This is a genomic window from Streptomyces venezuelae (assembly GCF_008642275.1).
In the GTDB taxonomy this organism is placed as follows: domain Bacteria; phylum Actinomycetota; class Actinomycetes; order Streptomycetales; family Streptomycetaceae; genus Streptomyces; species Streptomyces venezuelae_E.
Map to the genome: position 1 here is coordinate 1,626,905 of NZ_CP029189.1, position 56,415 is coordinate 1,683,319.

Genomic DNA, 56,415 nt, shown 5'->3' on the forward strand with positions numbered 1-56,415 from the left:
TCCGTGACGTGCCGGGAGGAGACCCCGACGAGCGGGGCCCCCTCCCCCGGACCGAGTCCGTCGCCGGCCTCGCCGACGGCGAGCGCTCCGACGGCTCCGGGGACCGGCGAACCGGATCAGACGGGCCCGACGGATCAGACGGATCAGACGGGCCGGCTGAATCGAACGGACGGGACGGGCCGCGCGGGCGGGGACTTCCGCGCGGCCCGGGAGTACCGGGCCGGTCAGGCGGCGTTCGTGAAGACCGGCAGGTAGCCGCCGGACTGTCCGGCGGCGGTCGGGTGGTACGACTCGCCGATGTTCAGCCAGTTGACGCTGTGCAGCCACGCGTTGCCGGAGCAGATCTCGTGACCCGTGAAGGCGCCGGCGACCGAGGCGAAGGTGAAGCCGTGGTCGGCGGCGCGTTTGGCGATGGCGGCGTTGAGGTAGTCGGCCGCGCCGTTGATGGCGGCCCGCTCACCCTCGGTCAGGCCGGTGGTGCAGGTGCCGTTGAGCTTGTAGAAGCGGGGGTAGCCGAGGACGACGACGTGCGCGCCGGGCGAGCGGCTGTCGATGGCGTCGTAGACCTGGTCGAGCCGGCCGGGGAGGGTGGAGTCCACGTAGGCCTTGGCCTGGTTCACGCGGTTGACGCAGGTGGATTCGGACTGGAGGACGCAGGTGGTCATGACGTCGGAGAACCCGGCGTCGTTGCCCCCGATGGTGATGCTGACCAGGTCGGTACCGGAGTTGAGCGGGGCGAGCTGGCCGGAGAGGACATCACTCGTACGAGCGCCCGAGCAGGCGGTGAAGGAGAAGCTCTGGGGGGAGTGGGCGGCGGCCCACAGGGCCGGGTAGGCGCGGGTGGTGCGCTTGCAGTTTCCGCTCGTGCCGTCGTAGTTGCCGGCGCCGACGCCGGAGGAGTACGAGTCGCCGAGGGCGACGTAGCCGAAGTCGGCCCGGGCGGTGGCGGCCGCCTGGCCCGCGCCGAACAGGGTGGCGCCCGCGGCGAGTAAGAGGGAGGAGGTCAGGGCAGCGAAGCGCGACAGTTTCATGCTCATGTGTGCGGCTCCTTGTGGGGGTTACTCCTGAGTCCGTGGTACAAGGAGCCGGGGTTGGCTGGAAGTGTCCATGCCAAGAATATTCAGGGCAGAGATGAGGCCCGAACCTTCACTCCGAATGCGTTTGAAGAGGGAACTTGGGCACCCGATCCAGCGAAACACGGGTGCACGAGGGCATCGTGTGCCGGATCATGGGCGCCATGTCAGCCAACCCGCAGGACGCGCTGCCGATCCGGCTCAACGTCGACGACAGCGACTCACCGTCGGACGTCGTCGACGCGCTCTTCCTCGGCCGGTTCGCGTCCGGCGAGCAGCCGTACTCGCACAGCGTGTCGATCGAGCGGGTCAAGGCGGAAGCCACTCTCCTGCCGCCGGATGCCACGGTGCTGCGCTCGGCGCGCGACAGCGACCGCAGCGCCACCCTCGCCGAGGGCGAGGGCTGGACCATGCTCGTCTCGCGCTGGAGCCGGGGAGCGGACGTCACCGTGACGGCGGTCAGCGACGTACTCGCCGCCGACGTGCTCGGCAAGGCCACGGAAGGCGTGCAGGACGAGCCCGAACCGCAGCCCGAGAACGTCACGATGGGCTTCTGGTACGTCTCCCCGCGCCGCGGCCCGTACCGGACGACCCGCCAGATCGCCGCCGGGACCTGGGCGGAGGTGCGGCCCAACTACACCGCTCCGGTGGCCGGGGCGATGGACCGGCTGATGAAGGTGACCCCGGACGACATCGCCGGCCGGCTGCTCCTGCTGCACGGGCCGCCCGGCACGGGCAAGACCTCCGCGCTGCGGACGCTGGCCCGGTCCTGGCGCGACTGGTGCCAGGTGGACTGCGTCCTGGACCCGGAACGGCTGTTCAACGACGTGGGCTACCTGATGGACATCGCGATCGGCGAGGACGAGGGCACGGCGAAGGGCCGCTGGCGGCTGCTGCTGCTGGAGGACTGCGACGAGCTGATCCGCGGCGAGGCCCGCCACACGGCCGGGCAGGCGCTGTCCCGGCTGCTGAACCTGACGGACGGACTGCTCGGGCAGGGCCGCAACGTCCTGGTGGGCGTCACCACCAACGAGGACCTGGAACGGCTCCACCCGGCGGTGGTCCGTCCGGGGCGCTGCCTGGCCCGCATCGAGGTCGGCCGGCTGACCCACCGGGAGGCGGTGGACTGGCTGGGCACCGACGAGGGCGTCTCCCGCGAGGGCGCCAGCCTGGCGGAACTGTTCGCCCTGCGCCGCGGCACGGGCCCGGCGGCGGTCCTCCCGCCCCAGCCCCACAGCTCGGAGGCGGGGCTGTACCTCTAGTCTCCGGTCCGGCGGGGCCGAATTCAGCCCCGCCGGCGGGTGAGGCGCGGGCGCGGAGCGTCGTAGGGGGTACGGGGGCGAGCCCCCGGGAGCCCGGCCGCGGAGGCGGCGGCTACTTCGCGGCGTACCTGGCCCGGAGGGCGTCCGTGGCGGCGGCGAGGGCTTCGGCCTGCGTCAGGCCGAGGCGGTGGACCCGGTCCGCGTACGCCTGCGCGGCGGACGCCGCCTCCCGGGACACCGCGTCCCCGGCGGCCGCGATGAAGGTCCCGTTCCGGCCGCGCGTCTCGATCACCGCGTCCGCCTCCAGCGCCCGGTACGCCTTCGCGACCGTGTTGGCGGCCAGCCCCAGCTCCTCCGCGAGGCCCCGGACCGTCGGCAGCTTGAAGCCCGCCGGGAGCTTCCCCGACCGGGCCCGGTCGGCGATCTGTGCGCGCAGCTGTTCGTACGGGGCGGCCGACCCGGCCGAGCCGTCGATGGTGATCTTCAGGTTTGTCGAGGTCACGCGGGTGATTGTCCACCATCGGCGGTTAATTGGGAGGCGCACGCCGCAAGGGCACCCGTAGCGTCTGCCGCATGACCGTATCGATCCGCGACCTACGCCCCGGGGTCCGAGCGGACGCGGAGTCCGTCGTACGGGTCCGTCGTGCCGCCCTGCCGTTCATGATCGCCACCGCCGAGGGCGTCGCCTTCGAGCTCTCCTCCGCGCACCCGGCGAAGCACCACCGGATCCTCGTCGCCGAGACCCCGGACGGCCGGGTCGTCGGCACCGCCCAGACCGGCATCGCGTACGACAGCCCCGAGCCCGGGCAGTCGTACGTCAACGCGTACGTCGACCCCGCCCACCGCGGCCTCGGCGCCGGCACCCTCCTGCTCCGTGCCGCCGAGGAACACCTCGCCGCGCGGGGTGCGCGGGACGTGTACGCCTGGGTGCTCGACGAGCCCGCGTCCCGCGCCTTCGCCGAGCGGCACGGCTACCGCCCCGGCCGGTCGGCGCACTTCCTGCGCCTGGACCTGGCGGCGGCCGCGCTGCCGGAGCCCCCGCGGGAGCGGGACCTTCCGGCCGGGGTCGAGCTGCGCCCCGGATCCGCCTTCGCCGCCGACCCGCGGCCGCTGTTCGAGGCCGACGCCGAGACGACCGCCGACGAACCGGGCGATGTCGCGGCGGATCTGGACGACTACGAGGACTGGCTCGCGCAGACCTGGAACAACCCGTCCCTCGACAAGGAGCTGACCACCGTCGCCCTGGTCGACGGCGTCGTGGCCTCCTTCGCCGCGGCGCAGACCGACGGCGGGACCCGCTACCTCTCGGCGATGACCGGAACCCTGCGCGCGTTCCGCGGCCGGGGTCTGGCCAAGCTCGCCAAGTCGGCCTCCCTGCACCGGGCCCGCGCGGCCGGGTACACGGAGGCGTTCACCGGCAACGACGCGGGCAACGGCCCGATGCTCGCCGTCAACGAGTGGTTCGGCTACGAGATCTGCGCGACCGAGACGCGCTACACGAGAAGGCTGGAGACCCTGTGACCGCACAGCTGACCGTCGTCCTGACCAAGGCCGGACGGACCAAGATCCGTTATCCGGCGGCGCAGGTCGCCGACGACGGCGACCGGATCTCCGTGCGCGCCCCCTGGGCGGCGGAGGGCGTACGGGACTTCGGCTTCGTGCGCTTCGAGCCGGGCGACGTGTTCGTCGAGCACTTCTGGCGGACCCGCTGGTACGCGGTCAAGGAGGTCTGGAGCGGCGACGGCGTCCTCAAGGGCTGGTACTGCGACGTCACGCGCCCGGCCCTGGTGCAGAGCGGGGAGATCCTCGTCGAGGACCTGGACCTCGACCTGTGGGTGTCGGCGGACGGCAGCTCCGTGCTGCGGCTGGACGAGGACGAGTTCGCCGACAGCGGGCTCGCCGCGAGCGACCCGGAGGCGGCATCGCAGGCCGTACGGGCCCTCGACGCGCTGGACGACCAGGCCCGCTCCGCGGCCGGCCTTTCCGCGCTCCTCCCGTAGTCCGGGAGGGGCGGGAAACGGCACGCAGGACGCCGGGGGCGCGCGGCGGCCCTCCCGTGGGGAGCCGGGAGGGCGCCGGGCCCGGGATGGTCCGGGGCCACACCATACGCACGGGCCCCAGTGGCCCGGTAGGCATATGACAAGGGAGATTCCGGCTCGCCGTCCGCGCAGGTGAGACCGGCGGAAACCCTCGTCCCGAGCCCCGAGCCCCCGAGCCCCGAGCCCCGAGCCCCGAGTCCCGAGGAACGAGCATGCCCGTCCACACCGCCACCCCGCTCGACGGAGCGGTCGTCCCCACGCCCGAGAAGGTCTGGTACGCCTCCTACGGGTCCAACATGCACATGGACCGCCTGGCCGCCTATCTCGCCGGCGGGACCCCGCCCGGCGCGGCCCGCACGTACCCGGGCTGCCGGGACCACCGGGCGCCCGAGCGCTCGATCGCGGTCGAGCTGGAAGGCCGGCTGTACTTCGCCACGGAGTCCCCCGTGTGGACGGGGGGCCGGGCGTTCTACGACCCCGCGGCTCCCGGCCGCACGCGCGGACGGGCGCACCTGGTGACGGTGGGCCAGATGTCCGACATCGCCGCGCAGGAGATGTACCGGAGGCCGGGGACGGACCTGGACCTGACGGCGGCCCTGCGGGACGGCCGTGCCGCGCTGGGCCCGGGACGGTACGAGACCCTGATCTGCCCGGGCACGATCGAGGGCATCCCCCTGCTGACCTTCACCGCGCCGTGGAGCCTGCAGGACGTCGAGGTGCGCGACCCGTCGGCCGCCTACCTGCGCTACCTGGCCGGCGGCCTGCTGGAGTCCGGCCCCTGGGAGGAGCACGACATCGCCGACTACCTGGCGGCCTGCCCCGGCGCCGCCGGCACCTGGACGGCCGCCCAGGTGAGGGACCTGCTGACGGCCGGCAGCGGCCGCTGACCGCCCTGCCGGGCCCGCTTCCTGAGGCGGCTCTTGTCCCTGCCTTAACGGGACCCTAAGGATCCGCTCCAGCGGGCCCGAGGCGGCAGAACCCGTGGTCGGGGCGGCTAGCTTGGCCGGGCCAGGACAGGAAGGGCCCGTTGCGGCGCCGCCGGGGGGCGGCGCACCGCGGGGTCCGATTCCACCGGCACGCCCCTGCTTTGTGCCCGAAGGAGATCACCCATGCCCGCACACCGCCGCCGTACCGCCGTCACGCTGACCCGTGTCGCCTCCGCCGGTCTCGTCCCGCTCGCGCTGGCCGCGTACGCGGCGGCACCCGCGGTCGCCCACGGCTCGATGACGGACCCGGTCAGCCGGGTGGCCGCGTGCTACGCCGAGGGGCCGGAGTCCCCGAAGTCGGCGGCCTGCAAGGCTGCGGTCGGGGCCAGTGGGGCGCAGGCGTTCTACGACTGGAACGCGGTGAACATCGCCAACGCCGCCGGCAACCACCGCTCGCTGATCCCGAACGGTCAGCTCTGCTCGGCCGGCAACGACAAGTACCGGGGCCTGGACCTGGCCCGCGTCGACTGGCCGGCCAGCCCGATGTCCGCCGGTGCGCACACCTTCCGCTACAAGGGCACGGCCCCGCACAAGGGCTCCTTCGAGCTGTACGTGACGAAGGACGGCTACGACCCGGCCAAGCCGCTGGCCTGGTCCGACCTGGAGCCGGCGCCGTTCGCCAAGGCCACCGACCCGGGCATGCAGAACGGTGACTACGTCTTCTCGGGGACCGTTCCGAACAAGTCGGGCCGCCACCTGATCTACAGCATCTGGCAGCGCTCCGACAGCCCGGAGGCCTTCTACACCTGCTCGGACGTGGTCTTCGGCAAGGACAACGGGGGCGGTGGCGGTGGCGGTACCGCTCCGACCACCGGGACCGGTTCCAAGCCGGGCGACAAGCCGGGCGGCAAGCCGTCCGACAAGCCCTCGGACAAGCCGTCCGACAAGCCCGCCGACAAGCCCTCGGCTCCTACCGACGAGCAGATCGCCGAGGGCGCCGGAAAGTCCACGGTGGAGCACAACGGCCACGGCGACAACGACCCGAAGACGAACGGCACGAACGCTTCCGCCGCCGTCCCGATCGCGGCCGGTTCTTCCTCGCCCGCCGCCGGGAACAACCTCGCCGAGACGGGCGGCAACAGCGCCACCCCGACGATCGCGATCGCCGGGGCCGCCGCCCTGGCCGTCGGCGCGGCCGCGCTGTTCGCAGCCGCCCGCCGCCGTACCGCGCGTACGGCGACGGGCCGCCACGGCCGCTAGCGGCCGCCGGACCGCCTGCGCCCCGTCAGTCGAAGACCGAGGCGCAGGTGGTCCGTTCGGCGTGCGCCGGGTCGAGGGCGTTGACCGCCTCGTGCCAGGCGATCCGGTCGGTGAGCCCGATGGCGACGTGCTCCGAGAGGTCCAGGAAGCACAGGTCCTGGAGTACGACGTTGTTCACGTCCGGCCCGTCCAGGAAGGCGCTCCGGTAGGGCGTCACCACCTCGTCGTACTTGGTGGCGATGACCGTGTACTTCACCCCGGGCACGGTGTCCCCGCCCTCGTTCAGCTTCTGCTGGAAGGCGGATCCGGCGATCTGGTCGGCGAGGCCCGGGGTCGCGGTGCTGATCAGGTCCTCGGCCCCGGGGAAGTACGGCAGGAGCTTGGTGAAGCCGAGCAGGGTGGTGCCGTGGTTGTCGGGTGCGAGCCCGACCAGTGCGTTGACCTTCGAGGCGCCGCCGAGGAACTTCAGGTAGTAGCGGGGCATCATGCCGCCCTGCGAGTGCCCCACGATGTCGGTCTTGGCCGCTCCGGTGGCGGCCAGCACCTTGTCGACGAAGACGTCGAGCTGTTCGGCGGACTTGTCGATGGGGCCGAGCCCGTTGAAGAGGGGCACGCCGGGCAGTTGGCCGTAGTCGAGCGAGTAGACGCAGTACCCGCGGTGCACGAGGTACGGGGCGAAGCCGAGCCAGTTGTCCCAGGAGTTGCCGAAGGTCCCGTGGACGAGGACGACGGGGCGCGGGTGCGCGGCGGACGGCTTGCAGGACCAGTTGTTCCAGCCGCTGCTGGGGGCGGCCGCGGCCTGCGCCGCGCCGGTGGGGGCGACGAGTGCGGCGGCGGTGAGGGTGAGGACGGCGAGTGGGCGGAGCAGGCGTCTCCAGGGCAGCATCGGGTGATCTCCTCGCGGGTGATTCAAGGGGATGAGTGTGGGGGTTCGTCCCGTGATCCGGATCACAAGGGGAGCTGCTGCCGCTAAATTACGGGTGAGTAGCAACACAGGGAAGTTACGCGTCGGTAAAAACTCGCGCGTCGCCCGGCCGAACGCTTACGGGCCGTCAGGCGGCCAGCGTGCCACGGGCGATGGCGTGCGGCCCGAAGCGTGCGCGGACCCGGTCCGTGACGGCCTCCAGGCGGCGGGCCTTCTCGTCCTCGGGGTCGAGGCTGAGCTGCCGCGCGGCCCGTTCGGCCGAGGTCAGGTCCTCGGCGCGCAGGGACAGTGCGCGGACCCGGGCCCGCTGCAGCCCGAGGCCCGCGTAAAGGGCGTAGGCCGTGGCGGTCAGGGCGGCCGAGTGCGCGGTGGGCTCGGCCAGGGTGCGCGTCCGGGTGAGCGTGGTGCGGTCGGCGCAGCGGACGGTGAGCGAAAGGGCGCGGCAGACCTGCCCCCGGCCCTGTTCCTGTGTACGAAGCTTCGCGCCGAGCTCCTCCGTCAGCGAGAGCAGCGCCCGCCGGTGCCGTACGGGATCCAGCTCGTCCCGGTCGAAGAGCCGCTCGGCGGCGACGGTGCGGGCGGCAGCACCCGGCCGGACGGGGGTCCGGTCGATCCCGAGGGCGCGCTCGTGCACCTCGCGGCCGAGCCGGGCGCCGAGGATCCGCCGCAGGGCGGCGGGCGGGGCGGCGGCGACCCGGCCGACGGAGTCGAGGCCGTAGGAGCACAGGGTGCGGGCGGCCTTCGGCCCGACCCCGTCGAGGGCGGTGACGGGCTTGCCGGCCAGGAACTCCCGGACGGCGACGGGGTTTCCGGGGATCACCAGGGTCTCCCCCGGCCGGGCCTCACGGGCCGCCGCCCGGGCCAGCATGGGGTTGCCGGCCACGCCGACGGCGGCGTCCACGCCGTACAGGGCGAGGGCCCGGACCCGGATCACGGCGGCCAGCCGGGTGGCGTCGCAGTCGAAGTAGCGCAGCGCGCCCCCGACCTCGGCGAGGACGGTGTCGGGCGCCAGGGCCTGTACGGCCGGGGTGATGCCCCCGAGCAACGCGAGCACCCCGGCGTACTCCTGCGCCCCGAGCGGGCCCCCGTCGGCGGGGTACGGGCGCAGGCACATCACGACCCGCTCGGCAGTGGTCATCCCGCACTCCCCGGGCTGGAGTGCCACAGCTTGCGGCCGGTCGCGGGGCCGGTGCCGGGCGGCTGGAGGTCGGCCCAGGGGTTCATCTCGTACCCCGTGGACATGCGGATCCTGCGGCCCGGGGCCCGCCCGGCCGTCTCGTGGTCGGCGCCGCCCTCCTCCGCTGCCGACCCGCCCGGGTCGGCCGCCGGTTCGGCGAGGCGGGTTGCGACCGCGTCCAGGCCGCCCGCCGCCCGCAGTTCCACCAGCTCGGCCAGGTTCCACGCCGCCGCCCCGACCACGCTCAGGCTCTGCGGGCCCCGCCGCTGCACGACACCTCGTACCAGCAGCAGGAAGGAGTGGAAGACGGTGTGCGCGCAGCGCTCGTGGCTGTCGTCGAAGAAGGCCAGGTCGACCAGGCCCGTACCGTCGTCCAGCGTCGTGAAGATGACCCGCCTCCCGGAGCGGATCGGCGGGGTCTGGGTGGCCGCCTTCGCCCCCGCGACCAGCACGGTCTGCCCGTGCTCGGTGTCGCGCAGCCGGCGCGCCGGGATCACTCCCAGTTCGGCCAGGAAGGCGTGGTGGTCCCCCATCAGGTGCCGGGAGGCGTCCATGCCGAGGACGCCCAGCTCGGCGCTGAGCCGTTCCGCGTCGGTCAGGTCGGGCAGTCCGACGGAGGCCGTGGACCGTCCTCCCTCCAGGGGGAGTTGGGGGCCGCGCACACCTGCGGCCCGCTGTGCGCCGTGCAGTTCGGACACGTGCAGCAACAGGTCCCGCCGGTTGGCGCCGAAGGCGTCCAACGCCCCCACCTGAGCGAGCCGTTCGGCGACGGGGCGTCCCGGGTGCGCCCGGTCCCAGAAGTCACGCAGGGAGGCGTACGGCTGTCCCTCCTCGATCCGCTCCGCCTCGGCCCCGCTGATGCCGTGGACGTCGGACAGCCCGAGCCTTAGCCCCCACACCCCTCCGTTATCAGACACCAGTTCGATACGGTGGGCGGCCGCCGACCGGTTCACGTCCAGTGGCAGCACCGGCACACCCCGCCGCCGCGCGTCCGCCAGCAGCAGCCGCTTCGGGTACATCCCCGGGTCGTGGGTCAGCAGGCCGGCGTAGAAGGCCGCCGGATGGTGCGCCTTCAGCCAGGCCGACTGGTAGGTGGGCACCGCGAAGGCCACCGCGTGCGCCTTGCAGAAGCCGTACGAACCGAAGGCCTCCACGATCTCCCAGGTCCGGGCGATCACCTCCACCGGATAGCCGCGCTCGGCCGCCTTCGCCGCGAACCAGACCTTGATCCGCGGCTGCGACTGCGGGTCGGACAGCCCGCGCCGCACCCGGTCCGCCTCGTCCCGCCCGCAACCGGTCATGACGTTCACGATCTCGATGATCTGCTCGTGGAAGACCACCACCCCGTACGTCTCGCGCAGCGCGTCGGCGAGGTCCGGGTGCGGGAAGCGGACCGGGGCCCGCCCGTGCCGGGCCTCGATGAAGGGCCGCACCATGTCGGCGGCCACCGGACCCGGCCGGAACAGCGAGATGTCGACGACCAGGTCCTGGAAGGTGGCCGGCTGCAGCCGGCCCACCAGGTCCCGCTGGCCGGGCGACTCGATCTGGAAACAGCCCAGGGTCTCGGCCGAGCGGATCAGCTCGTACGTGGCCCGGTCGCCCGGCGGCACCTGCGCCGGGTCGTCCAGGTCGAGCTCCCGCCCCGTGCCGCGGCGGACCTCCGCGACCGCGTGGGCCATCGCGGACTGCATCCGCACGCCCAGCACGTCCAGTTTGAGCAGCCCGAGTTCCTCCACGTCGTCCTTGTCGAACTGCGACATGGGAAAGCCCTCGCCGCTGGTGGGCACCACCGGGGTACGGGCGAGCAGCGAGTCGTCGGAGAGCAGCACCCCGCACGGGTGCATGGCGATCCCGCGCGGCAGCGCGTCCAGCGATTCGACGAGCTCCCACAGCCGTCCGTACGACTCCCCGCGCACGTCCCGCAGTTCCGGGAGCTCCTCCAGCGCGGCACGGGCGTCACGGGCCCTGATGTGCGGGAACGCCTTGGCGAGCCGGTCGGTGACGGCCGGGTCCATGGACAGGGCGGCGCCGACGTCCCGGATGGCGTGCCGGACCCGGTAGGTCTCGGGCATGGAGACGGTGGCGACGCGTTCGGTGCCGAACCGGTCCATGATCCGCCGGTAGACCTCCAGCCGGCGCGCGGACTCCACGTCGATGTCGATGTCGGGCAGGACGCGCCGCCGCTTGGAGAGGAAGCGCTCCATCAGCAGTCCGTGGGCGACGGGGTCGGCGTGCGCGATCCCGAGCAGGTGGTTGACGAGGGAACCGGCCCCGGACCCCCGCGCAGCCACCCGGATACCCATCTCCCTTACGTCGTCCACCACTTGAGCTACCGTCAGGAAATACGTGGCGAAGCCGTGATAGGCGATGATGTCGAGCTCCTGGTGCATCCGCTCCCAGTAGGCGCGGTCGCCCGCGTAGCCGCGCAGCACCATGCCGGCGGAGGCCCGGGAAGCGAGGACCCGCTGGGCGCTGCGGCGGGCCGCGCCGACGAGCCGGGCCTCGGGGAAGTGCACGGAACCCATGCCGAGGTCGTCCTCGGGGTCCACGGAGCAGGCCTCGGCGGTACGCCGGGTCTCCGCGAGCAGGCGCCTGGCGTCGGCGGGGCGCAGGCCGGCCGCCTGCGCGATCCGGTCGGCGACCTCGGCCATGGCGGCGGGGTCCTTGAGCCAGCGCTCACCGCTGTCGAGCGGGTACGTGGGGTTGCGGGGGTCGATGGGGACCAGGCGGCGGGCCGCGTCGAGGATGTCGGCGACCGGGCCCTGCCCGGGGTCGGCGTAGCGGACGGCGTTGGTCAGGACGGCCGGAACGCCCTGGTCGGCGGCGAAGCCGACGGTCCGGGCGGCCAGCCGCAGCGAACCGGGCCCGGTGCCGGTGCGGCCGTGGTGGACGGCCTCCAGGCGCAGGGAGTCACCGTAGATCTCCCGCCAGGGCGCGAGCAGCCGGGCGGCACGGTCGGGGCGGCCCGCGGCGAGCGCCCGCCCCACCTCGGAACCGGGCCCGAGCAGGACGAAGACGCCCTCCCCGCGCAGGGCCTCCCAGGGCACCAGCGGAACCTCGGCGTCCCCCGCGTGGGCGGCGGTGACCATCCGGCACAGCTCGGCCCAGCCGGCGGCCCCGTCCCGGGCCAGGAAGACGGCGCGCGCGGCGGACTCGTCGACGAAGGCCCCGCCCTTGACGGGGGTACGCCGCCGGTACGAGGCCTCGGCGGATCCCGCGTGGGCGTCGGATCCGGCCGGGCCCCCCGACCCGGCCGAGCCCGTCGCGGGCGGCACCGCCATGTCCACTCCGAACAACGGCCGGATGCCCGCCTGCGCGCACGCCTTCGCGAACCGGACCGCGCCCGCGAGGGTGTCGCGGTCGGTCAGGGCGAGGGCGTCCATGCCCCGCTCGGCGGCACGCTCCGCCAGCCGCTGCGGGTGTGAGCCTCCGTAGCGCATGGAGAACCCCGAAACGGTGTGCAGATGCGTAAACCCGGGCACCCGCGGCCTCCTGCTTCGCTCGAATGAACACCTCCCCCGCTCTCCACCATAGAGTAATTCGAATATCCGTGCGAAATGCTTGCTGCAGCTCGGCGACGTACGAGCCCCCCTGCCGGACGGGCCGCCTCAAACGCCGGCGGGGCTGAATAGTGCGGGTCGTCCTCGCCCGGGGCGGTCGCCTCAAACGCCGGCGGGGCTTGATGTGCGCGGGCTGTCGAAGCACCGGGGTGGGGTGGTGACACGTAGGAGGGTCCCCGCAGGACGAGGCGCGACCACTGCCGTCTGGCCGGGACGCCCCGCGCGCGCCGAGCCGAGGAGATCCTCGTGCGGGGCACCACCCCGCACCACACCACCCAGCCCCGCCGGCGCTTGAGGCGCGGGCCCGGGCAGCGCCCGGCCCGAGCCGCACACCGCCGAGCACCCCGCAGGGGCACGGCCCGAACCTCACACCGCCGAGCCACCCCGCAGGGGAACGGCTCGGGCTATGAACCGCCGAGCCGCCCGCAGGGCACCCGGTGGGCCACCTCGCCCGCCACCACGACCGTCTCGGCGACCGTGCCCGGGATCTCGTCCGCCGGGACGGCGAGGATGTCCCGGGAGAGGATCACGAAGTCCGCCGCCTTGCCCACGGTGAGCGAACCGCGTTCCCGTTCCAGGAAGTTGGCGTGGGCCGAGCCCATCGTGTAGCCGTACACGGCCGTCTCCACGTCCACCGTCTCGGCCGGCTGCCAGGCCGGGCCGTCGCCGGACAGCGGGCGGCGCGTCACCGCCGTGTAGATGCCGACCATCGGGTCCATCTCCGCCACGTTCCAGTCGCTGGAGAACGCCAGCACCGCCCCCGCCTCGTGCAGGCTCCGCATCGGCCAGGCCTTGTGCCAGCGGTCCTCGCCCACGTTCTGCGCCCAGTCCTGGCCGGGGCCCGCGATCTCCGGCGCGCAGTGCCTCGGCTGCATGCACGCGATCACGCCGAGCTCCGCGAAGCGCGGCACGTCCGCCGGGTCCAGGCACTCCACGTGGACCACCTGGTGGCGGGCGTCGCGCGGGCCGTTCAGGGTCCGCGCGTGTTCCACCGCGTCCAGGACGGTCCGGATGCCCCGGTCGCCGGTCGCGTGGACGAAGCACTGGAAGCCGCGTGCGTCCAGCTTCGCCAGCAGGTCCGCGAACTCCTCCGCCGGGTAGAAGGTCTCGCCCCGGTGCGCGCCGCAGCCGGTGTACGGCTCCAGCAGTGCGGCCGTACGCGGTTCCACCACGTCGTCGATGTACAGCTTGAGCGGGCCGACCCGCAGCCGGTCCCCCGTGAACCGCCGCGCCGCGTCGGCGAATTCGTCCAGGTCGGCGTCGGAGGTGCCGCGCGGGTGGAACAGCGCCGCGACGATCCGGGAGCGCAACCGCCCTTCGGAGCGGGCCCGTTCGAAGAGTTCGAGGTCGTCGAGGGAGTTCTGCGGCTCGACCACCGTGGTGATGCCGAAGCCGATGGCGTCGTCGAGGCTCTTGGCGAGCCGCCCGTACTGCCGGTCCGGCGAGGCCCACGGCACGCCCAGCTCACGCAGGGCCCGGTGGCCGGCTCGGGAGAGTCCCTTGACGGCGAAGTCCTTGACGAATCCGGTGGGTTCACCCGTCTGCGGGTCCACGGCCGCCGTGCCGAACGGGAGGTCGGTGCGGTCCCGCGAGACCCCGAGGCGCCGCATGGCCGCCGTGTTCAGCCAGGCCGTGTGCACGTCGTACGAGAGCACGATCGCCGGGGTGTCCCCGGTGACGGGGTCCAGGTCGGCGGCGCACGGCATCCGCCCGCCCGGGATGGCGGAGTAGTCGAAGGCCTCGGCCTCGATCCAGCCGGCGTCGGGGTGGGCCTCGCGCCAGGCCAGGATCCGCTCGTGGATGCCCTCCAGGGTGCGCACCCCGGCCAGCTGGACGCAGTCGGCGTCGGAGCCGAGCCGGACGTGGTTGTGGGCGTCGATGAAGCCGGGCAGGACCAGCTTGCCGCCCGCGTCGATCCGCTGGGTCTCTGGGCCGGCCCAGGCGGCGGCCTCGGCATCCGGACCGACCCAGACGATCCGCCCGTCGTGGACGGCGAGGGCCTCGGCCTCGGGCAGGGCGGGATCGACGGTGTGGATCCGTGCTCCGGTGAGCAGCAGGTCGGCGGGGAAGGGGTGGCGTGTCATGCGGGGGTGCTCCATTGCGTGCGGTGCGGTGCGATGCGGTGGGGTGCGGTGCGGTGGGGTGCGGTGCGGTTCAGGCGGCCGGGACGTACGCCGCGACCCTGCGGCGGGTGAGGGCCCAGTAGGCGAGTCCGGAGACGACCGAGCCGAGCAGGGTGAGGTCGGCGCCGCCGAGCGGGGCGACCAGCGGCCCGGTCCACAGCTCGGAGTCGCAGGTCAGGGCGGCGAAGGTCATTCCGGCGAGCAGGGCGGTCAGGCCGGCGGGGTGGTAGCCGGAGCGGTACCAGTAGGCGCCCGCGCTCCCGGCGTGCAGCGCGTCGGCGTCGTAGTGGCAGCGGCGCAGCAGCATGTCGGCGAGGAAGACTCCGCCCCAGGGGGCGAAGACGATGATCAGCAGGGAGAGGAAGGAGAGGAGGGAGGTGGTGAAGTCGGTGAGGAAGAGCGCGGCGAGCGAGCCGACGGCGGTGACGGCGGCGCTGATGACGATGGCCCGGGCGCGGCTCCACGGGATGCCGAGGACCTGGAGGTTCAGGCTGGAGGAGTAGAGCGTGATGATCGAGTTGGTGACCGAGCCGCCGAGTACGAGGGCCAGGAACAGCGGCTGGAACCAGCCGGGCAGCAGGCTCTCGGCTCCGGCGACCGCGTCGGTCATGTCGGCCTGGGTGGCGGCGGCGACGCCCGCGACGCCGAGGGCCACCGAGGAGAGGAAACCGCCGAGGGCGCCCATCCAGGTGATCGACTTCAGTGAGGTGGTCCGGGGCAGGTAGCGGGTGTAGTCGGCGGGCATCGGCAGGTACGAGAAGGGGCCGGCGAGCATGACCACGAAGGCGAGGCTCCAGCCGGAGAGCCCGGGGGCGGCGGCCGGGGCGGCGGTGTCGGTGCCGGGCAGGACGAACAGGAGCAGGACGCCGAAGCCCGCGGCGAGGACGTAGGCCATCCAGCGTTCGGCGAACTGCACGGTGGCGTGGCCCCACATGGCGACGGCGAAGGTCAGCGCGAGCGTGACCAGCAGGGCGACGGCGCGGGCGGCGGTGCCGCCCTGCCAGCCGATCTCGGCGAAGAAGACCTCCAGCGCGAGGGTGCCCACCACAGTGTTGACGATGGTGTAGCCGATGCTCACCACCCAGTTGAGGACGCCGGCCGGGAAGTTGCCGCGTACGCCGAAGGCGGCGCGGGAGATGACCAGGGTGGCGGTGCCGGTGCGGATGCCGCTGAGTCCGGCGGCGCTGATGGCGAAGAAGGAGAGTCCGCCGATCACGACCACGGCGGTGGCCTGCCAGAAGGAGAGCCCGAAGGCGACGGCGAGGGCGCCGTTGATCACGTAGGTGAAGGTGAGGTTGGAGCCGAACCAGAGCCAGAAGAGGTCCTTGGCGCTGCCGTGGCGTTCACCGTCCGGAATCGGGTCGATCCCGTGCGTTTCGACCCGGAACACCTCGTCGACGTCGACTGTCTCCTGCTGCCCCATGACGGACCCCTGACCTTGAACGATCTTGAATGGCGTTCTAACTTCTTGAATGGCATTCAAGATGAGGGCTGGACCTCGACCCCGTCAAGACCTGTCCGGGATAAGGTCGGACCAGGAAGATCCGGAGGGCGGGAGCGGTGGCGGGAGCAGCACGGCGGCGCGACGGGCAGATCGCCCAGGAGCGGATGCTCGAAGAGGCCATGGCGGCCATCGCCGAGGACGGACTGGCCGCGCTCACCATGTCCGCGCTCGCCGAGCGCCTCGGCACCAGCGGGGGCCACATCCTGTACTACTTCGGCAGCAAGGACCGGCTCCTGCTGGAGGCGCTGCGCTGGAGCGAGGAGCAGCTCACCGGGGAGCGCCGGGCGCTGCTGGGGCGCAGGGTGACGGCGGCGCGCAAGCTGGACCAGTTCCTGGAGCTCTACCTCCCCGAGGGCCCCCGCGACCCGCGCTGGACGCTGTGGATCGAGCTGTGGGCCCGTACCGCCTCCAACCAGCCGCTGAAGGCCGCCCAGGAGGAGATCGACGACAGCTGGCAGCGGGACCTGGAGGCCCTCCTGGCCCGAGGTGTGGACCAGGGCCGCTTCGCGCCCATGGACGTGCCCGCGCGGGCTTCGGAGCTGCTCGCCCTGCTGGACGGCCTGAGCACCCGGGTCGTCCTGGGCCAGCGCGGCGCGGACCGGGCCCGCGCCCTGGAGCAGGCCCGCTCGGCGGCGGCCCTGCTCGTACCCCGCACCTGAGGCGGGGCCCGGCCGGCGCCACCCACGACCGGCTCCGGCTCCGGCTCCGGCTCCGGCTCCGGCTCCGGCCCCCGGATTTCCCCGCACCTGACGACCGGCCCCACGGGTCGGCCCGGCGCCCCGGTCCGGTGGGTCGAATTCGACCGCCAAAGCGGCCAAAAGCGGAAGGCGCCGCGCCGAAAAAGCCTGCCGGGACCGCCGGACGTCCGTTCAGGCCCGTCCACTCCCCCTGACACACCCCCTTGACCAGGTCATACGCAAGAGGAACAAAAGACTCCTAAGGCTCGTGAAGGCATTCACAAGAATTCCGCCGGAAGTGCGCCCTACCGCGCTCCTCCCCCAGCGCGCACAATCGCGGTGACGACCCGCATCGACCGTGAAGGAGGGAGCGCGTGCGCAATCAGGTGCGCACAGCGGACGGGCGCGCTCTGGCCGTGGAGCGCTGGGGCGACCCCGACGGCAAACCCGTCTTCCTGCTGCACGGCATGCCCGGCAGCCGCCTCGGCCCGGCCCCCCGAGGAATGGTCCTCTACCAGCGCCGGATGCAGCTCATCGCCTACGACAGACCCGGCTACGGCGGCTCCGACCGCCATGTGGGCCGCACCGTCGCCGACGTGGCCCAGGACGTGGCCGCCATCGCCGACGCCCTCGGCCTCGACACCTTCGCGGTCGCCGGCCGCTCCGGCGGCGCCGCCGGAGCACTCGCCTGCGCCGCCCTGCTCCCGGACCGCGTCACCCGGACCGCGGGAATGGTCGGCCTCGCCCCCCGGGACGCGGAGGACCTGGACTGGTTCGCCGGGATGGCCGCCTCGAACGTACGGGAGTACACCACCGCCACCGCCGACCCGGAGGAGCTGGCGGCCCGGCTCATCCCGCGCGCCGACGGCATCCGCAAGGACCCCGGCCGGCTGCTGGACGAGCTGCGCCGCGAACTGACCGACAACGACCGCATGATCGTCTCGGACGCCGGCCTGCGTGCGATGCTCCTGCGGAACTACCGTGAGGGGCTGCGCCATTCGGCGTACGGATGGATCGACGACGTCCTCGCCTTCAGCCGCCCCTGGGGCTTCGACCCGGCCGACATCCGCTGTCCGGTGCTGATCTGGCACGGCGAACTCGACGTGTTCTCCCCCGTGGGCCACTCCCGCTGGCTGGCCCGCCGCATCCCCGGGGCCACGACCAACATCGTGCCCGCCGTCGCGCACTTCGCCTCCCTGCGCGCCCTGCCCGACGTGTTGAACTGGCTGCTCCGCGAGCTCCCGGCACCGGACCTCAGCGAACAGCAGCCCGCATAGCGCTGGTTGACCCACGACCCACTCACACCACATCCAAGTGGCCGACATTCGCAGCTGAGTTGTTGACGGGACGCGGCCGAGTACAGTCCGGCCGCCGGGCCCGCCACCACCTCGACGGGGCCCACGAGCCGTGGATGCCGTCCGGTGAACCTGCACATCGAAGCCGTCGGCCTGCTCGCCCTCACGGCCGGGCTCCTCGTCGGCCACGCCGTCCACAAGCGCACCCGCGCCGCCTCCGGGGGCGCCTCCCAGGGGGACCTCGTCGGCGCGATCGTCGCCGCCGTGGCGGTGACCACCGTGCTCTACCTGCTGTTCGGCGGGGGCCGTTCCGCACCTGCCGCGCCGGACTTCCGGCCGACGGGTCTCGCTTCGGTATCGCACCAGGTCAGCGAGGTGGGGGCGGCGCAGGTCCGGTCCGGGCGGACCGCCGGCGCGACATCCCGGCAATGAAAAGGATCTTTCCTTGCGGCTAACGGCCGAATCCGCCCTCTTGAGAAATCCGCCGCGCAATGCAGGGAAGTCTTGACCAGGCGTCATGTCTCGTGTTGCCAAGGGGGACCGTCCTAGTAAAGTCCCTGCTTGACAGCAGCATGTAGCCGTTGTCATTCACATGTCCATTCCACATGGCTTCCCCAAGGACGGTGCCGTGAACACTTCAGCATCCCCCGCGCCCAGCTCGGTCAAGGCCCACCGGGTCCCGCTCAGCAAGATCGACGTCCACACCGCGTCCATGGCGACGACGCTCGGTCGCGTGCTGCCGGCCGAATCCTCTCGTCCGGTTCAGGCACCGATCTTCAACTCCGCGCTCTGACCCGAACTCGGCGCTCTAGACTGGCGCAATGACCGGCCTGATCGCATTTCGCGAGATCGTCCTGAAGGTTCACAGCAGATGCGATCTTGCTTGTGATCATTGCTATGTCTACGAACACGCAGATCAGAGCTGGCGAGCCAGGCCGAAAGTGATCTCCCCCGAGGTTATTTCGCATACCGCGTCCAGGCTCGCCGAACATGCCCGTGACCATGCACTCCCCTCCGTCACGGTGATTCTCCATGGAGGGGAACCCCTGTTGGCGGGCACGGCCCGGCTCCGTCTCGTGTGCGAGGAGTTCAGCCGGGCGCTCAGCGGGATCGCCGCACTCGACCTGCGGATCCACACCAACGGGCTCCAGCTCAGCTCCCGTTACCTCGACCTCTTCGACGAGTACGGCGTCCGCGTCGGCATCTCCCTCGACGGGGACCGCGCCGCGAACGACCGCCACCGCCGCTTCGCCGACGGCCGTACGAGCCACCCGCTGGTCCTCGCCGCCGTCGCACTGCTCCGCTCCGAGCCGTACCGTCACCTCTACCAGGGCCTGCTCTGCACCGTGGACGTGGCCAACGACCCCGTCGCCGTACTGGACGCGCTGGTCGAACTGGAGCCCCCGCGCGTGGACTTCCTGCTCCCCCACGCCACCTGGGAGACGCCCCCGGCCCGCCCCGACGGCGCCCCCGACGCCTACGCGCGCTGGCTGCTGCGGATCTTCGACCACTGGGAGCGGCTGGGACGCCCGGTGCCCGTGAGGCTCTTCGAGTCCCTGCTCTCGACCCTGGGCGGAGGGCCCAGCCTCACCGAGTCGCTCGGCCTCGCGCCCACCGACCTCGTCGTCGTCGAGACCGACGGGACCCTGGAGCAGGTGGACTCCCTCAAGAGCGCCTTCGAGGGGGCCGCGGCCACCGGTTTCAATGTCTTCGACCACGCGTTTGACCAGGTCGCGGCCCATCCCGGGGTCCGTGCCCGGCAGCTGGGGCTGGCGGGCGTCAGCGACACGTGCCGCCGGTGCCCCGTCGTACGTTCGTGCGGCGGCGGGCTCTACACCCACCGCTACCGCGACCGGAACGGCTTCGACAACCCCTCCGTCTACTGCACCGACCTGCGGGAGCTCGTGGACGGGGTCGAGGGCCGCACCGCGCCGCGGGAGACGGCGCCGCAGCTGACCGACCCGGCCGAACTCGCCCGGTCCCAGGCGGAACTGACCCGGATCCTGCTGGTCCGGCTGCACGAGGACCTCGCCGCCGACCCCGGCTGGGCGCGGGCCTGGGAGCTGCTGGCCGCCGTGGAGGGGGCCGGGGAGGCGGGCCCGGACGCACTGGACGCCGTACTGGACCACCCCTTCACCCGGACCTGGGTGCTGGCGGCCCTGGACGCCGCCCGCGACGGCAGGCAGGACGCCCCGGAGGCGGCGCGCAGGCTGACCGCGCTGGCCGCCGCGGCCGTGCTCCGCGGCGGGCTGGACCTGCCGGCCGAAGTGGCCTACCGGGACGGCGAGGTGTACCTGCCGACGCTGGGGCTGCTGCGGCTCGGGGAGCCGGGCACGGAGGGCCGGGCCGCGCTGCACGTCACCGACGAGGGGTACGCCGTACGGGACGGCCGCGCCGAGCACCGCTTCGGGCCGACGGCGGGGGACGCCCGCTGGCAGCCCGTACGCACCTGGTCGCCCGGGCCGGACGCGACCCCGGTGGCCCTGGAGGACCTCGACCCGTACCGCAACTGTTTCCCCCGCCCGCCCAGGCTCCGCCTCGGCGCCGGGGAGGCCGAGGAGTGGCGGGGCCGGCTGGACCGGGCCTGGGCGCTGCTGCACGAGACGGTGCCGGAGTTCGCCAGGGCGGCGGCCACCGGGCTGACCACGCTGACCCCGCTCGCGGGCGGCCCGCAGGCGGGCGACTGGGGCGAGGCCGGGCGGCACGGACCGGGGGCCCTCGGGGTGCCGTACGCGGCGGGGGTGCGGGAGACCGCGCTGGCACTGCTGACCGGTCGGCGGCGGACCAGGCTGCGGGCGCTGACCGAGGTGGCCGACCTGTACGCGCTGGACGGTCAGTGGCAGCACCGCTCGCCGTGGCGGGAGCGGCCGGTCCCGGTGTCCCGGCTGCTGGCGGACGTGCACGAGCGGGTGGCGGTGGAGGCGTACCGGCGGGCCACGGCGACGTCCGAGCCGGGCGGCTCGGACCGGATCCTCCGGGCGCTGGACCAGCTTTCGGAGGCGGCCGAGCTGACCGTCACCGGGAAGAGCCTGGTGGCGGAGCTCCGCTACGAACTGAAGACGGTCGACGCGTGACCACTCCCCCCGTGGCGGCGCCTTCCTCCGCGCCCGGCAGGCTTCGGCTCGCCGTGCAGTTGCGGCTGGCCGGGGTCCGTCCCGGCATGCGGCTCATGGTGCACTCCTCCCTCGGCGGGACCGGGCTGCGCGCGGAGACGTTGCGCGACGCCCTGACCGGCGTCCTCGGGCCGCGCGGCACGCTGGTGGTTCCGGCGTTCACCCCGGAGAACTCCAAGACCTCCACCGCCCACCTGGAGCGGATCCGCGGTCTGGACGCGGCCGGGGTGCTGGCCTTCCGGGAGCGGATGGCCGCCTTCGACCCGGCGAGCACCCCGAGCCAGGGCATGGGGTCCCTGGCCGAGGCCGTCCGCACCGCCCCGGGCGCCGCCCGCAGCGCCCACCCGCAGACCTCTTTCGCGGCCCTCGGGGCGGACGCGGAGCGGCTGTGCTCCGGCCATCGCCTCGAAAGCCATCTGGGGGAGGAGACACCCCTGGGAAAGCTGTGCTGGGAGGGCGGTCAGGTACTCATGATCAATGTGGGGTTTTCGGTCTGTACCGCTTTCCATCTCGCGGAGTACCGAATTCCGAAGCCCCCCTTGCGCATGTACGAGTGTGTGGTGAAGGTGAACCTTCCGGGGCCGCAAAGGCGCCGGCAGGAGGGGGAGTGGACGGCATACGAGGACGTCGCGCTGGACGACGGCGATTTTGCGGAGATCGGTGACGCGTTCCCGGATTCACGGGTGCGCAGGGGGCGGGTGGGAGGTGCGTCGACCATGCTCTTCTCCCTCCCGGAGGCCGTCGATCACGCCCTTGACTGGATGACCGAAAACAGACGCTGATTGACTGAACGATGAGGGGATGTGGCGAAGCAGCTCCGGAATGATGTTTCTTCGCTTCGCATCTTCGGGACGGGGGTCGTGTGCCCGCATCAGGGGAGCCGTACTTTTTTCTCAGTTACGCACATACACCGAGGTTCGGGGCCGGGGGCCCCGACCCGGACATGTGGGTCGAGCGCCTTTTCCGTGATCTCTGCGGGCATGTCATGGCGCTGACGGACCTGCGCGCCGGGTACGACGTCGGGTTCATGGACCGGGAGATACGCAGCGGCGAGGGCTGGTCCGAACGGCTCGCCCGGGCACTCGCCAACTGCCGCGTCTTCGTTCCCCTGTTCTCGCCGCGGTACTTCGCCAGCGAGATGTGCGGGAAGGAGTGGTTCGCCTTCGCGCAGCGCGCCGTCCAGCACGGCGCGGTCAGCAACAGGCAGGCCGAGGCCATCGTGCCCGCGCTGTGGGTGCCGGTGCCGCCGGAGCAACTCCCGGGCCCGGCCGAGCGGTTGCAGTTCAACCACAACACCTTCGGCGAACGCTACGTCACCGACGGCCTGTACGGGCTGATCAAACTGCGCGGCTACGCCGACCAGTACGAACAGGCCGTGTACGAGCTCGCCCGGCGCATCGTCCAGGTCGCCGAGACCGCCCACCTGGACCCCATCCGCCCACTGGACTACCGGAACGTGCCCAGCGCCTTCGGCTCCAGCGGCAGCCCGGCCCGCAGCCTGCACGTGACCGTGGCCGCCGCCTCCCGGCACGAGCTGCCCGAGGGCCGCACCCCCGAGTACTACGGGGACACCGCGCTGGAGTGGAACCCGTACCACCCGGTCGCCCAGCGGCCCATCGCCTACGTCGCCGAGGACCTGGTCAAGAACCTCAACTACCAGACCACCATGTCCTCCTTCGACGACGAGGCCGGGCACCTCGACGGCAAGCAGTTACCGACCCGGCCGGAGATCCTGATCGTCGACCGGTGGGCGGTGGAGGACGAGCAGCGGCGCCGGCGCCTGGCCGCCTTCGACCGGGAGCCCCGGCCGTGGGTCAACGTGGTCGTGCCGTGGAACCGGTACGACCACCAGAGCCGGTCGAAGGAGAACGAGCTGGCCGACCGGCTGGAGAACACCATGCCCAAGACGATGAGCCAGGGCCGGGCCGCCTGCCGGGCCGCCGCGAACGGCGTGGCGAACGTGGAGACCCTCGGCCAGATCCTGCCGCAGGTGGTCGAGGCCGCCGCCCAGCAGTTCCTCAGACACGCGCAGCCGTATCCGCCGAAGGGCGACACCTCCATCGAACGGCCCCGGTTGCTCGGGCCGATGGGAATGAACGGCCCGCCGGGGCCGCCACCGCCCCGTGTCCCCTTCCCGCCCGACTCCGACCGGCACCGGGCCGGGCCGGCGGGGGCCGGCCTCCACGACAACGACGACACCGACACCGACCGGGGGGACGCGGATGACAGCGAGCAGTGACAGCAGCAGCGACAGCCGTGACGGACGTATCGTCACCTTCTACTCGTACAAGGGCGGCACGGGCCGCACCATGGCACTGGCCAACACCGCCTGGATCCTGGCGGCCAACGGCAAGCGGGTCCTCGCCGTGGACTGGGACCTGGAGGCGCCCGGCCTGCACCGCTTCTTCCACCCCTTCCTGGACCCCTCGACGCTGGGGGCCACCACCGGGGTCATCGATCTGATCAGCGAATACGCCTGGGCGGCGACCAGCCCGGTGCAGCGGCCCGACGACTGGCACAAGGACTACGCGCGGATACAGCCGCACGCCGTCTCGCTCACGCCGGAGACCCACGGCTGGGAGTTCCCGGACGGCGGCACCCTCGACTTCGTCTCGGCGGGCCGGCAGAACCGTGAGTACTCGGCGACCGTCTCCACCTTCGACTGGGACAACTTCTACGACCGGCTCGGCGGCGGGCTCTTCTTCGACGCCTTACGCGCCGACATGAAGCGCAACTACGACTACGTCCTCATCGACAGCCGTACCGGCCTGTCCGACATCGCGGACATCTGCACGGTCCACCTCCCGGACGTCCTCGTCGACTGCTTCACCCTGTCCGACCAGTCCATCGACGGCGCCGCGTCCGTCGCCCGCCAGATCGACGAGCGGTTCAACGACCGCGGCATCAAGATCTACCCGGTCCCGATGCGCATCGACGAGGGCGAGAAGGAGAAGGCCGACGCCGGCCGGGCGCTGGCCCGGATCAAGTTCGACCGCTTCCCGAACGGCCTGGTCGGGGACGAGCTCACCTCCTACTGGGGCGCGGTGGAGATCCCGTACCGCCCCTACTACGCCTACGAGGAGACCCTGGCCACCTTCGGCGACGAGGCCGGGCTCACCAACTCCCTGCTCTCCGCCTTCGAACGGCTGACCGCCGTGGTCACCGAGGGTCAGATCACCTCCATGCCGGCGATCGGCGAGGAGGTCCGGCTGCGCATCCGGGACGCCTTCACCCGGCGCCGCCCGGCGCTGCCCGCCGACCTGTTCCTGTCCTACGTCGCCGAGAACCGGATGTGGGCCGACTGGATCGAGTCGGTGCTCACCCGGGCCGGTTTCCGGGTCGTCCCGAAGGACGTCTCCGCCGAGCGTCCCGCGCACACCGGCCCCGGGGACACCCTGGGCGGGGGGACGGGGATCAGCATCGACACGGCCGCCCGGACCGTGGTGCTGCTCTCCACCGCCTATCTCAAGTCGGCCCGGGCCGTGGACGTGTGGGAGCGTGCGGCCGCCGAGGACCCGACCGGGGGCCGGCGCCAGCTGGTGCCGCTGAGGGTGGGTGACGTACGGCTTTCCACGCCGTACATCGACCGCAACCCGGTGGACCTCTTCCGGCTCGACGAGGTGCACGCGACCGCCGCTCTGCTGCGTGCGGTGGAGCGGCCCATGGCCCTGCCCGACAGCGCGGGCAGTGCCTCGCAGCCCGGTCCCCGCTTCCCGGGGACCGTCCCGAAGATCTGGAACGCGCCGCCGCGCAACCCCGGCTTCACCGGGCGCAGCATCGTGCTGGAACGGATGCGCGACCAGCTCGGCGGGGGCATGGCCGTGGTGCTGCCGCAGCCGCAGACCCTGTTCGGGCTGGGCGGCGTCGGCAAGACCCAGGTGGCGCTGGAGTACGTGCACCGGTTCATGGCCGACTACGACCTGGTGTGGTGGATCTCCTCGGAGCAGACCGACGACGTGGTCGCGGCCCTCGCGGAGCTCGCGGTACGGCTGGGCGCGCAGACCGGCGAGGACATGGCGGCCGCCTCCCAGGAGGCGATCGACCTGCTGCGGCGCGGGGTTCCCTCCTCCCGCTGGCTGCTGGTCTTCGACAACGCGGACGATCCCGAGACGCTCAAGCGGTTCTTCCCGCCGGGCGGGCCGGGCCACGTCCTGGTGACCTCCCGCAACCAGTCCTGGTCGCAGTACGGTGACGCGCTGCCGGTGGACGTGTTCCTGCGGGAGGAGTCCATCGAGCACCTGCAGCGCCGGGCCCCCGGGCTCAGCAAGGACGACGCCGAGCAGGTGGCGGTGGCGGTGGGTGACCTGCCGCTGGCCGTCGAGCAGGCGGGTGCCTGGATCGCGGAGACGGCGACGCCGGTGTCCGCGTACATCGAGCAGCTGGCGCAGCAGGCCGCCCGCGTCCTGGCCCTGAACCAGCCGCCCGGGTACCCGGAGCCGGTGGCCGCCACCTGGAACATCTCGATCGAGCGGCTGCAGTCCCGGTCCCCGGCGGCCGTCCGGCTGCTCCAGCTGTGCGCGTTCCTCGCGCCCGAGCCGATCTCCGCGAACCTGCTCTACAGCAAGGAGATGATCGACGCCCTCAAGCCCTACGACTCCTCCTTGCAGGAGAAGCTGGTGCTGGGCCGGGTGATCCGGGAGATCGGCCGGTTCGCGCTGGCCAAGGTCGACCAGGTCAGCAACAGCATCCAGGTGCACCGGCTGGTGCAGGCGGTGATCCGGGCCCAGCTGAGCGAGGAGGAGCAGCGCGAGGCGCGGCACGCGGTCCACCGGATCCTGGCGGGTGCCCGGCCGGACGACGACGAGCCGATCGACAATCCTGAGACGTGGCCGCGGTTCAACACCATCTGGTCGCACCTGACCCCGTCGGAGGCCCGGTTCTGCAAGGAGCCGGAGACGCGCAGGCTGCTCATCGACCGGGTGCGCTACCTGTGGAAGCGCGGCGATTTCAAGGCCGCGTACACCCTCGGCGAGGAACTGCGCGAGGCGTGGAAGGAGATGCTGGGCAACGACGACCTGCAGTACCTGTACCTGCGCTTCCACCTGTCGAACATCCTGCGTTCGCAGGGCCGGTTCGTGGAGGCGAAGGAGCTGGACGAGGTCACGCTGGAGCGGCAGAAGGCGGTGCTCGGCCCCTCGCACCCGCACACGTACATGACCATGAGCGGACTGGCCAACACGCTGGGTGCGCTGGGGCATTACGGGCAGGCGATGGAGCTGGCGACCGACGCGCACGAGGGCTTCAGCCAGATCTTCCACGAGGCGCACCCGCGCACGCTGGCCGCCGCGAACAACCTGGCGCTGAACCTGCGGCTCGTGGGCCAGTACACCCGGGCCCGGGAGATCGACCAGGAGGTGCACGACCTGCGCACCGAGGTGCTGGGGCCGGAGCACCCGTACACCCTGTCCTCGGCGCAGAACCTGGCCCGCGACCTGCGCGAGGTGGGCCGGTACGAGGACTCGGTGCAGCTGCTCAGCCGGACGTACGACACCTACAAGCGGACGCTGGGCCGGGCGTTCCCCGGCACCCTGTCGGCCGCGAAGAACCTGGCGGTGTCGCTGCGCCGGGCGGGCCAGCTGGAGGACGCCCTGCGGCTGACCACGGCCACCCGGGCCCGCTACCGGGCCAAGTACACCTCTGTCAACCCGGACCTGCTGTCCTGCGAGCTCAACCTGGCCTCGGACCTGTTCGCGACCGGGGATCCGGGCGGTGCGCGGGACCTGGCGCAGGAGGTGGTGGACGAGTACATGAAGGTGCCGGGTGAGCGGCACCCGTACACCCTGGCGGCCGTGAACAACCTGGCGGTCTTCCACTGGGGCACGGGCGCGGCGGAGACGGCGGAGACGATGCTCCGCCAGACGATACGGGGCATGCGGGACGTGCTCGGCGACAACCACCCGCACACCGTGTTCGCCCATCTCAACCTGGCCAACACGCGGGCCGACCTGGGCGATCCGGAAGGCGCTCTGGAGCTGGAGCGGCTCGCGGTGATGCGGCTGCGCGAGGTGCTCGGGGCGCACCATCCCGAGACCCTGGCGAGCAGTTCCAACATGGCGGTCAGTCTGGACTCGATGGGCCGCAAGGAAGAGGCGGCCCGGCTGCGGGCGGAGGCGGTGTCCGAGCTGACCCGGCTGCTCGGCGAGGACCACAGCCTGACCCGGTACGCACGCGACGAGCGGCGGGTCCACCGCGACCTGGAGCCTCTCGCCGTCTGATCCGACGGCGGGCGGCGGATGCTCCGCGACCGCGGGGTGCCCGCCGCCCGCCACCCGACAGCAGGGGGGCGCTGTGACCGACAGCATGACCTTTCGAAACGAGGACCTGCCGGCCCTCTTCCACCACACCGACCAGGCGGCGGTCTCCCGGCAGCGGGAGTCCACCCAGGCCACCCGCGCGCAGCTGCTGCTGCTGGTCGCGGCCGCGGCGGCCGCCGCGCTGCCGGCCGGGCCGAAGCTGGGCTCGGTGTACCTCTTCGGGCTGCTGAGCGTGCTCTCGTACGCGGGGGTGCTGGGCGTGGGAATGCGGGCGACCCGGCGCCGGGCCCGCCCGCAGTGGCAGCTCAACCGCAGTGCGGCGGAGTTCATCAAGTCCCTGGCCTGGCGGTACGCGGTGCACGGGGCGCCGTTCGGCAGTGAGGTCGCCGCGCCCGAGGCGACGTACCGCACCCGGCTGGAGGCGGGTCTGGGGGAGCTGCGGAAGATGGGCTGGGAGGATCCGCGGGCCGCCGGTTCGGTGCCGGAGGGCGGGGAGATCACCGGTGCGATGCAGCGGCTGCGCGGGATGGACTACCAGGCGCGGCGCGAGACGTACGTCCGGGACCGGCTGATCGAGCAGCGCAACTGGTACCGGCGGCGCACGGAGGTGTCCCGGCGGGCGACGAACCTGTGGTCGTGGACGATCGTGCTGCTGACCTGCCTGGCGCTGCTGTTCGCGCTGCTGGGGGCGTTCGGTTCGGGTCCGGGGCCGAGGCTGACCGCGCTGCTGAGCGCGGCGGCGGCGGCCGGGATCGCCTGGAACGAGGTGCGCCGCCACCATCCGCTGATCGAGGCGCACACCCTGATCGAGCAGGATCTGGCGGCGATGATGGTCGTGATGCAGACGACGATCACCGAGTCCCAGTGGGCCTCGTCGGTGTACGAGACCGAGCGGTACGTGTCGCCGCAGCACACGGACTGGCTGGCCCGGCACAGCAGTTGACCTCGGGGGCGTGGCTCAGTCCCGGGCCACGCCCTCGCGCCAGATGACGGTGACCGGTTTGCCGAGGGCCCGCGCGTAGGCGACGATCTCGGCGGTGCCGCCGTGCCCGCGGGCGGGCTGGCCGTCCCAGACGGCGACGAGCCGGTCGCAGGAGTCGGCGATGTAGGTGCCCGCGGCGTAGTAGGCCTCGTCCGTGGACCGGGCGAAGTCCATCCGGACCTCCTGGGTGGCCCGGTTCTTCAGGCCCTGGTAGCGGGCGCGTGCCTCGACGCCCTCGAAGGTGTTCTCGTAGTCGCCGCTGGGGATCACCACGGTCAGGTCGGCGCCGTTTTCGAGGGCTATGGCGGCGAACAGCTGGTCCGCTCCCTCGGCGAGGCTGGAGAAGGCCTCCAACGGCCCGTCGTGGCAGCCCAGTACGGCTCGCAGACCGCTCTCCACATGGCCGAGCACCGAGTCCGGAATGGCTCGGTGCCCGGTCACGCCGATTCGTTTCATGCAGTAACCAGCCTCCCCCGTGGACATGGCCGCCTGGAACATCCTCCCAGAAGGCGGGAGGACGTCCAGGGGTGCGGCGGGGGCACGTGGGTCGTCGTCAGTAGACGCTGACCCCGTAGGCGCCCAGGGCCTCGACCACGGGCTGGAAGAAGGTCGTCCCGCCCGAGGAGCAGTTGCCGCTGCCGCCGGAGGTGAGGCCGACGGCGCGGGTGCCGGAGTAGAGCGGGCCGCCGCTGTCGCCGGGTTCGGCGCACACGTTGGTGCGGATCATGCCGTAGACGATGTCGCCGCCGCCGTAGTTGACGGTGGCGTTGAGGCCGGTGACCCGGCCGCTGTGGATGCCGGTGGTGGAGCCGCGCCTGGTCACGGACATGTTGACCGTGGCGTTCACGGCGCTGGTGATGTCCTGGCTGCCGACGGTCCCGGGGGGCACGGGCGTGTTGCTGGCGTACTTGATGAGGCCGTAGTCGTTGGTCGGGAAGCTGGATCCGGTGGTGGTGCCGAGGACGGTGGTGCGGGCGGAGTTGGTCCACCAGGTGCCCGCGCCGTCGGTGCAGTGTCCGGCGGTGAGGGCGTAGTAGTTGGTGCCGCTGCGTACGTTGAAGCCGAGGGAGCAGCGCCAGCTGTTCGCGTAGATGGCGTCGCCGCCGGACACCAGTTTGGTGAGCTTGCCGGGGATGCGTTCGATGCGCAGGGCTCCGACGTCGGCTCCGGCTTCGCGCTTGATTCTCGCGATTGCGGCTTCGGAGACCGTGGAGTCGGCGGAGACCACGAGGGTTCCGGTGGCGGGGTCGGTGTGCCAGGCGGTGCCCGCCACGTTGGCGCGCAGGACGGATGCGCCGGCCGAGGCGAGCCGGTCGGCGCTGAACGCCGTGTCGCCGCCGTCCCGTCCGGAGTCCGCGCTCGCGGCCGTGGGGACGGCGAGCGCCGCGGCGGCGGCCAGGCCGGTGGCCGCCGCGAGCAGCCTGGTACGGGTCATGCGCTTGATCCTCACTTCTCGTCCTCCTGGAGAGGGTCGGGGGCCGGCGGTCGTGGGGGTGCCAGGGCCCGTGAGGCGCAGCCTGGGGCAGGGCGGGCGCGTGCGTTTGGCCGTGCCCCTGACAAGCGCTGTCGGGAGTGTCCTGTCGTCGGATACCGGCCGCAAGAGCGGCTTTCGGCCTCCGCGCGCCGTGTTTCACCGTGGGGTGCGGGGGGTTCCGGGGCGGTGGCGGAGGCCGGGGGAAGAGGTCGTCGAGGGCGCGGTCGGAGGGCGCGGCGGAGCCCGGTCGGGATCCACGGTGATCGCGCCCCGCGCCTCGGATATGCCGGTCCGCGGGCGGCGGAGGGGGCGTCGGCGGTGCCCGTGGGCGCCGCCGGAGCGGACGGCCGGCTTCGCGCCGACGCGGTCCGCCACCTGCCGGGTCCTGCCGTGTACGTACGAGGGGACGCGCCCCGGCGGCGCGGCCGCGGCGGCGTCCGGGCGGGCCTCGGCCTCCGTGGAGGCGGGTCCGGAGCCTTCGGGCCGGATCACGAGGGGCCCGCCGGCTTCGGAGCGGAGCGCGGACGGGACGGGCGGGAGGGCTCCGGTGGCCGGGATCCGCCGGCCCGCGCCGGGCGCGCGGCCCCCGGGTACGCGGTGCTGGGGGCCGGCCGTCCGGGACGCGCCGCCGAGCCGGGCGCGCCTGGGCTCCGGAACGGCCGGAATTCGACCTTCCGGGTAGCCGGCGGGCCGGAGGCCACCGTCCGGCGCCTGGCGACCGTACGGGGCGGCGTGCGGATCGTCTGCGTCGTCGCTCATCCCGCTCAGCCCTTCCACACCGGTCCGGACGGGAATCCCCGCGTACGCCGTCCGGACCTGTGAAATCTGAAAGGGCCTCAGCAGCCGTCGCAGGGACAGCAGCAGCAATCGCCACACCCGCAGTCGCCGCAGCAGTCGCAACCGTCGCAGCAGTCGCCCGCGTCGCAGAGGGGCTCGCGCCGCTCCCGCGACCACGGACCCTCGTACTCCGTGCAGCACATCTGGCAGGTGCAGAACAGCCCGATGGCCACCGCGCAGCCCGCCAGCAGCCCGCGGCGCGGCCGCTGCGGGGGCAGTCCGCCACCACCGCCACCACCGCCGGGCCCCATGGGCGGCGGCATGCCCGGACCACCGGGGGCCTGGGGGGCGTTCGGGGCATAGGGGTTGCCGCCGTACGGATTCCCGCCGTACGGGTTCGCTCCGTACGGGTTCGCTCCGTGCGGGCCCTCCACCGTGGGCCCGCCCGCGTACGGGTTGCCGCCCTGCCCGGCCGGGGCCGTCGCCGTGTGGCCGCAGCTCATGGTCCCGAAGGCCCGGTCCACCGAGGTGCGCAGTTCGTGTACGAGCAGCCTGTGGGCGAGCCCCGCGTCCGCGAACTCGACCTCGCCCAGTGCCAGCCTGATGCCCTGGAGGGCGTCGTCGCAGAGCCTGCGGGCCTCGGCGCGCGAGGTGCCGGTGGCGGTGAGCGGGTTCCAGGCGCCCGCCTCCGCGTCGGCGCCCTGGTCCTCCACCGCGTCCAGCAGGTGGGCGAGGCGGCCGAAGTACCGGCCGGCCTCGGCCAGCGCGCCGGCGTTGCCTGGCCGTCCGGCCAGCTGCGCGGTATGTGCGAAGGCTGCGGCCGTCGCGGTCTCCGTGGGCTCGGTCACCACGAGCACGGGGGTGCCGGGTCCCGCGAGCGTCTCGATGCCCGCCTGCCGGTCCACGGCGTCGACGAGCACGGCGGTGTCGAAGCCGAGCGAGGCCCCGGTGCGGGCTCCGGCCCGGTCCCAGCCGCGGGCCACCCTGCGCGCGGCCAGGGCGATCGGGGCGCGGGCCAACAGGCCGTCCCGGTCGGCGACGTGGTCGCGCACCTTGGCGGAGGCGAGCACGAGCGAGACGGCGGCGGCGAGTCGCGCACCCTCGCCCTGGGCCACGGAGGCGGTGCGCATCCCGCGCAGCGGGCAGGGGCCCGCGGTGCGCCGGTCCTCGGGTGCGGTGCCCGACTGAGCCTCCGTCAGAACGGAGACGAGCAGCCCGTCATAGTTCGTCACGATCCGGGCGAACTGCCCGTGATCGCCCCTAAGTGCCAGGCACAGCCCGCACAGATGGGCCATCCACTCCGCCTTGAAACGGTCTCCCAGCCGGTGCGTGCAAGGTCTGACTATGCCGAACAAGCTGCTTCCCCCGTGTGTCGTACGCGTGCCTGCCGGGCATCGTATCGACCCGCTCGTTTCACCCGTACGTCCGCGTCACTCACCCGTAAGGCCGCGGCGGTCGTATTTTCACTCAGTCAGCAGTGGTAGCCACCAGGATCCTTGACCGTGCAACGGATGTTCTGCACCAGTACCGTCACGAAACCCCTGCGCGGCGACTATCCACTTGGCGCGTTGTCAGCATCATGGACGAGCATAGGGGCAGCGGAGAGAAGACAGACTGACCGCGGTGAAAGGAGGCAGTCCATGGGTTCGGTGCGCAAGGCGAGTGCCTGGCTGGGTCTCGTGGAGGACAGCGACGACGAGCGCTACTACGACGACGACTACGCGGAGGCCGCCCAGGGTTCGGTGGCCGGCCCCGGCGAGCAGTGGGTCACCGACCCGCGGGTCCGGGTGGCCTCCGAGTCGGCCGTGGAGCACGGCCGTCGCATCGCGACGGTCACCCCGGACGGTTTCCGTGACGCGCGGGGCATCGGCGAGCTGTTCCGTGACGGGGTCCCGGTGATCGTCAACCTGTCGTCGATGGACCCGGGCGACGCGAAGCGCGTCGTCGACTTCGCGGCGGGACTGACCTTCGGGCTGCGCGGTTCGATCGAGCGGGTGGCGACCAGGGTCTTCCTCCTGACCCCGGCCGACACCCAGATCGTCAGCGGCGAAGCGGGCGGCCGCTCACGCGACTTCTTCAACCAGAGCTGAGCAGGGCTCTCACCGGAAGGCGTCCAGGCCGGTGAGCGCCTTGCCCAGCACCAGCTGGTGCATCTCGACGGTGCCCTCGTAGGTGAGGACCGATTCGAGGTTGGTGGCGTGCCGCATGACGGGGTATTCGAGGGAGATCCCGTTGGCGCCGAGGATGGTCCGCGCGGTGCGGCAGATCTCGATGGCCTCGCGGACGTTGTTGAGCTTGCCGAAGCTGATCTGCTCCGGCCGCAGGGTGCCCGCGTCCATCCGCCGGCCCAGGTGGTGGGCGAGCAGGACGCCCTTGTGGAGTTCCAGGGCCATGTCCGCCAGCTTGGCCTGGGTGAGCTGGAAACCGCCGATCGGCCGGCCGAACTGCTCCCGCGTCCTCGCGTAGTCGAGCGCGGACTCGAAACTGGCCCGCGCCGCGCCCATGGATCCCCAGACGATCCCGTACCGCGCGTGGCTGAGGCAGCCCAGCGGCCCCTTGAGCCCGGTGACCAGCGGCAGCACCGCGTCGGCGGGCAGCCGTACGTCGTCCATCACCAGCTCGCTCGTGACGCTGGCCCGCAGCGACCACTTGTGCTTGATCTCCGGCGCGGAAAAACCGGGGGTGTCGGTGGGCACCGCGAATCCGCGGATCCCCTCGTCGGTCTGCGCCCACACCACGGCGACCGCCGCGACGGAGCCGTTGGTGATCCACATCTTGCGGCCGTTCAGCACCCAGTCGGTGCCCTCGCGCTTGGCGTGGGTGCGCATCGCCGCGGGGTCCGAACCCACATCGGGCTCGGTCAGCCCGAAGCAGCCGATCAGCTCACCCGCGGCCATACCGGGGAGCCAGCGCTGCTTCTGCTCCTCGGAGCCGTACTTCCAGATCGCGTACATAGCGAGCGAGCCCTGCACCGAGACGAGCGAGCGGATCCCGGAGTCGGCGGCCTCCAGCTCCATGCAGGCCAGCCCGTACTGCACGGCGCTGGCGCCGGCGCACCCGTAGCCCTCCAGGGACATGCCGAGCGCCCCGATGCCGCCGAGTTCCCGGGCCAGCTCGCGGATCGCGGGCAGCTCGCCGCTCTCGTACCACTGGGCGATGTTCGGCAGCACCCGGTCGGCGGCCCAGGCGCGGACGGTGTCCCGGACGGCGAGCTCCTCGGGCCCGAGGAGCTCGTCGAGCCCGAGCGGATCATGGGGCAGGAACGCGGACACGGGGCCTCCCGGCGGCCTGAGACAGAACCTAGCAGCGCGAGTTTTGCGCTTGCCCGAAGCTATTCGCCCGCGCCGGGCAAATCCAGCCCCCCCATTGCAGCCCCGCCGGCGATCGAGGCGCGGGGGTCCGGGGGCGGCGCCCCCGGCAACGGCGCCGCACCCGGCGGCACCGGACGGCGTCAGCCCGCCTGCTCGACCGGGGTCGGCCGCGCCTCCGCCTTCGCCTGCGCGGGCAACCGCACCTCCGCCGCCTCCTCCTCGGCCGCCCCGCAGTCCATCACCCGCGGCAGCTTCAGTGCCATCACCGCTCCCGCGAACAGCAGCAGCGCGCTCACCACCAGCGTCACGTGCAGTCCGTGCACGAACGACTGGCGCGCCGCCGCGTAGAGCGACGCCCCCGCCGGTCCCCCGAGATGCGCGGCGATCTGGTACGCCTGGCCCAGCGAGTTCGCCGCGCCCGCCGAATCGGCCGCCGTCACCCCCGGCACTCCCACGAGCCCCGGCCGGTACGCCGCGTTCATCACGCTGCCCAGCAGTGCGATGCCCATGCCCGCGCCCAGCTGGTACGAGGTCTCGCCGATCGAGGCCGCGCCGCCCGCGGTCTCGGCAGGAGCCTCGCTCAGCATCGACTCGTAGGCCGCGAACAGCGTGGTCTGCAGTCCGAAGCCCAGCAGGATGAAGCCGACGGTCAGCAGCAGCGGCCGGTCCTGCTGGCCCATGAACGTCAGCAGCAGCACGGCGAAGCCGGTCAGGACGAAGCCCAGCGACACCATCGTGCGCGGCCCGACCCGCGCCAGGGTGTAGGAGCCGGTGGCGCCCGCGGCCATGGCGGCGAAGGTCAGCGGCAGCAGCCGCAGGCCGGTCTCCAGCGGGCTGAGGTGCAGCACCAGCTGGAGGTACTGGACGGCGATCAGCTCCAGGCCGACCAGGGCCAGCATGGCGAGGACGATGCAGGCGACCGAGGCGGAGAAGGCGGCCCGCGAGAACATCCGCATGTCGATCAGCGGGTGCTCGCGCCGCCTCTGCCGCCGCACGAACAGGACGAGCAGCACCACGCCCAGCAGCAGCGGGACCAGCGCCTCGGCGTCGAGGAGCCGGCGTTCGGCGCCCAGCCGCTTGATCCCGAGCACCGTCCCGAGCACACCGGTGGCGGCCATCAGCGCGCCGAGCACGTCCCACGGCCCGTCGGCGCTGCCGCGCGACTCCGGCAGCAGCCAGCGGCCCAGCGGCAGGATCAGCGCCATCAGCGGGATGTTGATGAGGAAGACGGAGCCCCACCAGAAGTGCTGGACGAGGAAACCGCCCAGCACCGGCCCGCTGGCCGCGCCGATGGCGGCGACGGCGGTCCAGATGCCGATGGCGAGCGCCCGCTCGCGCCGGTCGGGGAAGACCTGCCGCAGGATCGACAGGGTGGCGGGCATGATCATCGCGCCGCCGACGCCGAGCAGGGCGCGCGCGGCGATGAGGACCTGGGCGTTGTCGGCGAGGGCCGCTATCGCGGAGGCGACGCCGAAGAGTCCGTAGCCGAGGAGGAGGATGCGGCGGCGGCCGACCCGGTCACCGAGGGTGCCGAAGAGGATCAGCAGCGAGGCGCAGACCAGCGGGTAGGCGTCGACGATCCACAGGAGCTCGATCGAGCCGGGGCGCAGGTCCTCGGTGACGGAGGGGACGGCGACGTGCAGGATCGTCGCGTCGAGCGCGACGAGGACCAGGCTGACGCAGAGCACCGCCAGGACGACCCAGCGGTTGGCCCCACCCGAGGCGGCGCCCAGCCGCTGCCAGGGCGAAGGGGTCCGGACCCCGGCCGCGTTCGTCCCCGACATGCATGTACCTCCCAGGTGATCCCTCGCGCTCGGCGGACCAGCGTCTTGCGGAGCCGCGGGGGGTGGTGCGCTGTGCGGCGTCCAACGGGGTCCGGCATCGACACGCGAGTGAACGGTCAGCGTACGCGAGTTCGTCTGCCCCACACGTGGTCAAGCTCTCATCCCTGCGGCGGCCCCGGTGTGGCGTATGCCACTCCTTCCGGCGTCACCCTCCCCCGGTGTACACGCGCGCTCACGGCCCGTGGTTTCCGCACGCCGTGCTTCCCGGCCGTTGAGGGGTGCCCGGCCGGCTCCACCGATAATCATCCATGTGGAAGATCTTGCATTGCGCCGGGCCGCGCCCGCACTGGCCGCCTTCGCGGCGGTGCGGCTGCTCGGGCTGACCGCGCTCGCGGTGTGGGGCGCGGTGGTCGGCAGCAGCCCGCACACGCTGCTGTCGGCCCGCTGGGACTCGCTCTGGTACGCCCGCATCGCCGCGGAGGGGTACGGGTACGAGGTACTCCTCCCGAACGGGGACGTGCACTCGAACCTGGCGTTCTTCCCGCTGCTGCCATGGCTGGAACGGGCGGTGTCCGCGGCGACCGGGTTCTCGTACGGCTCGTCGGGCCTGGTGGTGTCGGTGGTCGCGGGGCTCGCCGCGGCCTGGGGGATCTTCGCGGTGGCCGACCTGGTCCACGGCCGCCGGGCCGGGTTCTTCGCGGTCGCGGTCTGGGCGGCGCTGCCGGTCGCGGTCGTGCAGTCCATGGCGTACAGCGAGTCGCTGTTCACCGCGCTGGCCGCCTGGGCGCTCCACGCGGCCCTGCGCGGACGGTGGCTGACGGCGGGGCTGCTCGCGGCCGGGGCCGGGCTGACCCGCCCGGTCGGCGCGGCGGTGGTCGCGGCGGTGTGGGTGGCCGCCGCGCTGGCCTGGCGGCGCGGCGAGCGGTCGTGGCGGACGGTCGCGGGGGTGCTGCTGGCTCCGGCGGGTGCGGCGGCGTACGTGCTGTGGGTCGGCGCGCGGACCGGGGGCGGCCTGCTGGGGTACCTGGACGTGCAGGGCGGCTGGGGCAACGGCTTCGACGGCGGCTGGGCGTTCGCGAAGTTCGTCGGGGCGAAGCTGGCCTCGTCCGCGTTCCCCGCCGGGGCGGGGCTGATCGCGGGCGTCGTGCTGGTGCTCTGGCTGTACGGGAAGTGCGTCCGGCAGCGGCAGCCGGTGCCGCTGCTCGTGTACTGCGGGATCGTCGTGGCCCTGGCGCTGTGCGCGTCCGGTTACTTCGGCTCCAAGCCCCGGCTGCTGCTGCCCGCCTTCCCGCTGGTGCTGCCGCCGGCGGTGGCGCTGGCGCGGTGGCGGACCGGGCGGGCGGCCGCGGTGGTGGGCGCGCTGGCCCTGGCGTCGGCGGTCTACGGGGCGTTCTGGCTGAACGGCTCGGGTCCTCCATAGAGCCCCCACATCACGGAATGAACCATTCCGGTCCATCTTTCAGCAAAGGAAATGACTCCCGCGGCGATAAAGTCCGGATAAGTGATGGAAACAATTCTCCGAGGCAGTGGATCAAGAAGCCGCCAACCGCTGTCGGAATAACGGGAATTACGCCCCGCATGAGACCAACTCCACATCACATGGTCATCACAAAGCCCGCGATTCGCCCGGGCCGAGCATCGACGGACGGTAACGTCGATTGAGTGCGTACCGACCAAATCCTGACCCGTCTGGAGCGGGTGTTCGCCCGGCTGGACCGGGAACCAGAGCGACCGGCTCATCTGCAAACCCCGCAGATGAGCCGGCACCGCGTCGTACTCCTGGGCTCGACCCTCGCCTTCTACCTCTCCATCGTGGTCGCCGTACTGACCACTTCCTGGCTGGTCCGCCTGGACTGGCAGATCATGTTCTTCCGGCCCTACGAGCAGTGGCCGCAGCTGCACGCCTTCCTCGACTACCTGGTCGTGCTGGGCCAGCGCGGACCCACCGCGGTCATGGTCGCCGCCTGGCTCGGCTGGCGCTCCTGGCGGCAGCACACCCTCCGCCCGCTGATCACCCTCGGCGTGGCACTGCTGCTGCTCAACATCACCGTCGGGTCCGTCAAGCTCGGCCTCGGCCGGCTCGGTCCGCACTACGCCACGGAGATCGGATCCGCCGAACTCTTCGCCGGCGGCGATATATTCCCTTCCGGCCACACCGCCAACGCCGTGGTGACCTGGGGAATCCTGGCCTACCTGGCTTCGACCGTGGTCACCCGCCGGGTGCTGTCGGTGGTCTCCGCCGTCGTCTCGCTGAGCGTCGGCGCCACCACCGTGTACCTCGGCACGCACTGGGTCAGCGACGTCCTGCTCGGATGGTCCGCGGGCCTGCTGATCCTGCTGGCGCTCCCCTGGTTCGAGCCGCTCATCGCCCGGACCGAGGCCTACGTGTTCGACGTGCGCGAGGTGCTGCGCCGCCGCGCCGAGACCGGACGGATGCCCGCGCCGGTCGTCTCCGTGCTCACCCCGCTGCTCTCGGCGGGCGGCAAGTGGCAGTTGCGCAGCCCCGCGGAGACCACCGCCCCCGGCACCGCCGTCGCCGGCACCGCCATCGCCGGCACCGCCATCGCCATCGCCGAGGAGCCGGTCCCGCAGCCCGTTCCGGCCACCACGGCCCCGACGGCCACCGCGACGACCGCCGTCACCGCGCACTCCCCCGCCGCCCGGCCCGCCGTGCACCCGGCCGGCCGGCCGCACGTGATCCGCTCCGAGCGGACCCCGGTCACGCCGAACGGCAGCCGCCGCCCGGCACACACCGAGCGGGCCCCCGCCCGGGGAGCCGCGGCCCGTCCGGTCGCGGGCGGCTGACCGTTCCGCCGCGGGGGCGGTACGCACCACCTCTCCCCGCGGCGCGCGAAGGCGGGCCCGGTCCTCGGACCGGGCCCGCCTTCGCCGTTCGTCAGCGCCGCGCCCGGACGTTCGTCCGTCCCGGGTCACGCTTGTGTCACAGAATATCAACAGCCGCAAATTGTTTACCGGTCCGCGACACGCCCGGGGTCCAGGTGGTTTGGAATTCATGCCGAACACTGCTGAATTCCGGTCCTAGATTGCCATGATCCGCTTGGACCAGACCAGTTGAATCCCCCTCAGCTCCCCTACATTTCCTTCACTTCTCCGGCCTCCACCGCCCTCCCCAGGAGATCCCGCGCGGCCCGGATCCGATCCGTCAGCTCCGGTGGCTCGACCACTTCGAACTCACAACCGAGCAGCATGACGTGAATCACCAGAACGTCCAGGTTCACCGCCCCGGTGCGCAGCAGACAGCTCCGCCCGTCGACCGGTTCCAGGACCCCGTCGCTCGGCCCGACGATCCGTGCCGCCTCCTGCGCCGAGACCCTCAGCCGCACCACCGCGCGGGTCGCGTACGCCCGCTGCGAGACGCCCTCGGAGACGTACGCGGCGAGGTCCTCGGCCGGTGCCGGGCGCGGGGTGAACCGCGGTCCGTGCGGAGGCCTGGGCTCGATCCGGTCCGCGCGGAAGGTCCGCCACGCCTCCCGGTCCAGGTCCCAGGCGACCAGGTACCAGCGCCGCTCGGTGCAGACCAGCCGGTGCGGTTCGACGGTGCGGCGGCTGACGTTCCCCTCGTGGTCGCGGTACCCGAAGCGCAGCCGCTCGCCGTCCCGGCAGACCGAGGCCAGCTCGGTCAGCACCGAGGGGTCCACGGTGGAGCGCTGGGCGCCGCGCAGCATCGGCACGGTGAACTCGTTGAGCGCGGACACCCTGCGGCGCAGCCGTGACGGCAGTACCTGCTCCAGCTTCGCCAGGGCGCGTACGGAGGCCTCGCCGATGCCCTCGACCCCGTTCCCGGCGGCGGTCCGCAGGCCCACGGCGACGGCCACGGCCTCGTCGTCGTCCAGCAGCAGCGGCGGCAGCTCGGCCCCCGCGCCCAACTGGTAGCCGCCGCCGGTCCCGGGGCTGGCGTTCACCGGATACCCGAGCTCCCGCAACCGGTCGACGTCGCGCCGGACCGTCCTCGCGGTGACCCCGAGGCGGTCCGCGAGGTCGGCCCCGGTCCATTCGCGGTGGGCCTGCAGCAGGGACAGCAGGCGCAGCAGTCGTGCGGAGGTGTCGATCATCCCCGGAGTCTGCCAGCGCGCCGCGGGCGGCCGGGCCTCAGCAGAACAGCGGGGGTGCCTCGGCGCCGCTGAGGTCGACGAGCGCGCAGAGGGTCTTCAGGGAGACCTTCCAGGTCCCGTCCTCGAACACCGCGTTCCCCTTGCCGGCGGACATGACCGTCTCGTCGCCGACCTTCAGGTCGTAGGTCACCGCGGCCTCGGTGGGCGAGGTGAAGGTGACACCGGTGACCGCCGCGGAGGCCTTGGCCGCTTCGGCGCCGGCCGAGAAGCCGTCCAGCAGCACCTTGAGCAGGTCGCCGTGCTGGAGCAGCTCCGCCTTCTCGTCGGTCGGGGTCTTCGGGTCGAAGAACGCGGTCCAGTTCTTCTCGATCTGTTCCTTCGCCGCCGCGGGATCCGCGGGCCCTTCCGCGCCCTGCAGGACCACGACCGCGGCGGGCGGCTGCGCCGGGACCCCTGCCGCCGCGGCCGGGGACCACCCCACGGCCGCCGGCAGGGCCAGCAGGACCGCGGCCGCCGCGCAGGCCGCGGCGCGCGCCGGGGCGCGCGGGTGTCCGTGCGGAAGGGCACGCGGGTGTCTGCTCTGGACCATCTGGCTCACCACCGGAGTCCGAGCGAGCCGTTCGGCTCGCCGTTTCCAGGGTCGGCGCCCGCACGGCATCACGCAACGCGCGGCCGGCCCGGGCGCCCCGGTCAGGGGCGCGGGGCCGGTGGCGAAGCGGCCGCGGTGATGACCGGCTTCGGCACCGGGCCCGGCACGGGCGCGGGCGCCGGCCCGGCCGGGACCTGGGGCGGGGCGGCCGGCTCCGGGGCGGGGACGACCAGCAGCATGCCCGCCGCGAGGGCCTCCGGCTTCGGCCCGATCCGGTCCCGGTTCGCCTCGTACAGCGCCCGCCATCCGCCCCGGACCCGGTGCTTGCGGGCGATCGACACCAGCGTGTCGCCGTCCCGCACCGCGTGCATCCGTCCGGCCAGCCCGTAGCGCTTGGAGCACACCGGCCACGCGTTCCAGCCCTGCGAGCCGAGGACCTCCTCCGCGACCCGGATCTGCTGCACGCGGCTGGCCAGGTCGGCCCGTTTCGCGAACGCCAGCCCGCCGTACTCCTCCCATGTCGGCTGCCAGAACTGCAGCCCCCCGTAGAAGCCGTTGCCGGTGTTCACCGCCCACCGTCCGCCGCTCTCGCAGTCGGCCACGCAGTCCCAGGGCCACTCCCCGCCCGGCCCGCAGTCCCCCGGCCCGTCCCCGATCACACCGGGCGAGCCGGGGTGCGCCGCCCCGGCCGGCCCGGGTGCCGGCGGCGGCGGAGCCGCGGCCGCGCCGGGTGGTACGAGCGCCAGTACGGCGGCGGCGAGCAGGAGGGCGCCGCCGGATACGGCCCGGCAGGTCCGGTGATGGGGCATCGGGTCACGCTACGCAGCCACCCGCGGTCGCCTCGGGCCCGCCACGCGGCAGGTCACCGCAGCCCACCCGGTCGGACGACCGCCGGCACCGCCCCAAACGGCCACACCTGGGCATCAACTGAGCACAACCAGAAAACAGTTGGCACGTAAGCGAAGCTCCGGTCGGACGGTTCACCCTTCCGGGGGCCAGGTTCGAATCCGTTCCCTCAAATGGCGTGACCCCGGCCGCCGCTCGGCCGTTGAGCCCGGCGAGCCGGGAGCCTCCCGGACCCGCACCTATGCCGAGGAGCCACCCCGTGCCGCGCATGCTCGACGTCAGTGATGAGGTACGTGCCGAGATCGGTGACGAAGAAGCCGACAGGCTGCTCGTCGGCGAAGACGCGCCGCGCAGTTACGACTGCACCTCCTGCCGCACCCCCGGTGACCCCGAGAACGACCGGACCAGCACGGTGCTGTTCGTCGGCGAGGAGACCGCCGTCCTCGCCTTCGCCCACGCCACCTGCATCCCCTCCCAGGTGGTCACGGTCTCGGAGGAGCAGCTCCAGGGCGCCGTCCGCAGCATCACCGGCGACAGCCCGGCCGGCTCCGGCGGCCCCGGCGCCGCCCCGCAGAACGTGCCCGGCGGCCAGGCCGTCCTCGGCATCACCAGCGGCCTGATCCTGATCGCCGGTGAGCTGCACCCGGCCCTGGTCGTCGAGCCGACCGCGCCCATCGCCCGCCCCGGCAGCGACGGCCCCGGCGACGACTTCCTGCCGCTCCTCATCGAGCAGGGCTTCATCCCGGTCACCGACACCTCCGAGGTCCCCACCGTCCTCGGCGGCTGGTCGGTCCTGCTCGCCGCGGGCCAGCTGCACGCCGTGCTGCAGCCGGGCAACGACGGCAGCCAGGTCGCCTGGTGGCAGGCGCACCAGGCGCTGTCGGTCACCGACGGCTGGCGGACCGCCGTCAACAAGACCCAGCGCGTGCTCATCTACGCCGCCCCGGTCGGCTCCATCGGCCAGCAGCCCCGTGAGGACCTGTTGCGCGACGCGCTGGACAAGGCCGCCGCCGCGGGCAAGCTCGTGGCCGCCGCGATGCCGCTGGCGGGTACGCCCGGCGCCTGATCCCAGCCGGTACGAGAACGGCCGCCAGCCCCCTGCCGAGGGGGCCGGGCGGCGTGCGCCGGGGGTGTGCGGTCCGTCCCGCACACCCCCGGCGATCTGTGTTTCGGCCCCCGTCACCCCGCATCCGCAGCGCGTCGGTTTCGTTGGCTGGTACGTGCATTCATACGACTCCTCCCGCGCCCCGTCCTATCCGAGCACCGTCCCCGCGATGCGTCCCGCACGGGACCGGGACACCCCTCCGGCCGTCTCGCACACCCCGATCTACGACGCGCTGTACTCGGAGTACCTGCGGGCCTTCCGGGCGCTGCCGGGCGACCGTACGGGCGAGGAGGACCACGGGTTCACGGCCTTCTCCTACGGGGGCTCGCACACGACCGGCAGCTCGTACGGCAGCGGCTGGAGCGGATCCGGATGGCAGCGCGTCGACGGCTGGCAGCCCTCCTACACCCCGCAGCCGCTGCCCACGTACTCGTACGCGGGCAGCCCCGGATACGCCGACGGGCGGCAGAGCCAGACCGGGATGACGCACCTCCCGGCGGCCCTGCCGCCCGCTCCGCGCCGGGGCTACTGACCCCGCCGAGTCCGCCGGAGTCCTCGCCCGGCTGCTACTTCTTCTTGGCCTTACCGGCCTGCCTTGCCACCAGGGGTGCCCCGCTCTGCACCCTCCTGACCTGCTGCTGAGCGGTCACTGTCGGTGGACGCCGGTCAGCGTTGGGAGGCGTCCGACGGCCCACAGACGGCCCGGCGCGACGCCCGGTCAACGAGCCCGGGACTGCATGTCGCTTGACTTGTCGCTTGTCGCTTGTCGTCCCCATTCACCCAGCTCACGGCCACGCATCCGGGGCTGAGGTGCCCACCAGGCCCAAGACGACAAGCGACGAGCTACAAGGACCGCCCTTCGGGCGTCGACCAGCCCCGGCGGGGGCCAGAGGGCGGGACTACAGCCCGTCGCGGCGGGCGTGACCGCGACCGGGCGTGATCATTTCATCGGGTATGACCACCCCCTCCAGGCGCATCACGGCCACCGCAGCCCTCACCGCCGCGCACAACGGCTTCGGGTAGCTGGCCAGCAAGCTGGACCCTGCCGGCGGGGACGGCCGATCTGTTGATCTGCAATTGAGCTGCGGCGACGGGCCGTTTCACCCTGACCGCCATGCCTCGCGGCCCCGTACTGGCCCGTGCCTCAGCGATCGCGGCCAGTGCCCGCCCGGTCTGCGGTAAGCACCGGCTCGGCCGCCATGCCCGTTCGCCCGGCCCGCCGCCTCGACACCCGGCGCCACGCCCCCGCACCGGCCAGGAGCGCCAGCCCGTCCGCCACCGCCGCGGACAGCCCCATCGCCGCGACCGTCTGCCACGAGTGCCCGTCCAGCTCCCCACCCTCCGGCGACGCCCACAGCCGGATCCGGTGCCCGTCCGGATGCACCTTGTCCGCCGGGCGCACCTCGTAGAAAGTGCGTCCGCCGACCGACCAGACGTACCGGCACTCGACCTCGTCCTGCGGCCCCGCGCCCTCGTCCCAGTGCTGGCCGGTCACCCGGCAACCGCTGAGCTCGATCGTTACCGGTTCCGTCGTCCGCCCCCGGAGCTGGACCTGCTCCACCGTGCCGCCCGTGGTCACGACCCCGGCCAGCACCAACACCGTCAGCCCGCCAGCGGCCAGCGCGTCGGCCCACCGGTCCAGACCCGGCCGGAGCCTGAGCCCGACCGGCGCCGTCACCAGGCCCGCCCCGAGCAGGACGAGCGGCCAGGCCGTCCACGGCGTCCCGTCCGCCCAGTTCCACAGCAGCACGCCCGCGCCGACGACCGCGGCCACCGACCCCCCGATCGCGACGTACCCGCCTATCCTCTGCGCCATTTCGCACCCCCTTGCCCCCCGCTACCCACCCGTCCGATCCCGCAACCACGCCGCAATCGCCAGGTATTCGTCCGCCATGTTCACGGGAGTTGCCAGAGAATCAACACCCGTTACGCTCTTCACCACCGAGGTCCGAGGAGATCCATGGTCGACACCGTCAACTCACTGGCCGCCCGTGTTCACGATCTGCTGGTGGAGGCCATGACCAATGGTCCCGCTGCGGTGGGCACCGCGGGCTTCCACGACCTCGTCGCGCGCGCCACAGCACTAGGCCCCGACGGCACGTGGCTCGTCGCCGCCGGCCACTCGAGCCTCGGCGTCATGGCCGTCCTACGCGGAGAGGCGAACCAGGGAATCCTCCACCTCGACGCCGCGGTGGCAGCCGGTTACAACGACTGCGTGGCGCTCCACGTCGCCCCCTTGCGTCCGCTGCACGACGATCCCCGCTTCCGGGCCCTGTACCAGCGGATGCGGATCACCGAGGCGGACCTTGACGAGTTCTTCTGGCTGCACCAGGAAACGCAGCTCATGGTGCAGGACGCCCAGACAGCGGCCGTTGACAACATAGGCCGTCTCGACACCGGGGTGTCGCCGCTTCCGCAGGCCCCCCTGCCGACCCGGGAACCGAACACCCTCGGCATCCTGATCTCCCGCATCGACCTCGCGGCGACCCAGACCGCACTCCAACAGGCCGCCTTGAAGGCGGAGTTCCAGCGCAGCTCCGGCAATACCAGCCTCAGTCTCATCGACGGCTCGTGGGACTACGACCGTGCCAGGCGCGACGCCTGGCACGCCGACGCGTTGGATGCCCAGCGCCTGCGGGCCGCCGAGGCCCGGGCTTTCGTCGAACGCCCCGGCGCCGGCACCGTGCTCATCCCCTGCCCGCCGCTGGGCTCGATCGCATACCCGAGCTGAGGAGGACAGCACCGGCACGGTGGCCGCAGGTACTCAGGCTTCGGTCAGCCAGCCTTCTTCAAGACCGCCCAGAACAAACCCGTTCTCGAATCGCACCCTGTACCTGATCTGAGCGCCGGCTCCGGCGTCGAGCCCTCCGTGCCGGATGATCTGCTGACGGAGATTGTCGATGATGCCGGCCGTGTGGCCATCGAACTGGACCCCGCGGACTCGCCGTTCGAATTCCGCGAGCCCGTCCTGAGCCACACCGCCGGCTTCCTCTGCCGATCCCGTGACGATGCCCTCCAAGCCCTCGGCCAGGCACAGCGGACCGGGGAAGCCGATCCTGGCCGCCGTGTCGTTTGCGGTGAGCTGCACATCCCTGGTCAGCTTCACCTTGGCGCCGGTCTCGTACGGCATGGGTGTCCCCCCTCGTTCGATCTTGGCCGTGACCATGGCAAGCGTAGTCGGGGATGCCGTGGAAGGAATGGGTGTCCGGCAAGATCAGAAGCCTCACGGCTTGCCAGGTAGGCCCTTCGTATCGGCCTCCGCCTGCAACGCGCAGAACCCTGTTCCCGCTTCTCGTCAACACGTCCAGAAGCCGTCCCCGCCCGCGGAACCAGTTCAACAGCGACCAGTGGAAGCCCGCTCTCGCCACCGCGGGGATCATCCCCGAGCGAAAAGAGCCCCCGGCCACGGCCCGGAGCAAGCGTCAAGCCCCCCGCCCTCGGAGAAGATCCAGGTGGGGGGGCTTGATCAGACTGGGAACTACTTCTTCTTCTTGTACTGGGCGCCGCGCTTCTCGCGCACCCGCACCGAGATGTGGATCGGGGTGCCGTCGAAGCCGAACTCCTCGCGCAGGCGGCGCTCGATGAAGCGCCGGTAGCCGTGCTCCAGGAAGCCGGAGGCGAAGAGGACGAACCGCGGCGGCTTGCTGCCCGCCTGGGTACCGAACAGGATGCGGGGCTGCTTGCCGCCACGGATCGGGTGCGGGTGGGCGGCGACGACCTCACCGAGGAAGGCGTTCAGCCGGCCGGTGGGGACGCGCGTCTCCCAGCCCGCGAGGGCCGTCTCGATCGCCGGGACCAGCTTCTCCATGTGACGGCCGGTGAGCGCCGAGACGTTCACCCGCGGCGCCCAGGAGACCTGCTGCATCTCGGTCTCGATCTCGCGCTCGAGGTAGTAGCGGCGCTCCTCGTCGAGCTCGTCCCACTTGTTGTACGCGATCACGATCGCGCGGCCCGCCTCGACGGCCATCGTGATGATGCGCTGGTCCTGGACGCTGATGGTCTCGGTGGTGTCGATCAGGATCACCGCGACCTCCGCCTTCTCGACGGCGGCGGCCGTGCGCAGGGACGCGTAGTAGTCGGCGCCCTGCTGCAGGTGGACCTTCTTGCGGATACCGGCGGTGTCGACGAACTTCCAGGTGATGCCGCCGAGTTCGATCAGCTCGTCGACCGGGTCGCGGGTGGTGCCGGCGAGCTCGTTGACGACGACGCGGTCCTCCTTCGCCACCTTGTTGAGGAGCGAGGACTTGCCGACGTTCGGGCGGCCGATCAGCGCGATGCGGCGCGGGCCGCCGGGGGCGGCGCCGCCGAAGGTCTGCTCGGGGGCCTCGGGCAGGGCCTCCAGGACCGCGTCGAGCATGTCGCCGGTGCCGCGGCCGTGCAGCGAGGAGACCGGGTGGGGCATGCCGAGGCCGAGCGACCACAGGGAGGCCGCGTCGGACTCGCCGCTCTGGCCGTCGACCTTGTTGGCGCACAGCACGACGGGCTTGCCCGACTTGCGCAGCAGCCGGACGACGGCCTCGTCGGTGTCGGTGGCGCCGACCTTGGAGTCGACGACGAAGACGACCGCGTCGGCGGCCTCGATGGCGTACTCGGCCTGGGCGGCGACGGAGGCGTCGATGCCGAGGACGTCCTGCTCCCAGCCGCCGGTGTCGACGACCTTGAAGCGGCGGCCGGCCCATTCGGCCTCGTACGTGACGCGGTCGCGGGTGACGCCGGGCTTGTCCTCGACGACGGCCTCACGGCGGCCGATGATCCGGTTCACCAGGGTCGACTTGCCGACGTTCGGGCGGCCGACGACGGCGAGGACGGGAAGCGGGCCGTGACCGGCCTCCTCGATCGCGCCTTCGACCTCTTCGATGTCGAAGCCCTCTTCCGCGGCGAGCTCCATGAACTCCGCGTACTCGGCGTCGCCAAGTGCTCCGTGGTCGTGCTGGTCGTTCATGAAGTCCGTTCCTCGTCGTTCGTGGTGGTCGGTGGTGCCCGCGCAGCGCGGTTCCACTACTGGTTTCAAGTCTCGCTCAGCGCCCGGTGAGGCGCTTGGCGTCGGCCAGGTGGGCGGTCAGCCGGTCCTGGATGCGTACGGTGGCCTGGTCCAGCGCGGTACGGGTACGGCGGCCACTGCCGTCACCCGCGTCGAAGGCCGATCCGAAGACGACGTCGACCCGGCTCCCCAGGGCCGGCAGGCCCTTGACGACCCGGCCCGGGGTGTCTCCGCTGCCGAGGACGGCCACGGGGACGATGGGTGCGCCGCTGCGGACCGCGAAGTAGGCGAGGCCCGCGCGCAGCGAGGCGAAGTCGCCCTCGCCCCGGGTGCCCTCGGGGAATATCCCCAGGGCGCCCCCGTTGTCGAGCACGCCGAGGGCGCGCCCTATCGCCGTCCGGTCGGGGCCGCCGCGGTCGACCTTGACCTGCCCGATCCCTTCGAGGAAGGGGCCGAGCGGGCCCACGTACGCTTCCTTCTTGATCAGGAAGTGCAGCGGCCGGGGCGCGGTGCCCATGACCATGGGGCCGTCGATGTTGTGCGAGTGGTTCACGGCGAGGATGACGGGGCCCGAGGCGGGCACCTTCCAGGCCCCCAGTACGCGCGGCTTCCAGAGCCCGTACATGAGCCCGATGCCGATGCGCCTGCCGACCGCCGCACCCTTGAGGGAGGGCGCTTGGCTCACTTGCGGCCCGCCCGCTTCTCTTCCACCAGCGTCACGACGCACTCGATGACCTGGTCGAGCGTGAGCTCGGTGGTGTCCACCTCGACGGCGTCGCCGGCCTTGGCCAGCGGGGAGGTCTTGCGGCCGGAGTCGGCCGCGTCGCGCTTGATCAGCGCCTCCTTGGTGGCCGCGAGGTCGGCGGCCTCCTTGCCGCGGAGCTCGCCGCTGCGCCGGGCGGCGCGCGCCTCGGCGGAAGCGGTCAGGAAGATCTTGAGGTCGGCGTCGGGCAGGACGGTGGTGCCGATGTCCCGGCCCTCGACGACGATGCCGGCGGCCTCCTGGGCCGCCCCGGCGGCGATGGAGCGCTGCAGGTCGGTGATCAGGGTGCGCACCTCGGGGACGGCGCTGACGGCGCTGACCTTGGAGGTGACCTCCTGGGTCCGGATGGGACCGGCGGCGTCGAGGCCGTCCACGGTGATGGTGGGGGCGGCCGGGTCGGTGCCGGACACGATGGTGGGCTTGCCGGCGGCGATCGCGATCGCCTGCGGGTCGTCGGTGTCGACGCCGTTGGTGATCATCCACCAGGTGATGGCCCGGTACTGGGCGCCGGTGTCCAGGTAGCGCAGCCCGAGCTTGGCGGCCACGGCCTTGGAGGTGCTGGACTTGCCCGTGCCGGAGGGACCGTCGATGGCGACGATCACGGCGGACGGAGCTGCGGTTTCCACGGTGCGGGCACCTTCCTGGTTGCGCGTACGTGTCCGGGCGCGGCAAAGCGCCCCTCCCCAAGGTTACCGGCCCCGGACGGCCCCCGTCCCCGCCCTGCGTTCCGGGGGCCGGCGGGGGCTGCGCGCTACTGCTGCCGCAGCGCCCAGCCCCGCTCGCGCAGCTCCGCGGTGAGGCCGGCCACGGCCCGCGGTTCCACCATGAGCTGGACGAGTCCGGCCTGCTGGCCCGTCGCGTGCTCGATCCGTACGTCCTCGATGTTGACCCCGGCCCGCCCCGCGTCGGCGAAGATCCGCGCCAGCTCACCGGGCTGGTCGCTGATGAGCACGGCCACCGTCTCGTAGACGGTGGGGGCCGCGCCGTGCTTGCCCGGTACCCGGACCCGGCCCGCGTTCCCGCGGCGCAGCACGTCCTCGATGCCCGCGGCGCCGCCGCGCCGCTTCTCCAGGTCGGCGGACTGCAGGCCCCGCAGTGCCTCCACGGTCTCCTCCAGGTCGGCGGCGATCCCGGCGAGGACGTCCGCCACCGGTCCCGGGTTGGCCGAGAGGATCTCCACCCACATCCGCGGGTCGGAGGCCGCGATCCGGGTCACGTCGCGGATGCCCTGTCCGCAGAGCCGGACCGCCGTCTCGTCGGCCTCCTCCAGCCGGGCCGCGACCATGCTGGAGACCAGCTGCGGGGTGTGCGAGACGAGCGCCACCGCACGGTCGTGGGCGTCGGCGTCCATCACCACCGGTACGGCCCGGGACAGGGCCACCAGCTCCAGCGCGAGGTTGAGGACCTCGTGGTCGGTGTCCCGGGTGGGGGTCAGCACCCAGGGGCGGCCCTCGAAGAGGTCCGCGGTGGCGGCGAGCGGCCCCGACTGCTCCTTGCCGGCCATCGGGTGGGTTCCGATGTAGGCGGTGACGTCCACGCCGAGCGCCGCCAGCTCCCGCCGCGGCCCGCCCTTGACGCTGGCCACGTCCACGTAGGCGCGGGCGACCCCGCGGCCGATCAGGTCGGCCAGGGTCGCGGCCACGTGGGCCGGGGGTACGGCGACGATCGCGAGGTCGACCTGCTCCTGGGGGGCCTCGTCGGTGCCGGCGCCGAGGGCGGCCGCGGTACGGGCCTGCGCCGGGTCGTGGTCGGCGAGGTGGACGGTGATCCCGCGGGCGGTCAGGGCGAGCGCCGCGGAGGTGCCGATCAGTCCGGTTCCGATGACGACGGCGGTTCTCACGAGGCACTCCCAGGGGACGGAAAAGGCGAGCTGACGGGCTGTCCGGCCAGGGTATCCAGCACCCGTGCCACGAGGGCCCGACCGCCCATCCCGTGGGACGGCGGCCGGGCCCTCGTGCACCGCTGCCGGGCGGTCAGAACTTCTGGGCCCGGATGATGTCCTCCAGCGAACCGCTCGGGAGCTGTCCTTGCGGGCTCAGCTTGTCGACGGCCGTCGGCAGTGTCCGGGCGATCTGGTCGGCGGCCTCCTGCGGGCTGACGCCGGCCTGCGCGGCCGCCTTCTGCAGGGCCTCGTCGGGCAGCGCCTCGGCGATCTGGGTACCGCTGACCGGCTGGTTGTCGCCGGTGCCGATCCAGGACTGGGCCTGGTCGGCGAGGCCCGACTTGGTCAGCATGTCCAGCAGCCCGCCGAGCGGGTTGCTCCCGCCGGCCTGGGAACCGCCGGCGCCGCCCATGAGGGCGCCGAGCAGCGCTCCGAGGACGTTGCCGCCACCGCCGCTCCCGCCCTGGCCACCGCCGCCGCCACCCAGGAGGCCGCCGAGCAGGGAGCCGAGGTCGTTACCCGCCATCGTGATGCCTTTCGCAGAGGGACCGGGGCGCGCGGAGAGCGGCGTACCCGGCTTCGAGACACGGACAATGTCACCCATACCCACCCATGCCGCCACCTGGCGCACACCCCCGCGCCCTTGCGGTAGAACGATCCACATGATCTTCCACATCGTCCCGCTCACCGACTGGACCGCCGCGCCCGAGCATCCGTACGCCCCGCCCTCGCTGGCGGCCGAGGGGTTCGTCCACTGTTCGGCGGACCGCCCCACGGCACTCGCGATCGCCGACGCGCACTACCGGTCGGTACCCGGGATCCTGCTCGCGGTGGAGCTCGACGAGGGCGCGCTGACCGCCGAGGTCCGCCGGGAGAGTGATTCCGGCGGCCTTTACCCGCATGTCCACGGTCCACTGAACCGGGAAGCCGTGATCCACGTGTGGGAGGTCGTACGCACACCCGGCAGCCCTGCCTCACTGGCCCCATGGGAACCGGGCCGATGAACCGGCGCGGCAGGCTTCACCTGAGGCCCGCCGCAGGCCAGGATGCTGCACGCCATCCGGCCACGAAGCGAGGAGAGACTCATGAGCGACCTCACGCACACCGCCCGGCGCACGGTACTGACGATCGGCGCGGCCACCCTGGCCGGAGGCGCGATCACCGCCTGCGGCGGTGGCGGCGGTGAAAAGACCTCCCAGGGGGAACCGAACGACGCGGCCGTCCAGCCCGCCGCCCCGGCCCCCGCCAGCTCGGAGGCGGGCGCGCCGGCTTCCGACAAGGCCCTCACCAAGAAGGAGGACGTGCCGGTGGGGGGCGGCAAGGTCTTCAAGGAGGAGAAGGTCGTGGTCACCCAGCCCAAGGCCGGCACCTTCAAATGCTTCACGGCGGTCTGCCCCCACCAGGGCTGCCTGGTGAGCAAGGTGGCGGACGGCAGCATCGACTGCGTCTGCCACAACAGCAAGTTCGCGGTCGCCGACGGCGCGAAGATCTCGGGGCCCGCCCCCAAGGGCCTGGCGGAGAAGAAGATCAAGGTCGCGGCGGATGGCAATATCTCACTCGCATAGCGGCAGGTCAGACGCCTACGCTCCCCGGATGGACGATCTGACGCTGGTACGCGACCACACGGTCTACCGGTGCGTGATGGGCTCCCGGGCGTTCGGACTGGCGACGGAGGCGAGCGACACCGACCTGCGCGGTGTCTACCTCGCCCCGACGCCGCTGTTCTGGCGGTTCGAGAAGCCCCCCACGCATGTGGAGGGCCCGCGGGACGAGGAGTTCTCCTGGGAGCTGGAGCGCTTCTGCGAACTCGCCCTGCGGGCCAACCCGAACATCCTGGAGTGCCTGCACTCCCCCCTGGTGGAAGAGGTCACCCCGGTCGGCGAGGAGCTCCTCTCCCTCCGCGGGGCCTTCCTCTCCCGCCGGGCCCACACCAGCTTCAGCCGGTACGCGGCCTCGCAGCGCGGCAAACTCCTCGCGGACGTCCGCGTGCACGGCGCCCCGCGCTGGAAGCACGCCATGCACCTGCTGCGCCTGCTGCTGTCCTGCCGTGACCTCCTGCGCACCGGCCGGCTGACCGTCGACGCCGGACCGCACCGCGAGCGCCTGCTCGCTGTCCGCCGGGGCGAGCTCACCTGGGAGGAGGCCGACGCCTGGATGACCCGCCTCCAGGAGGAGACGGAGAGTGCCCTGGCCGCCACCGCGCTGCCCGCGGAGCCGGACCACGCCCGGGTGCAGGACTTCCTGGTCCGCACCCGCCGCGCGTCAGCCGTGTAGCGTGCGCCGCCGTACGACGAACTCGTCGAGCGCGTCGTACGCCGACGCCTGCCCGGGCAGCACGGACACGGCCTGCGCCGCGTCCAGCACCGCGTGAAGCGCCTCGAAGTCCTCGCGCACGCCGTCGACGGGCGGGCCCTCGTAGCCCCCGTGCTCGGCGGCCACCTTGGCCTCGATCAGGGCGGCGAGGTACGGGGGCGCCTCCGGCACCTCGGCCAGCAGGGTCGGCAGGTGTGCCTGCACCTCGCCCGAGCGCATGAGGTGGATGCCGGTGAGCAGCGCCCGGAACGCGTAGAGCAGCGGCTTGAGTTCGGCGGCCTTCCCGAAGAGCCGCCACTGCGTACCGGCGAACCCGCGGTAGTGGTGGGCGTGGTGGGAGGTCAGCACGCCCGGGGACAGCGCGATCAGCTCCTCGTGGGCCGCTGTCGTGTGGACCACGAGCGGGGAGAGCAGCTGCTCCAGGACGTAGCCGTTGCGGTTCAGCATCAGGCGGACGAACTTGCGCAGGTCGTGCGTGACGAGGTCCATCTCCACGTCGTCCCGGTCCCACATGCGGCTCCGGGTCTCCTCCGGATCGCGCAGGCCCAGCAGGTCCTGAGCCGGGAGCAGGTGGGCGCCGCGCAGGTCGATGTCGGAGTCCCGGGACGGGAAGCCGTACAGGTGCGCCCCGGAGACGGTGGCGAAGAGCAGCGGGTCGGGCTGCTCCGCCACCACGGGAGTCAGGTCGATACTCAGTGCGTCCAGCATGGATCAAGCATCCCAGAGGGCGCCGAAGGCGAGGAGTTCGTCCCGGTACTCGATGCGGCCCTCCCACTCGCCGGGCCAGACGTCCGCGCCGAGGTGGGCTCCGGCGAAGGCGCCCGCGAGGCAGGCGATGGAGTCGGAGTCACCGCGGGTGCAGGCGGCCCGGCGCAGCGCGGTCAGCGGCTCGTCGGGGAAGAGCAGGAAGCAGTGCAGGGCGGTGGCGAGGGCCTCCTCGGCTATCCAGCCGTCGCCCGTGGTCAGGCAGGGGTCGGTCTCCGGGGACGGCGACCGCAGGGCGGCCGCGAGCCGGTCCAGGACGGCCAGGCAGTCGTCCCAGCCCCGCGCGATGAAGGACTCCGGCGATGCGTCGGAGGCGGTCCGCATCCACAGGTCGCCCAGCCAGCGCTCGTGGTAGCGGGTGCGGTTCTCCAGCGCGTAGGAGCGCAGCCGTCCGACGAGCCCGGTCACCTCGGTGCCCCCGGCCAGCAGGTGCACCGCCCGCGCGGTCAGGTCGGAGGCGGCGAGCGCCGTCGGGTGCCCGTGGGTGAGGGCCGACTGGAGCTGTGCGGCGCCGGCCCGTTCCTCCTCGGTCCAGTCCGGCACCAGGCCGACCGGGACCACGCGCATGTTGGCGCCGCAGCCCTTGGAGCCGATCTGGCTGGCGTCGCGCCAGTCCCGGTCCGGGGTGTCGAGCAGCTGGCAGGCCGTCATGCAGGTGCGGCCCGGGGCCCGGTTGTTCTCCGGGGAGTGGTACCAGTCGACGAACTCCTCGCGGACCGGCCGGGTCAGGCGCAGCGGGCCCACCGGGCCGCGCTCCGCCGCCGTGCGCATGCCGCGGGCCAGGGCGAGGGTCATCTGGGTGTCGTCCGTGACGATCGCCGGGCTCGGCAGGCGCATCTCGCGCCAGGGGCCCGTCTTGGCCAGGATCGAGGGAACGTCGTTGAACTCGGTCGGGAAGCCGAGGGCGTCGCCCAGGGCCAGGCCGATCAGGGCGCCCGTCGCGGCTCGCTTGGTCATCGGGTGGATCCTTCCGGTCGCAGTAGCGGGGGGTGGAGCGTGGTCGCCGGACCGGGCCGGTAGAGGGCGGCCGGTTTGCCGCGGCCGCCGGTCAGCCGCGCCGCGCCCGGTACGGCCTCCACGAATCCCGGCGTCGCCAGGACCTTGCGGCGGAAGTTGGGGCGGTCGAGGGTGGTGCTCCAGACGGTCTCGTAGACGGACTGCAGCTCGCCGAGGGTGAACTCGGGCGGGCAGAAGCCCGTGGCCAGGCAGGTGTACTCGAGCTTGGCGCCGATCCGCTCGCGTGCGTCCGCCAGGATCACCGCGTGGTCGAAGGCGAGTTCCGCGACCTCGTCCAGCGCGATCCAGCGGGCCTGCGCCGCGTCCCCGCCGCCGTCGGCCGCCGGCTCCGGCAGGTCCGGTACGAGCGCGGTGAAGGCCACGGAGACCACCCGCATCCGGGGGTCGCGGTCCGGTTCGCTGTACGTGCGCAGCTGCTCCAGGTGGAGCGCGGCCACGAGGCGGTCCGGCAGCCCGGTCTCCTCGGCCAGTTCGCGCCGGGCGGCGGTCTCGGCGGACTCCCTCGGCAGGACGAACCCGCCGGGCAGCGCCCAGGCCCCGGCGTACGGTTCCTGGCCGCGCCGGATCAGCAGGACGTGCAGGGCGCCGCCGCGCACGGTGAAGACGGCCAGGTCGACGGTCACCGCGAACGGCTCGAAGGCGTGCGGGTCATAGCCGGCGGTCATCGGTTCTCCGGGAGGGGGTCGGTGAAGTGCCAGCCCTCGGCCAGCAGTGCGTCCACGGCCCGGACGGCCTCCTCCAGCCGGGCCGCCCGATCCCCGCGCACGACGAGGAAACGCCTCCCGGTGCGCTCCAGTTCCGCCCGGAACCGCTCGGTCATCCAGGGCCGCAGCTGGGGTCCGTCCCGCAGACCGTCGTCCTCGAAGGGCACGTCGGTGTGGTCGGTGAGCAGGTACAGGTCCCGCCGGGTGAGGCCGGCGATCCGCTCGACCTCCGCGTTGCGGCCGCCCATGTAGCGCTCGTGCCAGATGCCCGTCGCGAAGGAGTCGGTGTCGCAGAACAGCACCGGGGAGCCGAGCCTGGCCGCCTGTTCCTCGTCCGCGTCCTGGCGTCGCGCGATGACCGGGAACTCCTCCGAGGTGAAGGACACGTCCGCCCAGGAGGCGGCCGGGTCGGCGGCGCGCGCCGCCGCCAGCTTCTCCTCGCTGTACCGGCGCCCGTACTCGGCGACCCAGCCCGTCTTGGCCCATACGCCGCCGCGCCGCCGGTAGTGGTCCGCGAGGGCCCGTGACAGCGTGGTGGTGCCGGTGGACTCCGCGCCGAGCACGACGACCCGCCGGGTCAGGGCGGCCCGGACGGCCGGCCCGAGGAACTCCCAGGAGCCGGCCGGGTCCCTGCGCACCGCCGTGCCGGACACGGGGAACAGCGTCCGCTCCCGGTCCACGAGGACCTCTTCGGCGCCGAACCGGCGGGCGAGCTCGCTCCCGTACTCCTCGGAGGTGAACACGGCGTCCACCCGCCCGGGGACCGCACAGCGGAAGACGGCCATGTGCGCCTCCCAGATCTCCGGGTCGTGCAGGTCGACCGGGATGTCGTCGACCGCGCCGACGACGTCGGCCCCGGGGTGCGCCTCGCGCATCCAGGCGACCCGGTCGGCGAGCGGGACCGACTCGACCGAGGCCGCGCACACGAGCACGGTCAGCCGCTCGCACTGGTCCTGGGCGGTGCGTACGAGGTGGTGGTGCCCGGCGTGCGGCGGGTAGAACTTGCCGAGGACCAGGCCGTGCGCGTGGCGTCTCATGCCGTCGCCTCCGCCGTCGTACGGGTGCTGCGCGCGGGCAGGGTGCGCCGCCAGCCGAGGAGCCCGACGACGCACAGGGCGAGGAAGCCCACGTAGAGCGCGGAGGTCAGGTAGAGGCCCTTGTACGCGTAGAGCGGGATGTAGACCAGGTCGGCCGCGATCCACAGCCACCAGGACTCGACGAGCTTGCGGCACTGTCCGTAGGTCGCCGCGAGGGAGAGCCCGGTGGTGGCCGCGTCCCAGAAGGGGACGGTGGAGTCGGTGGCCCGGCTCAGCAGCAGGGTGAGCGCGAGCACCCCCACCGCCCCCGCCGCCGCGAGCGCGGCCCACTCGGTGCGCGAGGTGCGGCGCACCGGCAGGGCCTCGGCGGATCCTGGTCCACCCCCGTGGGTCCAGGACCACCAGCCGTAGGCGGCGAGGGCGATGAAGACGATCTGGAGCCCGGCGTCGGCGTAGAGGCCGGCCTGGGCGAAGAGCACGATGAAGAAGACGTTGTTGGCGATCCCGATGGGCCAGTTGGCCACGTGCTGCCGGGCGACCAGCCAGACGCACAGGGCGCCGGTGGCGAAGCCCAGCACCTCGGTCCAGCTCATGGTCCAGCTCATGACGACCCCCCTCCTACTGCTTAATGGTCAGATTGACTATAAACAGTGACCGGGGTTCCCGGCAAGCAGAAAACCCGCGGCGCCCGAAAGGGCACCGCGGGTTTTCCGTGGTCGTACCGGCCGCCTGCGGGGCGACCGGCCCGCGTCCTAGAGACCGACCTCGCGCATCAGCATGCCGACCTCGGTGTTGGTCAGGCGGCGCAGCCAGCCGGACTTCTG

At 72.7% G+C, this 56,415-nt stretch carries 53 protein-coding genes (2 of these 53 only partly in view); 24 read left to right on the forward strand and 29 right to left on the reverse strand.

Going from position 1 to position 56,415, the window contains the following annotated elements; genetic code table 11:
* Positions 1-255: the final stretch of a serine/threonine-protein kinase gene (locus DEJ51_RS06730; protein WP_190620233.1), read on the forward strand. 1,548 nt of this gene lie to the left of the window's left edge; only the last 255 of its 1,803 coding nucleotides appear in the window; its start codon lies beyond the left edge, outside the window; it ends in the stop codon at positions 253-255.
* Here the strand turns inward: DEJ51_RS06730 and DEJ51_RS06735 are convergent.
* Positions 225-1,031 carry an SGNH/GDSL hydrolase family protein gene (locus tag DEJ51_RS06735; protein ID WP_150261730.1) on the reverse strand — a complete coding sequence of 269 codons (807 nt, stop codon included), beginning with the start codon at positions 1,029-1,031 and terminating at the stop codon, positions 225-227. The two genes, DEJ51_RS06730 and DEJ51_RS06735, sit on opposite strands and share 31 nt — an antisense overlap.
* A 206-nt stretch (positions 1,032-1,237) precedes the next feature.
* Here DEJ51_RS06735 and DEJ51_RS06740 point away from each other — a divergent pair, with 206 nt between their 5' ends.
* Positions 1,238-2,335, forward strand: a complete 1,098-nt coding sequence (locus DEJ51_RS06740) for a DUF5925 domain-containing protein (protein ID WP_150256764.1) — start codon at positions 1,238-1,240, stop codon at positions 2,333-2,335.
* A gap of 112 nt (positions 2,336-2,447) precedes the next feature.
* Here DEJ51_RS06740 and DEJ51_RS06745 read toward each other — a convergent pair whose 3' ends face one another.
* Positions 2,448-2,837 (reverse strand): GntR family transcriptional regulator, encoded by a 390-nt coding sequence (locus DEJ51_RS06745; protein WP_223835693.1) that lies wholly within the window; start codon positions 2,835-2,837, stop codon positions 2,448-2,450.
* 71 nt (positions 2,838-2,908) lie between these two features.
* Here DEJ51_RS06745 and DEJ51_RS06750 point away from each other — a divergent pair, with 71 nt between their 5' ends.
* The 4 genes from DEJ51_RS06750 (at position 2,909) to DEJ51_RS06765 (ending at position 6,560) form a co-directional block, all read left to right on the forward strand.
* Positions 2,909-3,856 (forward strand): GNAT family N-acetyltransferase, encoded by a 948-nt coding sequence (locus DEJ51_RS06750; RefSeq protein WP_150256765.1) that lies wholly within the window; start codon positions 2,909-2,911, stop codon positions 3,854-3,856.
* A complete protein-coding gene (locus DEJ51_RS06755) occupies positions 3,853-4,335 on the forward strand; it encodes a DUF402 domain-containing protein (protein ID WP_150256766.1) in 483 nt (160 codons plus the stop codon). The genes DEJ51_RS06750 and DEJ51_RS06755 overlap by 4 nt, the downstream gene beginning before the upstream one ends.
* 251 nt (positions 4,336-4,586) lie before the next feature.
* Entirely contained in the window at positions 4,587-5,261 is a 675-nt protein-coding gene (locus tag DEJ51_RS06760; protein WP_150256767.1) for a histone deacetylase, read from the forward strand.
* 222 nt (positions 5,262-5,483) lie between these two features.
* The gene (locus tag DEJ51_RS06765; protein ID WP_150256768.1) at positions 5,484-6,560 is read left to right on the forward strand and encodes a lytic polysaccharide monooxygenase; all 1,077 of its coding nucleotides are present in this window, start codon (positions 5,484-5,486) and stop codon (positions 6,558-6,560) included.
* 25 nt (positions 6,561-6,585) lie between these two features.
* Here the strand turns inward: DEJ51_RS06765 and DEJ51_RS06770 are convergent, their stop codons facing one another.
* From DEJ51_RS06770 to DEJ51_RS06790, 5 genes are all read right to left on the reverse strand, one after another.
* The gene (locus tag DEJ51_RS06770; RefSeq protein WP_150256769.1) at positions 6,586-7,446 is read right to left on the reverse strand and encodes an esterase/lipase family protein; all 861 of its coding nucleotides are present in this window, start codon (positions 7,444-7,446) and stop codon (positions 6,586-6,588) included.
* Positions 7,447-7,612: 166 nt separating this feature from the next.
* On the reverse strand, positions 7,613-8,623 hold the full coding sequence (locus DEJ51_RS06775; RefSeq protein ID WP_150256770.1) for a hypothetical protein: 1,011 nt from the start codon (positions 8,621-8,623) through the stop codon (positions 7,613-7,615).
* Positions 8,620-12,144, reverse strand: coding sequence for a DNA polymerase III subunit alpha (locus DEJ51_RS06780; protein WP_150256771.1), 3,525 nt, complete (start codon positions 12,142-12,144; stop codon positions 8,620-8,622). The genes DEJ51_RS06775 and DEJ51_RS06780 overlap by 4 nt, the downstream gene beginning before the upstream one ends.
* Before the next feature lie 482 nt (positions 12,145-12,626).
* Positions 12,627-14,306, reverse strand: coding sequence for an amidohydrolase (locus DEJ51_RS06785; RefSeq protein ID WP_150256772.1), 1,680 nt, complete (start codon positions 14,304-14,306; stop codon positions 12,627-12,629).
* A gap of 70 nt (positions 14,307-14,376) precedes the next feature.
* Positions 14,377-15,768 (reverse strand): purine-cytosine permease family protein, encoded by a 1,392-nt coding sequence (locus DEJ51_RS06790; protein WP_150256773.1) that lies wholly within the window; start codon positions 15,766-15,768, stop codon positions 14,377-14,379.
* Positions 15,769-15,905: 137 nt separating this feature from the next.
* Between DEJ51_RS06790 and DEJ51_RS06795 the strand changes: the two genes are divergently transcribed.
* From DEJ51_RS06795 to DEJ51_RS06835, 9 genes are all read left to right on the forward strand, one after another.
* Positions 15,906-16,508: a TetR/AcrR family transcriptional regulator gene (locus DEJ51_RS06795; protein WP_150256774.1), complete on the forward strand. Its 603-nt coding sequence runs from the start codon at positions 15,906-15,908 to the stop codon at positions 16,506-16,508.
* A 392-nt stretch (positions 16,509-16,900) separates the two neighbouring features.
* Positions 16,901-17,803, forward strand: a complete 903-nt coding sequence (locus DEJ51_RS06800) for an alpha/beta fold hydrolase (RefSeq protein ID WP_150256775.1) — start codon at positions 16,901-16,903, stop codon at positions 17,801-17,803.
* Between the two features lie 144 nt (positions 17,804-17,947).
* On the forward strand, positions 17,948-18,253 hold the full coding sequence (locus DEJ51_RS06805) for a hypothetical protein (RefSeq protein WP_150256776.1): 306 nt from the start codon (positions 17,948-17,950) through the stop codon (positions 18,251-18,253).
* 196 nt (positions 18,254-18,449) lie between these two features.
* Positions 18,450-18,614: an FXSXX-COOH protein gene (locus DEJ51_RS06810; protein ID WP_150256777.1), complete on the forward strand. Its 165-nt coding sequence runs from the start codon at positions 18,450-18,452 to the stop codon at positions 18,612-18,614.
* 28 nt (positions 18,615-18,642) lie between these two features.
* On the forward strand, positions 18,643-20,895 hold the full coding sequence (gene fxsBH / locus DEJ51_RS06815) for a radical SAM/SPASM protein FxsBH, inactivated beta-hydroxylase extension form (protein WP_190620235.1): 2,253 nt from the start codon (positions 18,643-18,645) through the stop codon (positions 20,893-20,895).
* A gap of 86 nt (positions 20,896-20,981) precedes the next feature.
* The gene (locus DEJ51_RS06820) at positions 20,982-21,716 is read left to right on the forward strand and encodes an AAC(3) family N-acetyltransferase (protein ID WP_150261733.1); all 735 of its coding nucleotides are present in this window, start codon (positions 20,982-20,984) and stop codon (positions 21,714-21,716) included.
* Positions 21,717-21,796: 80 nt separating this feature from the next.
* Positions 21,797-23,173 (forward strand): TIR-like protein FxsC, encoded by a 1,377-nt coding sequence (locus tag DEJ51_RS06825; protein WP_190620236.1) that lies wholly within the window; start codon positions 21,797-21,799, stop codon positions 23,171-23,173.
* Positions 23,157-27,149: an FxSxx-COOH system tetratricopeptide repeat protein gene (gene fxsT, locus DEJ51_RS06830; protein ID WP_150256779.1), complete on the forward strand. Its 3,993-nt coding sequence runs from the start codon at positions 23,157-23,159 to the stop codon at positions 27,147-27,149. The genes DEJ51_RS06825 and fxsT overlap by 17 nt, the downstream gene beginning before the upstream one ends.
* 85 nt (positions 27,150-27,234) lie before the next feature.
* Positions 27,235-28,131, forward strand: a complete 897-nt coding sequence (locus DEJ51_RS06835) for a DUF4231 domain-containing protein (RefSeq protein WP_150261734.1) — start codon at positions 27,235-27,237, stop codon at positions 28,129-28,131.
* Between the two features lie 15 nt (positions 28,132-28,146).
* On the opposite strand, the gene DEJ51_RS06840 is transcribed toward DEJ51_RS06835, so the two are convergent.
* The 4 genes from DEJ51_RS06840 to DEJ51_RS06855 form a co-directional block, all read right to left on the reverse strand.
* On the reverse strand, positions 28,147-28,626 hold the full coding sequence (locus DEJ51_RS06840; RefSeq protein WP_150256780.1) for a hypothetical protein: 480 nt from the start codon (positions 28,624-28,626) through the stop codon (positions 28,147-28,149).
* Positions 28,627-28,723: 97 nt separating this feature from the next.
* Positions 28,724-29,620 carry a S1 family peptidase gene (locus tag DEJ51_RS06845; RefSeq protein WP_411757288.1) on the reverse strand — a complete coding sequence of 299 codons (897 nt, stop codon included), beginning with the start codon at positions 29,618-29,620 and terminating at the stop codon, positions 28,724-28,726.
* A gap of 180 nt (positions 29,621-29,800) precedes the next feature.
* Positions 29,801-30,403, reverse strand: coding sequence for a hypothetical protein (locus DEJ51_RS06850; protein ID WP_150256782.1), 603 nt, complete (start codon positions 30,401-30,403; stop codon positions 29,801-29,803).
* Between the two features lie 77 nt (positions 30,404-30,480).
* Positions 30,481-31,776 carry a DUF5685 family protein gene (locus tag DEJ51_RS06855; RefSeq protein ID WP_150256783.1) on the reverse strand — a complete coding sequence of 432 codons (1,296 nt, stop codon included), beginning with the start codon at positions 31,774-31,776 and terminating at the stop codon, positions 30,481-30,483.
* Between the two features lie 285 nt (positions 31,777-32,061).
* Between DEJ51_RS06855 and DEJ51_RS06860 the strand changes: the two genes are divergently transcribed.
* On the forward strand, positions 32,062-32,511 hold the full coding sequence (locus DEJ51_RS06860) for a cell division protein SepF (RefSeq protein ID WP_052875748.1): 450 nt from the start codon (positions 32,062-32,064) through the stop codon (positions 32,509-32,511).
* A gap of 9 nt (positions 32,512-32,520) precedes the next feature.
* Here DEJ51_RS06860 and DEJ51_RS06865 read toward each other — a convergent pair whose 3' ends face one another.
* Positions 32,521-33,693 (reverse strand): acyl-CoA dehydrogenase family protein, encoded by a 1,173-nt coding sequence (locus DEJ51_RS06865; protein ID WP_150256784.1) that lies wholly within the window; start codon positions 33,691-33,693, stop codon positions 32,521-32,523.
* A 179-nt stretch (positions 33,694-33,872) separates the two neighbouring features.
* Positions 33,873-35,516 carry an MFS transporter gene (locus DEJ51_RS06870; protein ID WP_150256785.1) on the reverse strand — a complete coding sequence of 548 codons (1,644 nt, stop codon included), beginning with the start codon at positions 35,514-35,516 and terminating at the stop codon, positions 33,873-33,875.
* Between the two features lie 187 nt (positions 35,517-35,703).
* Here DEJ51_RS06870 and DEJ51_RS06875 point away from each other — a divergent pair, with 187 nt between their 5' ends.
* Both DEJ51_RS06875 and DEJ51_RS06880 read left to right on the forward strand, forming a co-directional pair.
* Positions 35,704-36,936, forward strand: a complete 1,233-nt coding sequence (locus DEJ51_RS06875) for a glycosyltransferase family 39 protein (RefSeq protein ID WP_150256786.1) — start codon at positions 35,704-35,706, stop codon at positions 36,934-36,936.
* 242 nt (positions 36,937-37,178) lie between these two features.
* Positions 37,179-38,321, forward strand: coding sequence for a phosphatase PAP2 family protein (locus tag DEJ51_RS06880; RefSeq protein ID WP_150256787.1), 1,143 nt, complete (start codon positions 37,179-37,181; stop codon positions 38,319-38,321).
* Between the two features lie 287 nt (positions 38,322-38,608).
* Here the strand turns inward: DEJ51_RS06880 and DEJ51_RS06885 are convergent, their stop codons facing one another.
* From DEJ51_RS06885 to DEJ51_RS06895, 3 genes are all read right to left on the reverse strand, one after another.
* Positions 38,609-39,589, reverse strand: coding sequence for a helix-turn-helix transcriptional regulator (locus DEJ51_RS06885; RefSeq protein WP_150256788.1), 981 nt, complete (start codon positions 39,587-39,589; stop codon positions 38,609-38,611).
* Between the two features lie 37 nt (positions 39,590-39,626).
* Entirely contained in the window at positions 39,627-40,178 is a 552-nt protein-coding gene (locus DEJ51_RS34430; protein ID WP_190620238.1) for a hypothetical protein, read from the reverse strand.
* Between the two features lie 101 nt (positions 40,179-40,279).
* Positions 40,280-40,987: a transglycosylase family protein gene (locus tag DEJ51_RS06895; RefSeq protein WP_150256789.1), complete on the reverse strand. Its 708-nt coding sequence runs from the start codon at positions 40,985-40,987 to the stop codon at positions 40,280-40,282.
* Between the two features lie 296 nt (positions 40,988-41,283).
* Between DEJ51_RS06895 and DEJ51_RS06900 the strand changes: the two genes are divergently transcribed.
* Positions 41,284-42,090: a hypothetical protein gene (locus tag DEJ51_RS06900; RefSeq protein ID WP_150256790.1), complete on the forward strand. Its 807-nt coding sequence runs from the start codon at positions 41,284-41,286 to the stop codon at positions 42,088-42,090.
* Between the two features lie 208 nt (positions 42,091-42,298).
* Complete coding sequence (locus DEJ51_RS06905) at positions 42,299-42,661, forward strand: hypothetical protein (protein ID WP_150256791.1); 363 nt, start codon at positions 42,299-42,301, stop codon at positions 42,659-42,661.
* Positions 42,662-43,273: 612 nt separating this feature from the next.
* Here DEJ51_RS06905 and DEJ51_RS06910 read toward each other — a convergent pair.
* Positions 43,274-43,945 (reverse strand): hypothetical protein, encoded by a 672-nt coding sequence (locus DEJ51_RS06910; protein ID WP_150256792.1) that lies wholly within the window; start codon positions 43,943-43,945, stop codon positions 43,274-43,276.
* 144 nt (positions 43,946-44,089) lie between these two features.
* Between DEJ51_RS06910 and DEJ51_RS06915 the strand changes: the two genes are divergently transcribed.
* Positions 44,090-44,860, forward strand: a complete 771-nt coding sequence (locus DEJ51_RS06915; protein WP_150256793.1) for a hypothetical protein — start codon at positions 44,090-44,092, stop codon at positions 44,858-44,860.
* A gap of 33 nt (positions 44,861-44,893) precedes the next feature.
* Here the strand turns inward: DEJ51_RS06915 and DEJ51_RS06920 are convergent, their stop codons facing one another.
* The 6 genes from DEJ51_RS06920 to DEJ51_RS06945 form a co-directional block, all read right to left on the reverse strand.
* On the reverse strand, positions 44,894-45,259 hold the full coding sequence (locus DEJ51_RS06920; protein ID WP_150256794.1) for a hypothetical protein: 366 nt from the start codon (positions 45,257-45,259) through the stop codon (positions 44,894-44,896).
* A 348-nt stretch (positions 45,260-45,607) separates the two neighbouring features.
* Positions 45,608-47,071, reverse strand: coding sequence for a ribosome biogenesis GTPase Der (gene der, locus DEJ51_RS06925; RefSeq protein WP_150256795.1), 1,464 nt, complete (start codon positions 47,069-47,071; stop codon positions 45,608-45,610).
* Positions 47,072-47,147: 76 nt separating this feature from the next.
* On the reverse strand, positions 47,148-47,735 hold the full coding sequence (locus tag DEJ51_RS06930; protein ID WP_411757382.1) for a lysophospholipid acyltransferase family protein: 588 nt from the start codon (positions 47,733-47,735) through the stop codon (positions 47,148-47,150).
* Between the two features lie 56 nt (positions 47,736-47,791).
* On the reverse strand, positions 47,792-48,499 hold the full coding sequence (cmk, locus tag DEJ51_RS06935; protein ID WP_150256797.1) for a (d)CMP kinase: 708 nt from the start codon (positions 48,497-48,499) through the stop codon (positions 47,792-47,794).
* Between the two features lie 125 nt (positions 48,500-48,624).
* A complete protein-coding gene (locus tag DEJ51_RS06940; protein ID WP_150256798.1) occupies positions 48,625-49,713 on the reverse strand; it encodes a prephenate dehydrogenase in 1,089 nt (362 codons plus the stop codon).
* A 133-nt stretch (positions 49,714-49,846) separates the two neighbouring features.
* Positions 49,847-50,359 (reverse strand): YidB family protein, encoded by a 513-nt coding sequence (locus DEJ51_RS06945; protein WP_411757289.1) that lies wholly within the window; start codon positions 50,357-50,359, stop codon positions 49,847-49,849.
* Between the two features lie 58 nt (positions 50,360-50,417).
* On the opposite strand from DEJ51_RS06945, the gene DEJ51_RS06950 reads away from it, so the two are divergent.
* The 3 genes from DEJ51_RS06950 (at position 50,418) to DEJ51_RS06960 (ending at position 52,029) form a co-directional block, all read left to right on the forward strand.
* Entirely contained in the window at positions 50,418-50,759 is a 342-nt protein-coding gene (locus tag DEJ51_RS06950) for a DUF952 domain-containing protein (protein WP_150256800.1), read from the forward strand.
* 81 nt (positions 50,760-50,840) lie between these two features.
* A complete protein-coding gene (locus tag DEJ51_RS06955) occupies positions 50,841-51,320 on the forward strand; it encodes a Rieske (2Fe-2S) protein (protein WP_150256801.1) in 480 nt (159 codons plus the stop codon).
* 28 nt (positions 51,321-51,348) lie between these two features.
* Positions 51,349-52,029: a DNA polymerase beta superfamily protein gene (locus DEJ51_RS06960; RefSeq protein WP_150256802.1), complete on the forward strand. Its 681-nt coding sequence runs from the start codon at positions 51,349-51,351 to the stop codon at positions 52,027-52,029.
* Here DEJ51_RS06960 and DEJ51_RS06965 read toward each other — a convergent pair.
* From DEJ51_RS06965 to DEJ51_RS06990, 6 genes are all read right to left on the reverse strand, one after another.
* Positions 52,018-52,776: a DNA polymerase beta superfamily protein gene (locus DEJ51_RS06965; RefSeq protein ID WP_150256803.1), complete on the reverse strand. Its 759-nt coding sequence runs from the start codon at positions 52,774-52,776 to the stop codon at positions 52,018-52,020. The two genes, DEJ51_RS06960 and DEJ51_RS06965, sit on opposite strands and share 12 nt — an antisense overlap.
* Positions 52,777-52,779: 3 nt before the next feature.
* Entirely contained in the window at positions 52,780-53,790 is a 1,011-nt protein-coding gene (locus DEJ51_RS06970; protein ID WP_150256804.1) for an ADP-ribosylglycohydrolase family protein, read from the reverse strand.
* Positions 53,787-54,515, reverse strand: coding sequence for an NUDIX hydrolase (locus DEJ51_RS06975; RefSeq protein WP_150256805.1), 729 nt, complete (start codon positions 54,513-54,515; stop codon positions 53,787-53,789). Before DEJ51_RS06975 ends, DEJ51_RS06970 begins: the two co-directional genes overlap by 4 nt.
* Entirely contained in the window at positions 54,512-55,591 is a 1,080-nt protein-coding gene (locus tag DEJ51_RS06980) for an AAA family ATPase (RefSeq protein WP_150256806.1), read from the reverse strand. The genes DEJ51_RS06975 and DEJ51_RS06980 overlap by 4 nt, the downstream gene beginning before the upstream one ends.
* Positions 55,588-56,196 (reverse strand): nicotinamide riboside transporter PnuC, encoded by a 609-nt coding sequence (pnuC, locus tag DEJ51_RS06985; protein ID WP_150256807.1) that lies wholly within the window; start codon positions 56,194-56,196, stop codon positions 55,588-55,590. Before pnuC ends, DEJ51_RS06980 begins: the two co-directional genes overlap by 4 nt.
* A gap of 147 nt (positions 56,197-56,343) precedes the next feature.
* Positions 56,344-56,415: the 3' portion of a pseudouridine synthase gene (locus DEJ51_RS06990; RefSeq protein WP_150256808.1), read on the reverse strand. The gene runs 1,257 nt beyond the window's last position; 72 of the gene's 1,329 nt are visible here — the last part of the coding sequence; its start codon lies off the right edge, out of view — the gene reads right to left on this strand; its stop codon occupies positions 56,344-56,346.

Coding starts and splice junctions, on each gene's coding strand:
- DEJ51_RS06735 (WP_150261730.1), bottom strand. CDS start 1,031: ATGAAACTGTCGCGCTTCGCTGCCCTGACCTCCTCCCTCTTACTCGCC.
- DEJ51_RS06740 (WP_150256764.1), top strand. CDS start 1,238: ATGTCAGCCAACCCGCAGGACGCGCTGCCGATCCGGCTCAACGTCGAC.
- DEJ51_RS06750 (WP_150256765.1), top strand. CDS start 2,909: ATGACCGTATCGATCCGCGACCTACGCCCCGGGGTCCGAGCGGACGCG.
- DEJ51_RS06760 (WP_150256767.1), top strand. CDS start 4,587: ATGCCCGTCCACACCGCCACCCCGCTCGACGGAGCGGTCGTCCCCACG.
- DEJ51_RS06765 (WP_150256768.1), top strand. CDS start 5,484: ATGCCCGCACACCGCCGCCGTACCGCCGTCACGCTGACCCGTGTCGCC.
- DEJ51_RS06770 (WP_150256769.1), bottom strand. CDS start 7,446: ATGCTGCCCTGGAGACGCCTGCTCCGCCCACTCGCCGTCCTCACCCTC.
- DEJ51_RS06775 (WP_150256770.1), bottom strand. CDS start 8,623: ATGACCACTGCCGAGCGGGTCGTGATGTGCCTGCGCCCGTACCCCGCC.
- DEJ51_RS06785 (WP_150256772.1), bottom strand. CDS start 14,306: ATGACACGCCACCCCTTCCCCGCCGACCTGCTGCTCACCGGAGCACGG.
- DEJ51_RS06790 (WP_150256773.1), bottom strand. CDS start 15,768: ATGGGGCAGCAGGAGACAGTCGACGTCGACGAGGTGTTCCGGGTCGAA.
- fxsBH (WP_190620235.1), top strand. CDS start 18,643: ATGACCGGCCTGATCGCATTTCGCGAGATCGTCCTGAAGGTTCACAGC.
- DEJ51_RS06820 (WP_150261733.1), top strand. CDS start 20,982: ATGCGGCTCATGGTGCACTCCTCCCTCGGCGGGACCGGGCTGCGCGCG.
- fxsT (WP_150256779.1), top strand. CDS start 23,157: ATGACAGCGAGCAGTGACAGCAGCAGCGACAGCCGTGACGGACGTATC.
- DEJ51_RS06835 (WP_150261734.1), top strand. CDS start 27,235: ATGACCTTTCGAAACGAGGACCTGCCGGCCCTCTTCCACCACACCGAC.
- DEJ51_RS06840 (WP_150256780.1), bottom strand. CDS start 28,626: ATGAAACGAATCGGCGTGACCGGGCACCGAGCCATTCCGGACTCGGTG.
- DEJ51_RS06850 (WP_150256782.1), bottom strand. CDS start 30,403: ATGAGCGACGACGCAGACGATCCGCACGCCGCCCCGTACGGTCGCCAG.
- DEJ51_RS06860 (WP_052875748.1), top strand. CDS start 32,062: ATGGGTTCGGTGCGCAAGGCGAGTGCCTGGCTGGGTCTCGTGGAGGAC.
- DEJ51_RS06870 (WP_150256785.1), bottom strand. CDS start 35,516: ATGTCGGGGACGAACGCGGCCGGGGTCCGGACCCCTTCGCCCTGGCAG.
- DEJ51_RS06875 (WP_150256786.1), top strand. CDS start 35,704: ATGCCACTCCTTCCGGCGTCACCCTCCCCCGGTGTACACGCGCGCTCA.
- DEJ51_RS06885 (WP_150256788.1), bottom strand. CDS start 39,589: ATGATCGACACCTCCGCACGACTGCTGCGCCTGCTGTCCCTGCTGCAG.
- DEJ51_RS34430 (WP_190620238.1), bottom strand. CDS start 40,178: ATGGTCCAGAGCAGACACCCGCGTGCCCTTCCGCACGGACACCCGCGC.
- DEJ51_RS06895 (WP_150256789.1), bottom strand. CDS start 40,987: ATGCCCCATCACCGGACCTGCCGGGCCGTATCCGGCGGCGCCCTCCTG.
- DEJ51_RS06905 (WP_150256791.1), top strand. CDS start 42,299: ATGCGTCCCGCACGGGACCGGGACACCCCTCCGGCCGTCTCGCACACC.
- DEJ51_RS06910 (WP_150256792.1), bottom strand. CDS start 43,945: ATGGCGCAGAGGATAGGCGGGTACGTCGCGATCGGGGGGTCGGTGGCC.
- DEJ51_RS06915 (WP_150256793.1), top strand. CDS start 44,090: ATGGTCGACACCGTCAACTCACTGGCCGCCCGTGTTCACGATCTGCTG.
- DEJ51_RS06920 (WP_150256794.1), bottom strand. CDS start 45,259: ATGCCGTACGAGACCGGCGCCAAGGTGAAGCTGACCAGGGATGTGCAG.
- der (WP_150256795.1), bottom strand. CDS start 47,071: ATGAACGACCAGCACGACCACGGAGCACTTGGCGACGCCGAGTACGCG.
- DEJ51_RS06930 (WP_411757382.1), bottom strand. CDS start 47,735: ATGTACGGGCTCTGGAAGCCGCGCGTACTGGGGGCCTGGAAGGTGCCC.
- DEJ51_RS06945 (WP_411757289.1), bottom strand. CDS start 50,359: ATGGGTGACATTGTCCGTGTCTCGAAGCCGGGTACGCCGCTCTCCGCG.
- DEJ51_RS06950 (WP_150256800.1), top strand. CDS start 50,418: ATGATCTTCCACATCGTCCCGCTCACCGACTGGACCGCCGCGCCCGAG.
- DEJ51_RS06955 (WP_150256801.1), top strand. CDS start 50,841: ATGAGCGACCTCACGCACACCGCCCGGCGCACGGTACTGACGATCGGC.
- DEJ51_RS06960 (WP_150256802.1), top strand. CDS start 51,349: ATGGACGATCTGACGCTGGTACGCGACCACACGGTCTACCGGTGCGTG.
- DEJ51_RS06965 (WP_150256803.1), bottom strand. CDS start 52,776: ATGCTGGACGCACTGAGTATCGACCTGACTCCCGTGGTGGCGGAGCAG.
- DEJ51_RS06970 (WP_150256804.1), bottom strand. CDS start 53,790: ATGACCAAGCGAGCCGCGACGGGCGCCCTGATCGGCCTGGCCCTGGGC.
- DEJ51_RS06975 (WP_150256805.1), bottom strand. CDS start 54,515: ATGACCGCCGGCTATGACCCGCACGCCTTCGAGCCGTTCGCGGTGACC.
- DEJ51_RS06980 (WP_150256806.1), bottom strand. CDS start 55,591: ATGAGACGCCACGCGCACGGCCTGGTCCTCGGCAAGTTCTACCCGCCG.
- pnuC (WP_150256807.1), bottom strand. CDS start 56,196: ATGAGCTGGACCATGAGCTGGACCGAGGTGCTGGGCTTCGCCACCGGC.